53 protein-coding genes and 1 tRNA gene (1 of these 54 running past the window's edge) are annotated in these 56,813 nt (G+C 64.6%); 22 read left to right on the top strand and 32 right to left on the bottom strand.

Features of this window, described 5'->3' with window-relative positions; genetic code table 11:
• Nucleotides 1–708, bottom strand: the 5' portion of a protein-coding gene (locus tag IF809_RS12795; protein WP_462837737.1) for a phosphoribosylaminoimidazolesuccinocarboxamide synthase. 207 nt of this gene lie to the left of the window's left edge; the window shows 708 of its 915 coding nt (coding positions 1–708); its start codon is at nt 706–708; its stop codon lies off the left edge, out of view.
• A gap of 62 nt (nt 709–770) precedes the next feature.
• Nucleotides 771–1,688 carry a pirin family protein gene (locus IF809_RS12790; RefSeq protein ID WP_128963070.1) on the bottom strand — a complete coding sequence of 306 codons (918 nt, stop codon included), beginning with the start codon at nt 1,686–1,688 and terminating at the stop codon, nt 771–773.
• 294 nt (nt 1,689–1,982) lie between these two features.
• Between IF809_RS12790 and IF809_RS12785 the strand changes: the two genes are divergently transcribed.
• The gene (locus tag IF809_RS12785) at nt 1,983–3,044 is read left to right on the top strand and encodes an AraC family transcriptional regulator (protein WP_462837736.1); all 1,062 of its coding nucleotides are present in this window, start codon (nt 1,983–1,985) and stop codon (nt 3,042–3,044) included.
• A gap of 145 nt (nt 3,045–3,189) precedes the next feature.
• Complete coding sequence (locus tag IF809_RS12780; protein ID WP_462837735.1) at nt 3,190–4,617, top strand: serine hydrolase domain-containing protein; 1,428 nt, start codon at nt 3,190–3,192, stop codon at nt 4,615–4,617.
• Between the two features lie 4 nt (nt 4,618–4,621).
• On the opposite strand, the gene IF809_RS12775 is transcribed toward IF809_RS12780, so the two are convergent.
• Nucleotides 4,622–5,992, bottom strand: a complete 1,371-nt coding sequence (locus IF809_RS12775; RefSeq protein ID WP_462837734.1) for an MmgE/PrpD family protein — start codon at nt 5,990–5,992, stop codon at nt 4,622–4,624.
• Nucleotides 5,993–6,111: 119 nt separating this feature from the next.
• Here IF809_RS12775 and IF809_RS12770 point away from each other — a divergent pair, with 119 nt between their 5' ends.
• Both IF809_RS12770 and IF809_RS12765 read left to right on the top strand, forming a co-directional pair.
• The gene (locus IF809_RS12770) at nt 6,112–7,227 is read left to right on the top strand and encodes an FUSC family protein (protein ID WP_462837733.1); all 1,116 of its coding nucleotides are present in this window, start codon (nt 6,112–6,114) and stop codon (nt 7,225–7,227) included.
• Nucleotides 7,228–7,268: 41 nt separating this feature from the next.
• Nucleotides 7,269–7,673 (top strand): VOC family protein, encoded by a 405-nt coding sequence (locus IF809_RS12765; RefSeq protein ID WP_462837732.1) that lies wholly within the window; start codon nt 7,269–7,271, stop codon nt 7,671–7,673.
• 31 nt (nt 7,674–7,704) lie between these two features.
• On the opposite strand, the gene IF809_RS12760 is transcribed toward IF809_RS12765, so the two are convergent.
• From IF809_RS12760 to rpsT, 12 genes are all read right to left on the bottom strand, one after another.
• Nucleotides 7,705–8,355, bottom strand: a complete 651-nt coding sequence (locus tag IF809_RS12760; RefSeq protein WP_462837731.1) for a 2-hydroxychromene-2-carboxylate isomerase — start codon at nt 8,353–8,355, stop codon at nt 7,705–7,707.
• The gene (locus tag IF809_RS12755; RefSeq protein ID WP_453981114.1) at nt 8,352–8,840 is read right to left on the bottom strand and encodes a DUF2867 domain-containing protein; all 489 of its coding nucleotides are present in this window, start codon (nt 8,838–8,840) and stop codon (nt 8,352–8,354) included. The genes IF809_RS12760 and IF809_RS12755 overlap by 4 nt, the downstream gene beginning before the upstream one ends.
• Entirely contained in the window at nt 8,837–10,231 is a 1,395-nt protein-coding gene (locus IF809_RS12750; protein ID WP_462837730.1) for an MATE family efflux transporter, read from the bottom strand. Before IF809_RS12750 ends, IF809_RS12755 begins: the two co-directional genes overlap by 4 nt.
• A gap of 201 nt (nt 10,232–10,432) precedes the next feature.
• Complete coding sequence (gene murA / locus IF809_RS12745) at nt 10,433–11,728, bottom strand: UDP-N-acetylglucosamine 1-carboxyvinyltransferase (protein WP_453981112.1); 1,296 nt, start codon at nt 11,726–11,728, stop codon at nt 10,433–10,435.
• Nucleotides 11,729–11,850: 122 nt separating this feature from the next.
• On the bottom strand, nt 11,851–12,318 hold the full coding sequence (locus IF809_RS12740; RefSeq protein ID WP_128963060.1) for a hypothetical protein: 468 nt from the start codon (nt 12,316–12,318) through the stop codon (nt 11,851–11,853).
• Nucleotides 12,319–12,478: 160 nt separating this feature from the next.
• Entirely contained in the window at nt 12,479–14,914 is a 2,436-nt protein-coding gene (gene gyrB / locus IF809_RS12735) for a DNA topoisomerase (ATP-hydrolyzing) subunit B (RefSeq protein WP_128963059.1), read from the bottom strand.
• Nucleotides 14,915–15,196: 282 nt separating this feature from the next.
• Nucleotides 15,197–15,883, bottom strand: coding sequence for a hypothetical protein (locus IF809_RS12730; RefSeq protein WP_462837729.1), 687 nt, complete (start codon nt 15,881–15,883; stop codon nt 15,197–15,199).
• A 152-nt stretch (nt 15,884–16,035) separates the two neighbouring features.
• Entirely contained in the window at nt 16,036–16,791 is a 756-nt protein-coding gene (locus IF809_RS12725; protein WP_462837728.1) for a hypothetical protein, read from the bottom strand.
• Nucleotides 16,792–16,909: 118 nt separating this feature from the next.
• Nucleotides 16,910–18,046, bottom strand: a complete 1,137-nt coding sequence (gene recF / locus IF809_RS12720; protein WP_128963056.1) for a DNA replication/repair protein RecF — start codon at nt 18,044–18,046, stop codon at nt 16,910–16,912.
• Nucleotides 18,047–18,244: 198 nt separating this feature from the next.
• Nucleotides 18,245–19,363, bottom strand: a complete 1,119-nt coding sequence (dnaN, locus tag IF809_RS12715; protein ID WP_462837727.1) for a DNA polymerase III subunit beta — start codon at nt 19,361–19,363, stop codon at nt 18,245–18,247.
• A gap of 260 nt (nt 19,364–19,623) precedes the next feature.
• Nucleotides 19,624–21,036, bottom strand: a complete 1,413-nt coding sequence (gene dnaA / locus IF809_RS12710) for a chromosomal replication initiator protein DnaA (RefSeq protein WP_128969527.1) — start codon at nt 21,034–21,036, stop codon at nt 19,624–19,626.
• A gap of 1,297 nt (nt 21,037–22,333) precedes the next feature.
• Nucleotides 22,334–22,600: a 30S ribosomal protein S20 gene (rpsT, locus tag IF809_RS12705; RefSeq protein ID WP_092289289.1), complete on the bottom strand. Its 267-nt coding sequence runs from the start codon at nt 22,598–22,600 to the stop codon at nt 22,334–22,336.
• A 387-nt stretch (nt 22,601–22,987) separates the two neighbouring features.
• On the opposite strand from rpsT, the gene IF809_RS12700 reads away from it, so the two are divergent.
• The 3 genes from IF809_RS12700 to IF809_RS12690 all read left to right on the top strand — a co-directional run bounded on the left by IF809_RS12700 (nt 22,988) and on the right by IF809_RS12690 (nt 25,137).
• On the top strand, nt 22,988–23,305 hold the full coding sequence (locus IF809_RS12700) for a hypothetical protein (RefSeq protein WP_057754029.1): 318 nt from the start codon (nt 22,988–22,990) through the stop codon (nt 23,303–23,305).
• A 201-nt stretch (nt 23,306–23,506) separates the two neighbouring features.
• A complete protein-coding gene (gene msrA, locus IF809_RS12695; RefSeq protein WP_462837726.1) occupies nt 23,507–24,163 on the top strand; it encodes a peptide-methionine (S)-S-oxide reductase MsrA in 657 nt (218 codons plus the stop codon).
• A gap of 236 nt (nt 24,164–24,399) precedes the next feature.
• Entirely contained in the window at nt 24,400–25,137 is a 738-nt protein-coding gene (locus tag IF809_RS12690; RefSeq protein ID WP_128969080.1) for a polysaccharide biosynthesis/export family protein, read from the top strand.
• Nucleotides 25,138–25,155: 18 nt separating this feature from the next.
• Here the strand turns inward: IF809_RS12690 and IF809_RS12685 are convergent, their stop codons facing one another.
• The 4 genes from IF809_RS12685 to IF809_RS12670 all read right to left on the bottom strand — a co-directional run bounded on the left by IF809_RS12685 (nt 25,156) and on the right by IF809_RS12670 (nt 27,638).
• Complete coding sequence (locus IF809_RS12685; protein WP_128969079.1) at nt 25,156–25,638, bottom strand: hypothetical protein; 483 nt, start codon at nt 25,636–25,638, stop codon at nt 25,156–25,158.
• 144 nt (nt 25,639–25,782) lie between these two features.
• The gene (locus tag IF809_RS12680; RefSeq protein ID WP_462837725.1) at nt 25,783–26,457 is read right to left on the bottom strand and encodes a dienelactone hydrolase family protein; all 675 of its coding nucleotides are present in this window, start codon (nt 26,455–26,457) and stop codon (nt 25,783–25,785) included.
• A gap of 52 nt (nt 26,458–26,509) precedes the next feature.
• On the bottom strand, nt 26,510–26,851 hold the full coding sequence (locus IF809_RS12675) for a hypothetical protein (RefSeq protein ID WP_462837724.1): 342 nt from the start codon (nt 26,849–26,851) through the stop codon (nt 26,510–26,512).
• A gap of 22 nt (nt 26,852–26,873) precedes the next feature.
• Complete coding sequence (locus IF809_RS12670) at nt 26,874–27,638, bottom strand: alpha/beta fold hydrolase (protein ID WP_462837723.1); 765 nt, start codon at nt 27,636–27,638, stop codon at nt 26,874–26,876.
• A gap of 477 nt (nt 27,639–28,115) precedes the next feature.
• Between IF809_RS12670 and IF809_RS12665 the strand changes: the two genes are divergently transcribed.
• The 3 genes from IF809_RS12665 (at nt 28,116) to IF809_RS12655 (ending at nt 32,260) form a co-directional block, all read left to right on the top strand.
• Entirely contained in the window at nt 28,116–28,607 is a 492-nt protein-coding gene (locus IF809_RS12665) for a (2Fe-2S)-binding protein (RefSeq protein ID WP_057754010.1), read from the top strand.
• Nucleotides 28,604–30,898 (top strand): xanthine dehydrogenase family protein molybdopterin-binding subunit, encoded by a 2,295-nt coding sequence (locus IF809_RS12660; RefSeq protein ID WP_462837722.1) that lies wholly within the window; start codon nt 28,604–28,606, stop codon nt 30,896–30,898. The genes IF809_RS12665 and IF809_RS12660 overlap by 4 nt, the downstream gene beginning before the upstream one ends.
• A gap of 267 nt (nt 30,899–31,165) precedes the next feature.
• On the top strand, nt 31,166–32,260 hold the full coding sequence (locus IF809_RS12655) for an HD domain-containing protein (protein WP_128969074.1): 1,095 nt from the start codon (nt 31,166–31,168) through the stop codon (nt 32,258–32,260).
• A gap of 96 nt (nt 32,261–32,356) precedes the next feature.
• Here the strand turns inward: IF809_RS12655 and IF809_RS12650 are convergent, their stop codons facing one another.
• Both IF809_RS12650 and IF809_RS12645 read right to left on the bottom strand, forming a co-directional pair.
• The gene (locus IF809_RS12650) at nt 32,357–33,937 is read right to left on the bottom strand and encodes an AMP-binding protein (RefSeq protein ID WP_462837721.1); all 1,581 of its coding nucleotides are present in this window, start codon (nt 33,935–33,937) and stop codon (nt 32,357–32,359) included.
• A 211-nt stretch (nt 33,938–34,148) separates the two neighbouring features.
• The gene (locus IF809_RS12645; RefSeq protein ID WP_462837720.1) at nt 34,149–34,559 is read right to left on the bottom strand and encodes a VOC family protein; all 411 of its coding nucleotides are present in this window, start codon (nt 34,557–34,559) and stop codon (nt 34,149–34,151) included.
• 108 nt (nt 34,560–34,667) lie between these two features.
• On the opposite strand from IF809_RS12645, the gene IF809_RS12640 reads away from it, so the two are divergent.
• From IF809_RS12640 to IF809_RS12625, 4 genes are all read left to right on the top strand, one after another.
• A complete protein-coding gene (locus IF809_RS12640) occupies nt 34,668–35,642 on the top strand; it encodes a Bug family tripartite tricarboxylate transporter substrate binding protein (protein WP_462837719.1) in 975 nt (324 codons plus the stop codon).
• Between the two features lie 148 nt (nt 35,643–35,790).
• Complete coding sequence (locus tag IF809_RS12635; protein ID WP_128969070.1) at nt 35,791–36,069, top strand: DUF3551 domain-containing protein; 279 nt, start codon at nt 35,791–35,793, stop codon at nt 36,067–36,069.
• Between the two features lie 85 nt (nt 36,070–36,154).
• Nucleotides 36,155–36,607, top strand: a complete 453-nt coding sequence (locus IF809_RS12630) for an ArsR/SmtB family transcription factor (RefSeq protein WP_128969069.1) — start codon at nt 36,155–36,157, stop codon at nt 36,605–36,607.
• Nucleotides 36,607–36,951 carry an SRPBCC family protein gene (locus IF809_RS12625; RefSeq protein ID WP_462837718.1) on the top strand — a complete coding sequence of 115 codons (345 nt, stop codon included), beginning with the start codon at nt 36,607–36,609 and terminating at the stop codon, nt 36,949–36,951. The genes IF809_RS12630 and IF809_RS12625 overlap by 1 nt, the downstream gene beginning before the upstream one ends.
• Nucleotides 36,952–37,020: 69 nt before the next feature.
• Here the strand turns inward: IF809_RS12625 and IF809_RS12620 are convergent, their stop codons facing one another.
• Complete coding sequence (locus IF809_RS12620) at nt 37,021–38,271, bottom strand: S1C family serine protease (RefSeq protein ID WP_462837717.1); 1,251 nt, start codon at nt 38,269–38,271, stop codon at nt 37,021–37,023.
• A gap of 199 nt (nt 38,272–38,470) precedes the next feature.
• Between IF809_RS12620 and IF809_RS12615 the strand changes: the two genes are divergently transcribed.
• The 7 genes from IF809_RS12615 to IF809_RS12585 all read left to right on the top strand — a co-directional run bounded on the left by IF809_RS12615 (nt 38,471) and on the right by IF809_RS12585 (nt 43,836).
• Nucleotides 38,471–39,088, top strand: coding sequence for a hypothetical protein (locus IF809_RS12615; protein ID WP_462837716.1), 618 nt, complete (start codon nt 38,471–38,473; stop codon nt 39,086–39,088).
• Nucleotides 39,075–39,449 carry a transcriptional regulator gene (locus IF809_RS12610; protein ID WP_164938956.1) on the top strand — a complete coding sequence of 125 codons (375 nt, stop codon included), beginning with the start codon at nt 39,075–39,077 and terminating at the stop codon, nt 39,447–39,449. The genes IF809_RS12615 and IF809_RS12610 overlap by 14 nt, the downstream gene beginning before the upstream one ends.
• A gap of 30 nt (nt 39,450–39,479) precedes the next feature.
• Nucleotides 39,480–40,220 carry a di-trans,poly-cis-decaprenylcistransferase gene (locus IF809_RS12605; protein ID WP_462837715.1) on the top strand — a complete coding sequence of 247 codons (741 nt, stop codon included), beginning with the start codon at nt 39,480–39,482 and terminating at the stop codon, nt 40,218–40,220.
• 130 nt (nt 40,221–40,350) lie between these two features.
• A complete protein-coding gene (gene bchE / locus IF809_RS12600; RefSeq protein ID WP_462837714.1) occupies nt 40,351–41,877 on the top strand; it encodes a magnesium-protoporphyrin IX monomethyl ester anaerobic oxidative cyclase in 1,527 nt (508 codons plus the stop codon).
• 137 nt (nt 41,878–42,014) lie between these two features.
• Nucleotides 42,015–42,545, top strand: a complete 531-nt coding sequence (locus tag IF809_RS12595; RefSeq protein ID WP_462837713.1) for an N-acetyltransferase family protein — start codon at nt 42,015–42,017, stop codon at nt 42,543–42,545.
• Nucleotides 42,546–42,653: 108 nt separating this feature from the next.
• Nucleotides 42,654–43,340 carry a DNA-3-methyladenine glycosylase I gene (locus IF809_RS12590; RefSeq protein ID WP_128969063.1) on the top strand — a complete coding sequence of 229 codons (687 nt, stop codon included), beginning with the start codon at nt 42,654–42,656 and terminating at the stop codon, nt 43,338–43,340.
• 202 nt (nt 43,341–43,542) lie between these two features.
• Nucleotides 43,543–43,836 carry a hypothetical protein gene (locus IF809_RS12585; protein WP_128969062.1) on the top strand — a complete coding sequence of 98 codons (294 nt, stop codon included), beginning with the start codon at nt 43,543–43,545 and terminating at the stop codon, nt 43,834–43,836.
• A 64-nt stretch (nt 43,837–43,900) separates the two neighbouring features.
• Here the strand turns inward: IF809_RS12585 and IF809_RS12580 are convergent, their stop codons facing one another.
• Entirely contained in the window at nt 43,901–44,041 is a 141-nt protein-coding gene (locus IF809_RS12580) for a ComC/BlpC family leader-containing pheromone/bacteriocin (RefSeq protein ID WP_143270143.1), read from the bottom strand.
• 399 nt (nt 44,042–44,440) lie between these two features.
• Here IF809_RS12580 and IF809_RS12575 point away from each other — a divergent pair, with 399 nt between their 5' ends.
• Entirely contained in the window at nt 44,441–45,205 is a 765-nt protein-coding gene (locus IF809_RS12575; RefSeq protein WP_462837712.1) for a DUF4272 domain-containing protein, read from the top strand.
• A gap of 397 nt (nt 45,206–45,602) precedes the next feature.
• On the opposite strand, the gene IF809_RS12570 is transcribed toward IF809_RS12575, so the two are convergent.
• The 9 genes from IF809_RS12570 to IF809_RS12530 form a co-directional block, all read right to left on the bottom strand.
• A complete protein-coding gene (locus IF809_RS12570) occupies nt 45,603–47,030 on the bottom strand; it encodes a DUF1963 domain-containing protein (RefSeq protein WP_462837711.1) in 1,428 nt (475 codons plus the stop codon).
• Nucleotides 47,031–47,252: 222 nt separating this feature from the next.
• A tRNA-Arg gene (locus IF809_RS12565) sits at nt 47,253–47,329 on the bottom strand.
• Nucleotides 47,330–47,396: 67 nt separating this feature from the next.
• Complete coding sequence (locus IF809_RS12560) at nt 47,397–48,464, bottom strand: sensor domain-containing diguanylate cyclase (RefSeq protein WP_128969058.1); 1,068 nt, start codon at nt 48,462–48,464, stop codon at nt 47,397–47,399.
• 1 nt (nt 48,465) lies between these two features.
• On the bottom strand, nt 48,466–51,579 hold the full coding sequence (locus IF809_RS12555) for a bifunctional diguanylate cyclase/phosphodiesterase (RefSeq protein WP_462837710.1): 3,114 nt from the start codon (nt 51,577–51,579) through the stop codon (nt 48,466–48,468).
• Between the two features lie 175 nt (nt 51,580–51,754).
• Nucleotides 51,755–52,837, bottom strand: a complete 1,083-nt coding sequence (locus IF809_RS12550) for a branched-chain amino acid ABC transporter permease (protein ID WP_462837709.1) — start codon at nt 52,835–52,837, stop codon at nt 51,755–51,757.
• Complete coding sequence (locus IF809_RS12545; RefSeq protein WP_462837708.1) at nt 52,834–53,844, bottom strand: branched-chain amino acid ABC transporter permease; 1,011 nt, start codon at nt 53,842–53,844, stop codon at nt 52,834–52,836. The genes IF809_RS12550 and IF809_RS12545 overlap by 4 nt, the downstream gene beginning before the upstream one ends.
• Nucleotides 53,841–54,563, bottom strand: coding sequence for an ABC transporter ATP-binding protein (locus tag IF809_RS12540; protein ID WP_462837707.1), 723 nt, complete (start codon nt 54,561–54,563; stop codon nt 53,841–53,843). Before IF809_RS12540 ends, IF809_RS12545 begins: the two co-directional genes overlap by 4 nt.
• Entirely contained in the window at nt 54,560–55,336 is a 777-nt protein-coding gene (locus tag IF809_RS12535) for an ABC transporter ATP-binding protein (protein WP_462837706.1), read from the bottom strand. Before IF809_RS12535 ends, IF809_RS12540 begins: the two co-directional genes overlap by 4 nt.
• A gap of 175 nt (nt 55,337–55,511) precedes the next feature.
• Entirely contained in the window at nt 55,512–56,696 is a 1,185-nt protein-coding gene (locus IF809_RS12530; RefSeq protein WP_164938954.1) for a substrate-binding domain-containing protein, read from the bottom strand.
• Nucleotides 56,697–56,813: the final 117 nt, after the last annotated feature.

The raw sequence follows: 56,813 nt of genomic DNA, 5'->3' as shown, positions 1-56,813 counted from the left end.
GAAGCGTGACGAGTCCGGCGTCATGACTTCGTCGATCAGGATGATTCGGCCGTCCTTGTCGCGGCCGAACTCGAACTTAGTATCGGCGATGATGATGCCCTGCTCGCGCGCCAGCTCTTCGCCGAGCGTGTAGATCGCGCGCGTCATGCTCTCCAGCGTATAGGCGACCTCGTCGCCGACGACCTCGCGCATTTTCGCGATGGTGATGTTCTCGTCATGGCCGCTCTCGGCCTTGGTCGCGGGGCTGAAGATCGCGGGATCGAGCTTCTCGCTTTCGACGAGACCGGTCTTCAGCTTTTCGCCCGCCAGCGTGCCGCTCTGTGCATATTCCTTCCAGGCCGAGCCCGAGAGATAGCCGCGGATCACGCATTCGATCGGAAATACGGTGGTGCGCTTGCACAGCATGGTGCGGCCGAGGATCTCGGCGCGATGCGGCTTCAAGGCCGGCACGGCCGTGATGATCTCGTCGGTATCGGCGCTGATCATGTGATGCGGCACGATGCCTTCGAGCTTGTTGAACCAGTATGCACTGATCTGCGTGAGGACCGCGCCCTTCATCGGGATGGTCTCTGCCATCACGACGTCGAAGGCGCTGATGCGGTCGGTGGTGACGAGCAGCAGGCGGTCGTCGTCGACGGCGTAGATATCGCGCACCTTGCCGCGGCCGATCTTGGCGAGGGGCAGGTCGCTGGAGAGCATGGTGGTCATGGCAGAGCCTTCAGGAAATAAGTCCAGCCGCGCCTGATGCTGCGGCCGGACACCGGATTAGCCTATTCCGGCAGCGGAATGAACTCATGTTCCTGTGGAACTGCGGCGAAGCGACCGGTTTTCCAGTCCTGCTTGGCCTGCTCGATCCGCTCCTTGCTGGACGAAACGAAATTCCACCAGATGTGCCGCGGCCCTTCCAGCGCATCGCCACCCAGAAACATCATCCGCGTGGCCTTCAGCGCCTTCACGGTGATGCGATCGCCGGGTCGGAAGATCAGCAGCCGCGGCCCCTCATAGCGCTCATTTGCGATCTCGACCTCACCGTCGACCACATAGATCGCACGCTCCTCGTGGTCGGGGTCGAGCGGCACGGTCGCACCGGCGGCGGCCGTGACCTCGGTGTAGAACCAGGGCGAGACCATCTTCACCGGCGAGGAGATGCCGAATGAAGAGCCCGCAATCACCCGCGCGGTGAAATCGCGCTCCGAGATCATCGGCAGATCCCCCGCCGCATAATGCTGGAACGAGGGATCGATCTCTTCCGAGCCTTCAGGCAGCGCGATCCAGCTCTGCAGGCCGAGCATCTGCTGGCCCGAAGCGCGCTGTGCATCCGGCGTCCGCTCGGAATGCGCGATGCCGCGGCCCGCCGTCATCAAATTCATCGCGCCGGGCGCGATCTCCTGCACATTGCCTTCGCTGTCGCGATGCATGATGGACCCGTCGAACAGATAGGTGACGGTGGCAAGCCCGATATGCGGATGCGGCCGCACGTCCATGCCCTTGCCGGAGACGAACTGCACCGGACCGAAATGATCAAAGAAAATGAAGGGCCCGACCATCTGCCGCTTGCCATGCGGCAGCGCCCGCCGCACCGCGAATCCATCGCCGAGGTCGCGGGTGCGCGGCACGATGACGAGATCGAGCGCATCGCAGGACATGGGATCGCCGAGCACGGGATCGTTGGAGGGTTGCCAGCTCATGGTGGACTCCTTCTCAATTGCGAGCCCGAGCGTAGCAGAATTTCGCATCGGCGTCGCCACAATGGGGCGGCGCGGAGGTGGCGTGGTATTAGCGCCACATGCTCCGCTGTCATCGCCCGCGAAAGCTGGCGATTTAGTACGCCGCGGTCTATCGGTTCAATCATTAGCATCTCGGAGTACTGGATCGCCCGGTCGAGCCGGGCGATGACAGCGGAGAGCGAGGATGGTCCTTGAAAAAAATACTCCAACGAACGATGTTCGATCGATCCTAACCGTGATCGTTCACATCGCCCCATGACCCTTGCCACCCTCGACCTCGCCTTTCGCGCTGCCAGCGTCGCGTTGCTGCTGGTGCTGGCAGCGTCGTTGCTCGCCGATTTCCGCAAAGTGCTCGCTGCTCGCCTCGGCGCGGCCTTCGCGCTGGGTTCGGCCGCGCATGCGGTGAGCTATTCGATGGATGTCACGTCGCGGGTCCCGCTCTGGCATGCACCGCTGATCGCAATATCGACCGGCACCATCGTGGTGTTCTGGTTGTTCACGCGCGCCCTGTTCGACGACGAGTTTCGCATCCGCTGGTGGCACGGCTTGATCTGGGCGCTGGTGACGGCCTTCAGCTTCGCAGGCTGCGTCTGGATTGCACCCAGCGGCCATGTGCGGTTCTCGGTGACGGTGGTCAATCTGATCGCTCTCGGTTTCATCGTGCTAGCGCTCTGGGAGATGATCGCCTCCTGGCCGGCCGACCTGGTCGAGCGCCGCCGCCGCGTTCGCGTCTTCATAGTCTGTGCAATCGCGCTCTATGGTGGGCTGAATGCGGTGCTCCAGATCGCCACCGCGGGCCACCACATCGGCACTGCAGCCGAAACCATCAACGCCGGCGTGCTCGCCTGCACCGTGGCGGCGATCGTTTATGCCATGATGCGCGTGGACGGCGCGGATCTGTTTCCGGCTGCGGGGGAGCCCGCGCCGCCCCGTGTTTTCAGTCAGCCTGCGGCGGATGCCTCGGCCGACCAAAAGCTCATCGATGCCTTGATGCGCCTGATGGCGGACGAGCGGATCTATCGTCACGAGAACATCACCATCGGCGTGCTGGCAGGCCGGCTGAAAATTCCGGAATACCGGCTGCGCCGGTTGATCAACCAGCGGCTCGGCTATCGCAACTTCAATGTATTCCTGAACAACCATCGGATCGAGGAGGCCAAGGCCGCCCTCGCCGACCCCGCGCAGGCCGAGGTTCCCGTCATCACCATCGCGATGGACGCCGGCTTCCAGTCGCTGGGCCCGTTCAACCGTGCCTTCAAGGCGGTGACCGGGGTGACGCCGACGGAATATCGCCGGCTCAAGGTCGATGCGGCTTAGATTTCAGGCCTTTGAAATCACACAATAATTCCAGAATCGACGAGCCCCGATCAATTTCGACGAGGCCGATTTCCAAACCCGGCGAGCGCGTATCGCCCGCATCCGGCCTGCTCTCCCGCACTCGCCCCGCAGCCGGAGACAACCCGTGACCCCTCGCCGCAAGATCATCCTCGCTACCACCGCCATCGCCTGTGCCGGCCTCGCGCTTGGCACGGCTCGGGCCCGTGACGTGCCCAAGATTGCCACCGGCTTCATCGCGCACACGCTCTGCTCAGAGACGTTCGTCTCCGGCCTTGATCCCATGCGCGACCTCACTGAAACGACCGACGCGATGCCGGGCAGCGGGCTCCTGACCTGGGCGATGAATTTGCAGATCGATCGCGCCCGCAAGGATGTCACGGTCAGCCTGTTCGGCATCGGCCGCAGCCATGCGGTCTATCGCGAGGGGCTCGGCTGCACGCTCGAGCACGGCCAGGGGATTGCCGGTGTCGCTTTGCCGCCTGACGACAAGCAGCCGGTCTTGCTCCCCGATATCGCCGGCGCCGGACTGGTGCCGCCGCAAAGCGACGCGCTGTCAGCCGCGCTCGACCGCGCCTTCACCGAGCCCGCGCAGCCGCCTTATCGCCGCACCCGCGCGATCGTCATCATGAAGGGCGGCCGCGTCATCGCCGAACGCTATGCCGACGGCATCGGGCCGCAGACGCAGCTGCTCGGCTTCTCCATGACGAAGTCGGTGGTCTCGGCACTCTCTGGCATTCTCGTGCGCCAGGGCAAGCTCAAGCTGGATGGGCCCGCGCCGGTCGCCGCCTGGAAAAATCCTGAAGATCCGCGTCACGCCATCACCGTCGATCAATTGCTGCGTCACACCGCCGGCCTTGCGCTCGGCAGTTCGTTGCAGGCCTCGCTCGGTTCCGTGCTCGAGCCGGTCAACACCATGAAATACGTCGAGGACGACATGGCGGGCTTTGCCGAGCGCGCGCCGCTTGCGACCGCGCCGGGCACCGCGTGGAATTATCACGACGGTAACACCATCATCCTCTCGCATCTCATTCGCGACGCCGCCGGCGGCAAGCCGGCCGACGCGCTCCGCTTTGCCCGCCGTGAATTGTTCGCGCCGCTCGGCATGACCGACGTCACGCTCCAGCTCGATGCTTCAGGCACGATCGAAGGCGCCGGCGAGATGATGGCCTCCGCGCGCGACTGGGCACGCTTCGGCCAGCTCTATCTCAACGACGGCGTCGTCGGCGGCAAGCGTATCCTGCCCGAGGGCTGGGTGAACTATTCGGCATCGGCCACGCCCAACGCGTGGGTCGGCATCGGCGCCGGTTTCTGGACCAATCAGGGCAACAGCTTCGGCGCGAAATTTCGCGTCGAGCACGGCTGGCCGCGCGATGCCTTCTTCGCCAAGGGCACGATCGGCCAGTACACGATCGTGATCCCGTCGGAGAAATTGGTGATCGTGCGCCTCGGCCGCTCGCCGAACTTCCCGCCGCAAGCCGACGGCGTGTTCGATCTCGTGCGCGATGTCGTGGCCGCAACGCGCGAGAAGGGAAAGCTGGCGGGAGCGAACTAGACGGCTACTGCCGTCCCAGCTCCGTCGCCTTGGCCACGCGGTCGAAACGCTCCAGCGTCATGATCGCATCGGCGAACTTGTCGGCCCGTGCGTTCAGCACGGGCCGTGCCAGCGTCAGGAATTTCTGCTGCATCGCCTGTGCGTCGGGGAACGAATTGGGCTCGCCGGAAGGGTCGGCGTAAAGCCGCTCGTGCACGCCATCGTCCGTGGTGATGCTGACGCGCGCGCCGAAGGGGTGGGTGCGGCCGATCTCGAGCCGGTCGTCCTGCACCACGTCGAACTTGTCCGCGAGCGCGTCGATCGCGGCATCGCCGAGCCTCGCGTAATCGTCCCAGCCGAACGAGCCCTGGTCGAGCGCGAGCGCGCCGGTGAAGAACATCGAGAACTGGCCGCCGACGATCGAGGTCGGATGCCGCTTGGTCGCGGCATCGCCGGTGAGGGTGATGCCGTTGCGATGCAGGCCGATCTCTACGCGCTTGACCTGGTCGGGCGTCAGATTGTGCTCGCGCCGCATCGCGATCAGCGCGTCGATCGCAGCATGCGTGTAGCGGCAGCTCGGATACGGCTTCACGCCGATCTTCATGGTCTCATAGGTCTTGCCGAGCTCGGCGATCGCCTTGCCCGGATGCGGATCGTCGGTGTAGCCGGTGAGCAGGCCGTGCTTGCCTTCGATCGATTCCGTCGCACCGACGAAATCGTTGCGCGCCAGCGTCGCTGCGATCACGCCGTTCATGGCGGCGGCGCCGACCTGGTAGCGCTTGTTCCAGGCGCCGTTCATCAGAAACTGCAGCGAGCCCGCAGCCTGGCTGCCGGCAACGCCGAAGGCGGCGATGATCTGCGGCTCGGAGAGCCCGAACAATTTCGCTGCCGCTGCGGCCGAGCCGTATGTGCCGGCGGTCGCAGTCGGGTGGAAGCCGCGCGCATAATGCGAGGTCGGGTCGAGCGCGTTGCCGAGCCGGCAGCAGACCTCATAACCCGCGACGATCGCCGTCAGCACATCGCGGCCGGAAGCACCGACCATCTCGCCGACGGCGAAGGCGGCCGGAACCACCGGCGCGCTCGGATGCAGCGAGGAATCCGCATGCGTATCGTCAAAATCGAGGGAATGGCCGAGCGCGCCGTTGAGCAGGGCCGCCACCGCCGGCGTCCAGGTCTTGCTGTCGCCGAATACGGTCGAGCAGCCCTTGGTGTCGAGCGCCAGCGCTTCCAGCATCTTCAGCAGCGAGGGGGTGGATTCGGCCTCTCGCCGGGCCCGGATGGCGCTGCCCAAAAAGTCCAGCGTCAGCGCCTTGGCGCGCTCCAGCACCTCCGCCGGAATATCGGCGAATTTCAGCTTGGCGACATAGGCGGCGAGCGTTGCGGTTTCGTGGGCCATCGTGTTTCCTCGTTTTGGCCGGCAAGTTAGGCGGGCTGATTTTGCCTTTCAAGCAGCCTTGGGGCCGCGGGCATCAGCTATGCTTTTGCCTGGCCTTGAGAGGATCGGGACATCAGACGATGGCAGGTGCGAAAGAGCTGTTCGACCGGGTCCGGCCGCGACGGACGCAATTGGGACTGGCGATCCGGGTCACGGTGGCAGCGACGGCCGCCTATGCGCTCGCGACCGCGCTGCATCTGTTGTTGCCACTCTGGGCGGTCCTGACTTCGCTGATCGTGACCCAGATGAGCGTCGGCCGCTCGCTGAAGGCGACGCGCGATTACATGCTCGGCACGATCGGCGGCGCCATCTATGGCGGCGCCATCGCGATCACGCTGCCCTATTCCAGCGAAGCGGGGCTGTTGGGGCTGCTGGTGCTCGCGGTCGCGCCGCTCGCGCTCGTCGCCGCGATCTATCCGAACCTGAGCACCGCTACCGTGACCGCGGTGATCGTGCTGCTGGTGCCGACCATGCATCATGCCGATCCGCTGGCGTCCGCTATCGATCGCGTCAGCGAGGTCTCGGTCGGCGCCATCACCGGGCTCTTGGTCTCCTTCCTGGTGCTGCCCTCGCGCGCGGTGCGGCAGATCCGCGCCAGCGCCGCGAAGCTGCTCGAGCTGATCGCGGAGGCCTTCACCGAACTGCTCGCCGGCCTCACCCGCGGCCGCGACAACGACGCGCTGCACCGGATCCAGGACGGCATCGGCACCGCCATCGTGGACATGAATGCGATCGGCGCCGAGGCCGAGCGCGAGCGTTCGGCGCGGCTGTCGAGCGGTCCCGACACCGGCCCCCTGTTGCGCACGATCTTGCGGCTGCGCCACGACGTCGTGATGATCGGCCGTGCCACCGTGGTGCCGCTGCCGGTCGAGGTGCAGGTCCGCCTTGCCGCGCCGCTGGCGGAGGTCGGCGCTGCGATCGCACGCTTTCTGAAGTCGGCGGCCGAAGCCTTGCGCGAGGGCGCCGGCGCGCCGCCGATCCATCCTGTCCATCTCGCGCTTCAGCATTACGCCGAAGCGGTCGCGGCGGTACGCCAGGACGGCCTGATCCGCGGCCATGCAAGCGATACCGCGGAACGCTTCTTCGCGCTGGGTTTCTCGCTGGAGCAGATGCACCAGAACCTCTGCGATCTCGACCGCGTCGTCGGCGAATGGTCGGAGGCCGCGCGCGACAAGTCCGCGCGCGTGGCAGAGTAGGGAAGGCAAGCAGGTCTCGGACCGAGAGGAAAGGAGAGAGCATGTTGGGCAACGCAAAGGTTGCGACGCGGCTTCCGGCCCAAAACCTCGAGCGCGCGCGGGCATTTTACGCCGAAAAACTTGGGCTCAGGCCGGTGGAAGAACGCAGAGGTGGACTCCGCTACGTCTGCGCTGGGGGTGAGTTCGCGATATTCCTCTCAGGCGGAATGCAATCCGGCACGCATACGCAAATGGGTTGGGACGTCGAGGATATCGAGGCAACCGTACGCGAGCTTCGCGCGCGCGGGGTCGAATTCGAGGAGTACGATCTGCCCGGCCTGAAGACGGTCGATGGCATAGCTGAGATTACCGGGAACTATCCCAGCAAGGGAATTGGAGAGCGGGGCGCGTGGTTTCGCGATAGCGAAGGTAACTTGCTGGGGCTCGGGCAGCCGGTTCGAATGTGACGGGCTGCATTGCTGCCATTGAGCGCACGTTCTAGCGCTTCGTCAGGCCCTTGCTCTGCATGCGCCAGACCAGCAGGTCGATGCGGTCCTGACCGAAGAACGGCTCGTTCTCGAACACGAAGGTCGGCACGCCCCAATGGCCCGAGGCGGCGTGGTCTTTTTCATTCTCCGCGATCACCTGCTCGTAGCGATCCGGGTCGGCGGTGATCGCGGCATCCATGGCGGCAAGATCGAAGCCGACTTTCGCGGCGGCGCGCGCCAGATGATCGCCCTCGTTCCACCCGGCAACCGAACCATCCCACAGCACGCGCGCGATCGCATATGTGAATTCGAGCGAGCGCCCTTCGAGCTGCGCCATGGCGCCTAATCGCGTCAGGCGATGGATGTAGGGCTGCTCGGTCGCAACATCGAGCGTCGTCTTGTCCTGCACGATCGGATCGGGCCGCGGAAAGCGGAACGGAATGCCTTCGTGCTCCGCCACGCGCGTGCTGTCGAGCACCACATAGCGAATGAAGTTCGGGCTGGCCTTCTTGAAGAACCCGGGCACGCGGACCGCGAGCGGATAGACCGGCCGCAGATTGACCTTGAGGTCATATTCTTCGACGAGCTTCAGTGTCCTGGGCAAAGCCAGATAGCTGAAGGGACTGCGATAGGAGTAGAACAGGTCGACGGACAATGTCATCGCGCCGGCTCCGCAATTCGGCCCATCATGCCGCGGGCCACGAGCTTGTGGAACGGCGTGATCAGCGCGAGGTAGGTCCGCCCGAGCAAATTGTTCGTTTTCACCAGGGTGGTCACGGTGACATGGCGAAGCGTCGCTTCGCCGGCGACATCGACCACGATACGGAAATCGAGATGATAGTCGTCGAAGCCGGCGATCAGCCGCTCCGGCGTCTCGCTCACCACCGGAAACAGGCCGATCAGGCCGCCGGGTGCGTAAGCGCCTTCACCCGATGTCTTCAAACCGAAAGGGCTCACCAGAATGTTGCGCAAGCGCGTCAGCGCATCGATCCAGCGCGGCCCGTGCAGCACCATTCGGGTACAGGCCTCGCGGGCGCTCAATTGCGCCGCACCGACCTCGACACGAAAAGCGTCGATGAACTGCGCGCCCGACAGCACCGTACCGGCATCGACATCAGGCGTAATTTCGCGAACGGGTCCCGTCATTCCAGCAGTTTGCGCGTCAACATGCGGAAGCGCAAGATCAACAGGCCGGCATAAACGAACGATCCGATCGACAATCCGGTCCAGACACCGACCGCGCCGAGGCCGGCGTGGAACGCGAGCGTCCAGGCGATCGGGAAGCCGACGCACCAGTAGCCGATGGCGGCGAACACCAGCGTCATCCTGGTGTCATTGATGCCACGCAGCGCGCCGCCCATGATGGTCTGCAGCGCGTCGGCGATGAAGAAGGTCGCGCCGACCAGCAGCAATGTCGCGGTCAGCTCGACTATCGGCGCGCTGGCCTCGCTGTTGCCGAAGAACAGCCGTCCCAGCTCATAGCGGCCGAGGATAATGGCAACGGTCAGCGCTGATACAAACGCGATCCCGAGCAGCGCGGCGACGAGGCCCGCACGTCGCACGCCCGCCGGATCGTCGCGGCCGAAGGCGTGACCGACCCGCACCGTCGCGGCCATGCCGATGCCGAGCGGGACCATGAACAGCACGGCCGTGACCTGGAGCGCGATCTGGTGCGCGGCGAGCGCGGTAGTCGAGATCAGGCCCATCAGGAGTGCGGCCGAGGAGAACAGGCCGTATTCCAGCAGGAGCGAGAACGAGATCGGAGCGCCGATCACGATCAGCTGGCGCGTCAAAGGCCAGTCAATCCGCCACAGATGCGCCAGCGGATGGTAGTCCGAGAACGGCTTGCGCCACCCCGCAATGGCGAGCGCGGCGATGAAGGTGCCGAGATTGACCAGCGTGGTCGCAAGCCCCGCGCCGAACAGACCGAGCTCCGGCAGGCCGACTAGCCCATGGATCAGGCAATAGACCAGCGCGAAATTCGCAGGAATCGCTGCGAGCGTGATCCACAGCGGCGGCTGCGGCCGGTTCACAGCGCTCATCATGCTGCGCAGCGCGATGAAACCGAGCGCCGGCGCGATGCCCCAGGCAAGGCCGTTCAGATAGCGCTGCGCGAGGCCGGCCGAATGCGGCGCCTGTCCGAGCGCGATCAGGATGTGCTCGCCATAAAGCGGCGAGGCCATCATCGGCAGCGATATGAGGAACGCGACCCACAGGCCTACGCGCAAGGAGCGGCGGATGCGCCTGACGTCGCCGGCGCCGAACGCCTGCGCGGCCAGCGGGGACACCGCAGCCATCAGGCCGAGCCCGAAGGTGAAGCTGACGAAATAGACGGTGTGCGCAAGTGCCGCAGCCGCCACCGCATCCTCGCCGAGCCGGCCGATCAGCACCAGATCGCTCGTGATCATCGCAATCTGCCCGAGCTGCGTCAGCATCATCGGCACGGCCAGCCGCAGCGTCTCGGCGAATTCCCGCGCGAGATGGTTTTGCGGCACGCCGGTTTGCGGATGCTGGTGTGGCTGGACGGTGTCGAGCATGGCGGCGTCAATAGCACGACCGCACGTCGAAAACATGGCTCTTCGTGCAAGGCGTGCGGAGCTCTCTCCGCTAGCTCGCATCGTAGGGTGGGGAAAGGCGCACTTGCGCCGTGCCCACGATCTGTCGATGATTCGAGAGAGAAGGTGGGCACGCTTCGCTTTGTCCACCCTACGGGACTGTTTGTGGAGCCGAAGAGCTCCTCAGCCCTTCCGTTCCGGAACGCGGCGGATCTTCGCGCCGAGCGCGTTCAGCCGTTCGTCGATGCGCTCATAGCCGCGCTCGATCTGGTCGGCGTTGTTGATCGTCGAGGTGCCCTCGGCGCAGACGGCGGCGAGCAGCATCGCCATGCCGGCGCGGATGTCGGGCGAGATCATCGAGGCGCCGCGCAGACGGCTGGGCCCGGCGATGATGGCGCGATGCGGGTCGCACAGCACGATGCGCGCGCCCATCGCGATCAGCTTGTCGACGAAGAACATCCGCGATTCGAACATCTTCTCGAACATCAGGATCACGCCTTCGCATTGCGTGGCGGTGACGATCGCGATCGACATCAGGTCGGCCGGGAAGGCCGGCCAGGGCTGGTCCTCCAGCTTCGGCACGTGGCCGCCGAAATCGTCCTGGATCTTCAAAGTCTGGTTCGACGGCACGATCAGATCGTCGCCCTCGACGCGGCAGACGATGCCGAGCCGCTCAAAACCCATGCGGATCGAGCGCAGATGCTCGACGCCTGCACGTACGATGCGAAGCGGTGAGCGCGTCACGGCAGCAAGGCCGATCAGCGAGCCGACCTCGATATGGTCGGGCTGGATCCGATAGGTCGCTTCTCCCAGCGTCGCCGGGCCATGCACGACCATGGTGTTGGTGCCGATACCGTCGATCTTCGCGCCGAGCGCAACCAGGAAGTTGGCGAGGTCCTGGACATGCGGCTCGGACGCCGCATTGCGCAAATAGGTGACGCCGTCGGCCGCGACCGCGGCGACCAGCGCGTTCTCGGTCGCGGTGACGCTCGGCTCGTCCAGGAACACGTCGGCGCCGGTGAGCTTGGGGCAGCGGAATTCGAGCCGGTCGGTCGCGGTGACCTTGGCGCCGAGTTGCTCCAGCGCCAGCATGTGGGTGTCCAGCCGCCGACGCCCGATCACGTCGCCGCCGGGCGGCGGCAGCATCACCTCGCCGCAGCGCGCGAGCAGGGGACCCGCGAGCAGGATGGATGCGCGGATGCGCACGCAGAGCTCAGGATCGAGATCGGCGGCGCGGATGCTCTTGGCGTGGATGTGAAGCGTATTGCGCGCGGTCCATTCGGCGGATGCGCCGACCGAGCGGATCAGCTCGACCAGCGTCTCGGTGTCGCGGATGCGCGGCACGTTCTCCAGCGTCACCGGATGCTCGGTGAGCAGCGCGGCCGCGATGATCGGCAGCGCCGAATTCTTATTGCCGGCCGGCTCGATCGAACCCGAGAGCCGGTGACCGCCCTCGACGATGTATTGAATGGGCGCCACGGTGGTTCTCGCTGTTCTGTTGAGGGTGGGCGGGCTGCTTTGGAGGCGGAAACTATAGGGAATTGAGCGCGGTAGCAATTGTGGCGACCGCGGCCCGAGCCCGTCTGTCGACCCCGAAAGGACTAGAACAAGCCGATGATATTTCCCACCACATAGAGGATCGCAATCAGGATCAGCGCCCCGATCACGACAAAGGAGATTTCGATCGCAATAGCGCCGGTGCCGAGCGTTGCGGCGACGGCTGCGAGGAGACGCTCCTCCCTGAAAACCAGCGCGAGGACCGAGAGCAGGATCGCAAGCAGGCCGAGCGAAATGGCAGTGATCGAAGCCGCTTCGCTCCAGCTCCGTCCGGCCGATTTCTCGACCTTCGGCGACTGATACTCCACGCCCTTCACGCGCGCGATGATGCGGTCCTTGATGCGGTGCCCGGTATCGACGATCACCTGGTCCGCCGGGGGCGGCGGATAGATGATCGGCACGACCCAATGCGGCAGCACGGCCGCAATGAAGGCCAGCACCCCGATGAGGCTCCCGATCACGCCAAGCCGGCGTGAAGGGAGAGCAACGGGCTTTACCGCAGGAGCGCTCATGACATGGCGTTTCCCGGCCGGAATTGGCTCATGGGTTGACGCTACTTCGTCGTGCTGGCGGGCGGGAAGGTTCAGGAAGACGGTCTCTGCCACCTCTCCACGACGGGGAGAGGTGATCTGCGTCCGTGGTTCGCAGCGATCAAGCCAAAACGCGCCGCCCTCAAATATCGATCGTCGCGCTCAGCGAGTGTTCCTGGATGAAGTCGCGTCGCGGCTCGACCACGTCGCCCATCAGCTTGGTGAAGATGTCGTCCGCCTCGTCGACTTCCTTGACCTTGACCTGCAGCAGCGAACGCGCGTCGGTGTCGAGCGTGGTCTCCCAGAGCTGCTCGGGGTTCATCTCGCCCAGACCTTTGTAACGCTGCAGCGTGATACCCTTACGGCCGGCTTCGGTGACCGCCTCGAACAGATCGACCGGGCCGTGAACCACGTGCTCGGTGTCCTTGCGCCGCAGCCTGCCGGCGCGGGCATAGACGTCCTGCAGCCTGGTCGTATACTCGTCGAGCTTGCGCGCCTCGGCGGAGCCCAGCAGCGCGTCGTCGATGACGGCGGCTTCCTTGACGCCGCGCACGGTGCGCTCGAACAGAAAACCCTGGCCTTCGACGAACTGTCCGACCCAGCCGCGCTCGACCTCCTCGGCCTGGCTGTCCAGCCGGGTCGCGATGTACTGAGCCGCGGCCGCAGCGTTCTCGGGGTTGCCATAGACCGACTTGTTCAGCACGCCGGTGATGGCAGCCTGCTCGATGACCTTGCGGTTATAGCGGCTATGGAGATTGCGCAGGATGCTGCGGACCACGCGAGCGTCATCGACCAGCGCGCGCAGATCGCGCCCGGTGCGGTCGCCGCCGGTGCCGGGAATGTAGACGCAGTCATCGAGGCCGGCGTCGATCAGATAATCTTCCAGCGCGCGCTCGTCCTTCAGATACTGCTCGGACTTGCCGCGTGAAACCTTATACAGCGGCGGCTGCGCGATATAGAGATAGCCGCCGTCGATGATGTCGCGCATCTGCCGGTAGAAGAACGTCAGCAGCAGCGTGCGGATATGGGCGCCGTCGACATCGGCATCCGTCATCACGATGATCTTGTGATAGCGCAGCTTCTCGACCGAGAATTCGTCGCTGATGCCGGTGCCGAGCGCGGTGATCAGCGTGCCGATCTGCTCGCTCGACAACATCTTATCGGGGCGGACGCGCTCCACATTGAGGATCTTGCCGCGCAGCGGCAATACCGCCTGGAATTCGCGGTTGCGGCCCTGCTTGGCGCTGCCGCCTGCGGAGTCACCCTCGACGATGAAGAGTTCCGACTTGGCCGGATCCTTCTCCTGGCAGTCGGCGAGCTTGCCGGGCAGCGAGGAGACCGAGAGCGGGCTCTTGCGGGTGAGCTCGCGCGCCTTTCGCGCGGCTTCGCGGGCCGCGGCGGCCTGGATCACCTTGCCCACGATCATCTTGGCCTCGGACGGATGCTCCTCGAACCATGCCTGGAGCGCCTCGTTGAGGACGTTCTCGACCACGGGGCGTACTTCCGAGGACACCAGCTTGTCCTTGGTCTGCGACGAAAACTTCGGATCCGGCACCTTCACCGACAAGACGGCGGTGAGGCCTTCGCGGCAATCGTCGCCGGTCAGCGCGATCTTTTCCTTTTTCGCGTTGGTCTCGGCATAGCCGTTGACCTGGCGCGTCAGCGCGCCGCGGAAACCGGCGAGATGGGTGCCGCCGTCACGCTGCGGGATGTTGTTGGTGAAGCACAGCACGTTCTCGTGGTAGCTGTCGTTCCACCACAGCGCGGCCTCGACGCCGATGCCGTTGGCTTCCGAGCGCACCATGATCGGCGCCGGCACGATCGCCTTCTTGTTGCGATCGAGATATTTGACGAATTCCTCGACGCCGCCGGAATAGTGCATCTCCTCGCGCTTCTCGACCGCGTGGCGCATGTCGGAGAGGACGATGTTGACGCCGGAATTGAGAAAGGCGAGCTCGCGCAGGCGATGCTCGAGCGTCGCAAAGTCATATTCGATGTTCTTAAAGGTCTCGGTCGAGGCCAGGAACGTCACTTCGGTGCCGCGTCGACCCGGCGCATCGCCGACGACCTTGAGCGGCGCCACCGCATCGCCATGGGCGAACTCGATGTAGTGCTCCTTGTTGTCGCGCCAGATGCGCAAGCCGAGCTTGCTCGACAGCGCGTTGACGACGGAGACGCCCACGCCGTGCAGACCGCCTGAGACCTTGTAGGAGTTCTGGTCGAACTTTCCGCCGGCGTGGAGCTGGGTCATGATGACCTCGGCCGCCGAGATGCCTTCGCCCTTGTGGATGTCGACGGGAATGCCGCGGCCATCGTCGCGCACGGTGACGGAATTGTCGGCATTCAGTATGACGTCGACGCGCGTGGCATGGCCCGCCAGCGCTTCGTCGATCGCGTTGTCGACGACCTCATAGACCATGTGGTGCAGGCCCGAGCCGTCATCGGTGTCGCCGATATACATACCGGGGCGCTTGCGGACGGCATCCAGCCCCTTGAGCACGCGGATCGATTCCGCGCCGTATTCGCTCGCGGAAGAGGTCTCGTTTTCGGCAGCTTGCTGCCGAGCAGGTTCTGTCATGAGAGGCCTTCGAAATGTCGCCCGAATCAGCCGCGCAAAAGGCGCTGATCTGGAAGCTATTTGTGCCACGAAAGAGGGCTTGCGCCTAGCGCAAAGTATCGCCTGGCAACCCTTTGAGCAGATAGGGTTTTTGGGTCGATTTTCAAGGCGTGTGGAGGCCGATTCCGGGGCTGCCTAAAAGCCCGATTCGAGGCCCCGCTTTGGGTCCCTGAAGACGTGGATTTTGCGGGGGTGCGGAGGCCTTTCGAGAGCGGTCGTGGCGCCCGGGAACAGCCCGCGGGGTTAGTACAGTTGCGACGGCTTTCGATCGTCGTGAAGTGCCCAAGCCTCGCCGGCGGCCACGGTAACGGTGTCGGTGCGGACCCGACGGCCCGATACCAGCAGCGTGTAGGAATACGTGCCGGGCGGCAGATCCAGCATTTGGGGATGATTGGCGCCGCCCGCGATCTCGATGACCTGGCCGTTGATCGCGAGCGAAGCCACATCAGGCACCAGATAACCGAACACCAGCCGCGCTTGTCCTGATATCGGCAGGACATTGGCCTTGGCCGCGACCTCCTTATTTCGCTGCACCAGTTCGACCGTGGTCTCGCCCTTGGCACGGTCGAGCATCAGCAGGCCCGGCCCCTTCGGGGAAGCGAAGGTGAGCAACGTGTGGTCGGCGGCGAGCGTGGTGCCCTCCGGTAGCTCCTGCCAGCCGCGCTGTCCGAGTTCCGCGCGATAGAAGGCGAGGACGTCGCTGAGCTCTGCGGGCACCTGCGCCTTGAGCTCGGTCCGGAACGGGATTTCGATGCCCGACGCGTGCGTGGTGCTGAAGCTCGACTGGCTGGCGCGCGTCGGCACGGGCAGGTCGGCGTGGGGGTCTGCCGCGGTCAACGGCTCCTGCGAGCAGCTTGTAAGCAGCAAGAGGCCGCATACCAACAGCCGCCACCGTGCCGGGACCTTCGTCCCGCGCCTTACCGTCGTCATGCCCACTCTCCGGGGATGTTGCGCGTCTCGATCTTCGCGCAAGGCAGCGGCGACACGGTCGCGGCCGTCTCTCGACGACTAGTCGCCCCGCGACCCTGATCGGTTCAAACTCACGTCCCGAGCCCCCGCAGCTAATCGCGAAAGGGGCAGGTTCAATACAGCTGCAGCGGTGACCAGAGGTCGCCCTCGGGCCCGACCGTGACCTCCCAGGCCTCACCGGCCGCGAGCTCGATCGTGGCGCCGCGCTCTGGGCGGCCGTTGCCTTCCAATGCATACGAATATTTGCCCGGAGGCATGTTGAACAGCGGCGCCTCGGGACGTTCCTTGCCGGCGCGGGCGGGGAGCGCGACGGTCTGGTTGTCGAGCTTGAGGACTGCTTCCTTGTCGCTGAGATTGGTGAGCATTAATGACGCCCGGCCGGGCCTCGGCATGACACGCGCCATGGTCGCGGCCTGCATGTTTCGCTGCACCAGATTGACTGACGTGCTCGAGTCCTTGCGGTCGAGCTCCAGCACCGCCGGCCCGAGCGGCGTCGTGTAGGCGAGCCTGATGTGATCGGTGGCGATATCAGCGTCATCGTGCTGTTCGTGCCAGCCGAGCTTGTCGAGCTCATTGCGATAGAAGGCGAGAACGTCACTGAGCTCAGCGGGAATGCGGGCCGTGAGCCTGGTCCGCAGCGGGGCCTCGACGCCCAGCATCTTGGTGGTGCCGATTTCGCGGTAGCTGGCCCGGGTCGGCGCGGGCAGGGCGGCATCGGGATCCGGCGTGAGCGCAGACGAAAACAGCAGCGGCAGGCGCGGCACCCAGGCGCCGGCGCTCGCCGCAAGCGCGCAGCCTGCGAGCAAAGCGAGGCCGCATACGAGCAGCCGCCATCGTGCCGGGACCTTCGTCCCTTGCCTTACCGTCATGGTCTCTCTCCAGGGATATCGCGCGTGTCGATCGCGCGATTACAACGGCTGCGACACCGCAAGCAGCGGCCTCACATTCCTAGTCGCGGGCCGAATATGCCGGGTTCAACGAAGCGGGCTATCGCCGGGCGGAAACGCGTCCGCTCTCGACGTCAAAGACTTCGCCGCCCGCGCCGATCTCGGCAAAGGCCGCCGGGTCCGCGCCGGTCAGCCAAACCTGCGCGCCGAGCTTGCGCAGCTCGTCGAACAGCGCGGCGCGGCGGTTCGGGTCGAGATGGGCGACGACTTCGTCGAGCAGCAGCAGCGGCACGATGCCGGTCATCTCGGCGACCAGCGTCGCGTGCGCCAGCACGAGGCCGATCAGGAGCGCCTTCTGCTCGCCCGTGGAGGCATCGCGCGCCGGCATGCTTTTCGGCGCATAGACGACCTGGAGATCGGTGAGATGCGGGCCGTCGGTGGTGCGGCCGGCGATGGCATCGCGCGGCCGGTTGTCGCGCAGGATCTGGCGGTAGCGGTCCTCGACGGACGTCGCGGTCTCTGCGAGCAATGCGTTCTCCATCCAGCCGTCGAGTGCGATCTGCGCCGAAGGAAACGCTGAGGCCTGCGCGCGCGCATTCAGCATGCCGGTGAGGCGCGCCGCGGTCTGGCCGCGCGTGGCCGCGACCGCGACCGCAAGCTCGGCGGTCTCGCGCTCGATCGCATCACACCAATGGTCGTCGTAATTGCGGGTTTCGAGCAGCCGGTTGCGCGAGCGCAAGGAGCGCTCCAGCGCGTTGATGCGGCTGGAATGCTCGCTGTCGATCGCCAGCACCAGGCGATCGAAGAAACGCCGCCGCTCGGACGCGGCACCCATGAACAGCCCGTCCATCGCCGGCGTCAGCCACACCATGCGGATATGGTCGCCGAAAGCGGCCGCCGAACTCACCGGCTCGCGGTCGATGCGGCAGCGTCGGCTGACGGCGGCATCCGTGCGCGGCGGCTCGATGCCGGTGCCGAGCGTGGCAAGGCCCAGCGCGCCCTCGACCTGCGCGGAGACCGCCCAGGAGCCGTCGCCCTGGTTGTCGGCGACATCCTCCAGCGTGGCGCGCCGCAAGCCGCGGCCGGGCGACAGAAACGAGATCGCCTCGATGCAATTGGTCTTGCCCGCCCCGTTCGGCCCGACCAGCGCCACCATGTCAGCCGCCGTCTCGAGCCCCGCCGCCCGATAATTGCGAAAATGCGTCAGCGTCAGGCGATGAATGCGGGAAGGGGTCATAGGCTGTTCGTTGTGGAGCGCGCTCTCCTTGGAGGAGCATGCCGTAGGGTGGCAAAGGCGCGCTCTGCGCGCGCCGTGCCCACGTCTCGTCCAGATCCGCGCAGATGCATGGTGGGCACGCTTTCGCCTGCGCTCTTCGAGCTACCGCGCAAGCTTTGCCCACCCTACGGTTCCGATGGGTGATCGGGAAAACGCCCCTCACACCCGCATCGGCATCAGCACGTAGAGCGCGCTCTTGTCGTCCTTGTCCTGCACCAGGGTCGGCGAGCCGGGGTCGGCGAGGCGGAGCACTGCGACGTCGCCTTCGATCTGGGCGGCGATGTCGAGCAGATAGCGCGAGTTGAAGCCGATATCGAGCGCGTCGGAGGCGTATTCGACCTCGAGCTCTTCGGTCGCGCTGCCGGAATCCGGATTGGTCACCGACAGCACCAGCTTGCCCGGCGACAGCGACAATTTCACCGCGCGGCCGCGCTCGCTGGAGATGGTGGAGACGCGGTCGACCGCGTTCTCGAAATCCTTCTTGTCGACGACAAGCTCCTTGTCATTGCCCTGGGGGATGACGCGGCCGTAATCGGGGAAGGTGCCGTCGATCAGTTTCGAGGTCAGCACGACGTTACCGATCGTAAAGCGAATCTTGGCCTGCGACAGCTCGATCGTCATCTCGGCTTCGGTATCTTCGATCAGGCGCTGCACCTCGCCGACGGTCTTGCGCGGCACGATCACGCCGGGCATGCCCTCGGCGCCCCTGGGCTGCACCAGGTCGAGCTGGGCGAGGCGATGGCCGTCGGTGGCGACGCCGCGCAGGGTCGCGGCCTTCGCGGTCCCGGCGGCGTGCAGGTAGATGCCGTTGAGGTAGTAGCGCGTCTCCTCGGTCGAGATCGCAAACTGGGTGCGGTCGATCAGCCGCTTGACGTCCTTGGCGGCGAGGTTGAACGAGTGCGAGAGGTCGCCGGCCGCGAGGTCGGGGAAATCGTTCTCCGGCAGCGTCTGCAGCGTGAAACGCGAGCGGCCGGCGCGGATCGCCAGCACCGCGCGGTCGCCGTCGGCCTCCAGCACGATCTGCGACCCGTCAGGCAGCTTGCGCACGATGTCGTAGAACATGTGCGCCGGCACCGTGGTCGAGCCGGCCGTGGCGGTTTCCGCCGGCAGCGTCTCGGTCACCTCGAGGTCGAGGTCGGTCGCCTTCAGCGACAATTTCGCGTTCTCGGCGCGGACCAGCACGTTGCCCAGGATCGGAATCGTGTTGCGGCGCTCGACCACGCGGTGGACATGGCCCAGCGATTTCAGGAGTTGCGCGCGTTCGACCGTAACCTTCATTGCACTACTCGCCCGATCCCCAAAGATGGAAAAAGCCGGGCGGAGGACAGCGCGCCGCGGCACCGAAGACCCCGGAAGGCCGGGGTCATCGAGCCGATATGACCAAAGCCGTCAGGGTCGCGCAAGGTGGCGCGGATGGCCCCGGGATTCAAGGGATCGGGCGCCAGTTCCGCACGATTCCCACGATTTACCGCCCAGACGAAAGCCGCCGCCCAGGCGAAGCCGGGGCGGCGGCAGAATGGCAGGAGCGCCTTAGGCGTTTATTCCTGAAGCTGGCGCTTCAGCGACTCCACTTCCTCGGACAGCGCGTTGTCCTTGGAGACCAGGGCCTCGATCTTGCGGACCGCGTGCAGCACCGTGGTGTGGTCGCGTCCGCCGAAGCGGCGGCCGATCTCGGGGAGCGAGCGCAGGGTCAGCGTCTTGGCGAGATACATCGCCACCTGGCGCGGGCGCACCACATTGGCGGTGCGGCGCGAGGACAACAGGTCGGACCGGCTCACATTATACTGCCGCGCCACCACGCGCTGGATGTCCTCGATCTTGATCCGCTTCGGCTCCGAAGGACGGATCAGATCGCGAACCTCGCGCTCGGCCATCTCCAGCGTCACCGGCTGGTTGTTGAGCTTGGAATGCGCCAGCAGGCGGTTGATCGCGCCTTCGAGGTCGCGGCCGTTATGGGTGATGGCGCGCGCCAGATAATGCAGCACCTCTTCCGGTACGTCGAAAGTCGCATGATGGGTACGGGCCGCTGCGACACGCGACTTGAGAATGCCGTGGCGCAGCTCCTCGCCGAGCGAGCCCATCTCGACCACGAGGCCGCCGGCGAGGCGCGAGCGGACGCGGTCGTCCAGACTCTCGAGGTCGGACGGCGGACGATCGGCCGCGATCACGACCTGACGGCCGGCATCGATCAGCGCATTCAGCGTGTGGCAGAACTCGGCCTGCGTCGACTTGCCCTGCAGGAACTGGAGATCGTCGATGACGAGCACGTCGATGCCGCGCAGCGCTTCCTTGAAGGCCAGCGCCGTCTGCGTCTTCAGCGCGGCGACGAAGCCGTACATGAATTTTTCCGCGGTGAGGTACAGCACCTTGCGCTCGTTGCCGGAATTGCCGGCCCAGGTCACCGCCTGGAGCAGATGCGTCTTGCCGAGGCCGACGCCCGCATGGATGTAGAGCGGGTTGAACATGACGGGATCGCCGCGGCGGCCTTCGGCGACCTGACGCGCGGCCGCATGGGCCAGCGTGTTGGAGCGGCCGATGACGAAGCTCGCAAAGGTCAGGCGCGGATCGAGCGGCGAGCCGCCGAGCGCATCATGATTGGCCGAGACAGGCGCGGTCGCGGTCGAGCGCAATTCCGGCGCAGGGGCACGGCGGGCTTCGACCGGGGCGGGCGCTTCCTTCGGCTGCACCACGGGGCGCACGGCGGAGCGAACGGTGAGGTCGATGCGATGCACTTCCGGCATCTCGGCCTGCCAGCACGACAGCACGCGCTCGGCATAATGGGCCTGGATCCAGCTCTTGAGGAAGCGCGTCGGCACCGAGAGACGCACGCTCTCGTCCTGCACGCCTTCCAGATCCATGCGCGCAAACCAGCTCGTATAGACGTCTTCGCCAACGTTCGAGCGCAGGCGATTCTTCACGCGTGACCAGCGATCCTGTTCTGATGTCGTCATCATTTGAAAACTTTTCTAGAGAGAGAAGGTTGCGTGGTGGGCGCCATGCAGAAGTCCTGCCGGACGTCTGGATGATGCGACCTCGAGCGAGTCCATCTGCCGGGCACAGCTCGACCGTTCGGCGTCAATGCCGCGGGTCAGATCAGCGATGTCGGAGATGGAGAGTTCGCGAGGTCAGCGCGTACTCGACGCGTATTCACGCGGAGGATGGTCGCAGGACGGATTGGAAACGGCATCGTTGAACGATGAAGCTAAAGTCAATACCGCGTTGAATCCGTAGGACATGATACCTCCCCGTCCTGCCGTGATCGCTCACGGCAAGGTCCTGCGTAAAAGAACTCCCGCGCTGTACTCAAGTCGCGGATGTCCTGCCCGTCTGTTCGTGTCGTCCGCTCGGCTTCGCCGTCGCGCCTGTCGGGGCAGCCTCGAATTGTCTCTCATTGCCGCCTGGCGCGAGCGGGAGCGATAAGATCCCGCTTGGAGACATAAGACAAAGCTCTACCGTTCCCATAATGCTATGGGTTTGATCCGACAATCGCTTGTTGAAGCGTCGCCTACGTGCACACCGCCGCCGATTTGCACGCTCGCCCCGTTTCTCAAACCGCGCTGGTCTCAAGATCGTGGGCGCCGCGAACGACTTAAGGAATACACTAAGCGGAAAGACTCGCAACGGAATTGATTCACACTTGAGGCATCAAAAAACTTGACCAGCGTTAACGCCGCGCAGGAGTTGTTCACAGCCTCGAGACCAAGTTTTTGGATTCGTGCACAGATTCGAAAATGCGGCGCGTCATGTGACAATGACTCCGCCATCGCCAAAAAATTTTTACAAAATCGTCACGCACGCGAGCTGCGAGCGAATTTTCCAAATGCTTGTCGGCGCTATGTCGATAAGTGATTAGCGAGACATCGTTTTTCGAGTCTCGTTTCACAGGGTAACCCATGTTCCGGTGAAACTACGGTGTGCAGAACTTCAGCGCCCGCGATTCAACTTAGGCCCGTGCCGCAAGGGTTTTTTGCCAAGCGTTTCGCAGCGCAGTGAAAGTTTCCGCTGTTGCACAAACGCCGGCTGGTAGAACTACGGATGCAGCTTAGCGAAGGCGGCGAGACTCTCCAATGAAAGATAGCTCTCACAAGGACCGCAAGCGTGAATTGTGACGGGCAACAAAAAGCCCGGCGTGAAAGCCGGGCTGATCGACGTGCGCGATGTTCGATGGCTTCAACCGATCGAATGAGGGATCGGGTCGCGCTGCGAACTTTACTTCGCGAGACGATCTCGCGAAGTCACTTGCGAAGTTTACTTGGCGAGCTTGGCGATCTGCGCGGTGAGGCGCGAGACTTTGCGGCTGGCGTTGTTCTTGTGAATGATGTTGCGCTGGGCGGCGCGCATCAGGGCGGGCTCGGCAGCGGCGAGCGCCTTGGCGGCAGCGGCGCGATCGCCGGTCTTGATCGCTTCTTCGACGTTGCGGACAGCGCCGCGCATCTGGGTGCGGCGCGACTTGTTGACGGCGGTGCGGCGGGCGATCTTGCGCGTCGCTTTCTTGGCGGAAGTGGTATTGGCCATGGTCTCAATGTCCTTTGCGGGTACCGGTCGCGTCTTGCTCTGATAGCGCCGGCAGCTTGACCGCGGAATCGACGCTCGGATTTAGGGTGTTCGGTTGCTGGGCCGTTCCCGGAACATGAGCGATAGGCCTTGCGGCTATCTCTGAGGCCCCAAAAGAGCCTGCAACTGCTCAAAGAACAGCGGCGGCAGGATTGCGCCCGCCGCCAGTTGGCGCCCTTATAGAGGGGGTCTTTCGCACCGTCAACGCTTTAGGGGCTGGAAAAGCGGGCTCCCGGTGCGCCAAGGGAGGCCGTAACGCCCTGATGAGGTTGAATTTCTGCCGTCTCCCAGCTATTGGCTGGCGGCGTTTCGAAGGTCGTCCGGTCGGACGATCATCTGGGGTGGACCATGATCCGCGGCTTTTTCCGACTGATTGGCTTGCTGCTGCTGGCCGGCGGGTTCTTCTTCATGGTCTATGACGGCGCCCGCTGGGTGGCCGACCAGACCTTGCGCTTCACCCGGTTCGGCCAGTTCTGGAACGACATCAACCAGGCCAGCCAATCGGCCTTCCGGACTTGGGTCGAGGCCAAGGCGCCTTGGCTCTGGACCTCGGTGATCCGCCTCGTGCTCGACCAGCCGGTTTTCGCCGTCCTCGGCCTCCTTGGCATCTTGCTGATGATCCTGTTCCGTCCGCGCAAGCCGCTGATCGGCTATTCCCGGGATTGATCTTCAATTCCCGCCGGGATTGATCTTCAATTCCCGCCCGGGATTGATCTTCGGTTCCCGCCGGATTGAGCGACCGAATGGGGGCGCCGTAACAAGCCTGTCCCTGGCTGCGTAAAGACTTATATTCCCACTCGATCGCGAGCACGCCGCCTGAGCGCCTGGTTCAGGCGACGCACAGCTCGTTTTCCCGGAGATCCGATCATGCTGTTCACGCGCAAGACGACCGCACTGCCTGATGCAGCCGAAGCGCTGCCCGGCCGTTCCCAAGCCATTCCCACCGCGAGCACCCATTTCGTCAACGGCAGCAGGTTGAAGCCGCCTTATCCTACCGGCCTCGAGCAGGCCGTGTTCGGGCTCGGCTGCTTCTGGGGCGCCGAGCGCAAATTCTGGGAGCTCGGCGAGGGCATCTATACGACGGCGGTCGGCTATGCCGGCGGCCACACGCCGAATCCGACCTATGAGGAGACCTGCTCGGGACGCACCGGCCACACCGAAGTGGTGCTGGTCGTGTTCGATCCGGCCAAGATCTCCTACGAGAAGCTCCTGAAGACGTTCTGGGAGAACCACGACCCGACGCAGGGCATGCGCCAGGGCAATGACGTCGGCACGCAGTACCGAAGCGCGATCTACACGACCTCTGATGCGCAGAAGAAGGCGGCCGAGCAGTCGAAGGCGCTCTATCAGAAGGCGCTCGCCACCAAGGGCCTGGGAGCCATCACAACCGAGATCGCGCCCGCGGGTCCGTTCTATTTCGCCGAAGACTATCATCAGCAATATCTGGCAAAGAATCCCGCCGGCTATTGCGGTCTCGGCGGCACCGGGGTGTCGTGTCCCATCGGTGTCGGCGTGAGCGCGTAAGCAAGCCACGGACATGGTGCACTTCTCCCGCTTGCGGGAGAGGTCGGCGCGTAGCGCCGGGTGAGGGCTCTCTCCTCCGGGGAGTGTCCCGTCGAGGAGAAACCCTCTCCCGCATGCGGGAGAGATGGCGCACCTTGCTCGCGGCGTGCAGCGCCGTCCCACATCATCCCCCTCAACCCTTTGTTAACCATAACCGGTGCATCACTGGAGCTGTCTCGTTTGTAGGGATGCTCCAAGTGCGGGTTCTGCGCGCGTTTCGATGGTCGATCCTGGCAGCGTCCGCCGCGCTGACCCTGGGCGGCTGCATGCAGACCACAGGTCCCGTCGCGATGGTGCAGCCCCGTCCCGATCTCGACTCGATGGCCTATGGCCAGCCCTACAGCGCTCCGCCCCCTGTCGTCGTTGCCAATGGCGGCGGCGCCATCGATGCGCTCGCCAATTCCTTTGCCTCGGGTCCCGCGCCCGTGCCGGTCGCCTATGGCGGACCGGTGGTCGCCGCCCCCGTGCGCTACGATTCCTCCTATCACCTCGATGCCGGCGACAAGCTGCGCGTCGTGGTCTACGGCCAGGAAGGGCTCACCAACAGCTACGCCATCGATGCCGGCGGCTCCATCACCATGCCGCTGATCGGCGCGGTGCCGGCGCGCGGTCGCACCACCGCCGGGCTTGCCGGCGAGATCGCCGCGCGGCTTCGCAACGGCTATATCCGCGAGCCTTCGGTCGCCGTGGAGATCGAGTCCTATCGTCCGTTCTTCATTCTTGGCGAGGTCGCCGCCCCCGGCCAATATCCTTACGTGCCGAACATGACCGTCGAAAGCGCCGTCGCGATCGCCGGCGGCTTTTCTCCGCGCGCCAAGCGCGACATGGTCACCGTGACGCATACCGAAGCCGGCGGCGCCATGCGCGCCGTCGTGCCGCTCGGCACCCCCGTCAGCCCCGGCGACACCGTGTTCGTCGGCGAGCGATGGTTCTGACGCTTTGCCCCGCTTCCTTCATCGCCTGAAGTCCAGTCGCCCGTTCGGAAAGCATCCGTCGATGCGCGCGGGGGCCACCACGAGCCCGATCCATGGCCGCGTGATCGCCGGATTGGTCAGGTTGATATACTTCCCGACCAGACGATTGCCGCTCTCGCGCATCGCATCGATCAATCCGTGCCGACGGCCGTCGTCCCAATCGAACCGCAGATAGACCCGTCCATTCGCGACGCGGACTTCCGCGCGGCCCTGTTTCCATGCCTCCGGCGTGTCGCCTGCGATGGTCGGGTCGGCGCCGCCGTTCCAGCGGCTCGCCCAGGCGCCTTCGAGCGGATCGGATGATGCGGGAACGGACGCCCAATGCGCCGCATTGCCGTCGTCGGCATCGCCGGCGAGCGAAGCCGATATCGCATAGTGCATGACATCGGAACCGCGGGGGTCCGGCACATCCATGGTGCCGAACGGGTTGCGAATGACGATGTTCGTGTCGGCCTGCTGCATGGCGCTCTCCGGCGTGACCTGGCTTCGATCAGCCAGCTCTATCGCCGGGCGGAGAGATGCGGCCACCCGATTTCCGCCCTCTCCGTCATTCCGGGCCTGCGCCTCGCCGGCGCATCCCGGAATGACGGAGGAGAGAGCTGCCCGCTACTTCGTCAAATGCTTCGCAAAAAACGCCATGCTGCGCGGCCAGGCGATATCCGAGCTGGCCTTGTCGTAGCTCGGCCGCTCGTCGCAATGGAAGCCGTGCTGGGCGCCGGGATAGACGAACACTTCGACCTCAGGCCGTTTGGCCTTGATGGTCTCGACGTCGCTCAAGGGAATGCCGGCATCCTTCTCGCCGAAATGCAATTGCGTCGGCACCTTGGGCTTCTCATCCGCAAAACGCACCACGGCGCCACCGTAATAGCCGATCGCGGCCTTCAGTCCGGTCAGGCGCGTCGCCGCGACATAGGCGATGCTGCCGCCAAGACAAAAGCCGATGATGCCGACCGGGCCGATGCTTCTCGCCGCATCGATCGCGGCCTGCGTGTCGCGCAGCATCGCCTCCCAATCGGGATTGGCGACGAATTTGCGCGCTTCTGCGATCTCGTCGGGCGTGTAGCCCGACTGGAAGTTCGGTGTGGTGCGGTCGAAGATCGACGGCGCGATCGCGACATAGCCCTCGACGGCGAGGCGGTCGCAGACCGCGCGAATGTGATGATTGACGCCGAAAATCTCCTGGATCACCACCACCGCGCCCTTCGGGCTGCCTGCGGGATCCGCACGATAGGCGCCGAGCTGGAAATTGTCCGAGGCCGTCAGTCTGATGTCTTGTCCCACGCGGGTTGTCCTTCTTGGTTGAGTTGTCAATGCGAGAGCTCGCTCCTGCCCATCACTCCCACATCCAGTTCTCGCCGTAATCCTCCTTCCATCCCGCCAGCCGCCCGTGACGGAATTGCAGGAACAGGCGGTGGCGATAAGGAATCAATCCGCTGCCGCCGATATCGCGCAGGGCGAGATAGATCTCGTTGCCGGGCCGACCCCGGACATATTGCAGGGGCTGACCGAGCGCGTGAGCGGTCTGCTCCGCATCCATCCCGAACGCCAGCGGCGTGTTGTTCGACAGGGTGTCGACGAAGGGACGGCGCAGCGGCACCGTGCCGAACGGCTCGGCCTGCACCGACGCTGCCGTTGCGATCAGCGCTGCGCCCGCCGCCAGGATTGCCCGCTTCATCGCCGTGATCCTCCTTGCCTGTCTATGCCGGCAAGTTCTTCAGGAAAGGCAGCACCGCGTCAACAAAAGCCTTGGGCTGATCGATGTTGACGGCGTGTCCGGCCGCGGGGATCACGACCTTTTGTGCGCCGGGAATCTTGGCCGCCATGTAGTCGGACGCCGCCAGGAACGGCGTGTCGTCGGCGCCGACCACGATCAGGCTGGGCACTGCGATCTCAGGCAGCAGCTCCATCACCTTGGCGTCGCGCTGGGTCAGCATGCCGCGCGCGGCGAGCGCCAATCCCTTCGCGTTGCGATGGCTGGCGGTGGCGCGCTCGCGCGTTGCCGCCTTCAGCACGTCGAGGCCTTCGCGATCGAGCTTGTCGGCGGTGGCGAGCGCCCGCGCATTCCAGGCCTCGCGCGCGTCGTCCTTCCTGAAGCCCGGACCGGTGTCGATGATCAGCAGCGCGCGCGTGCGCGATGGGTGGGCGCCATAGAATGCGAGCGACATGTAGCCACCGAGCGACAATCCGCCGATGATCGCGCGCCGCGCGCCGACCGCATCGAGGATCGCCGCCATGTCGCCGACGGTGAGCGCTTCGCTATAGGCGTTGGGATCATCGGGATAATCGGACTGGCCGTGGCCCCGCATGTCCCACAGGATCAGCTTGTGATCGCGCGCGAGCGCATCGACCTGGCCGTGCCACATCGCCGAGGTCGAGGAGTGGCCGTGCGTGAGCAGCAGCGGTTGCCCGTCGCCATGAGTCTCATAGTAGATTCCGACGCCGTCCCGATCGATCCTTGGCATTGTTTCCGCCCTTTCTTTTTTGTTTCGCCGCTACCTCTTCGCGAGTCCCGTATCGCAGGGTGGGCAGAGGCGCACTTGCGCCGTGCCCACGCCTGTCCAATAGAGCAAGGTAAGCGTGGGCACGCTTCCGCCTTCGCTCTTTGAGCTACGGCGGACAAGTCGCTTTGCCGACCCCTACGATATTGGTTGTCTCAGTCCTCACCATCCTAGCTGACGAGGTTACTCGGAGGAAACCATCGCGGTCGGCATGGCATGCATATCCGAACGCGCTCCTGTTGCGTCCAGTCGCTAACGTCAGCGCCGTTGTCGCAACGCACATAAGCCGACATTGATATAGTTTCGATCGCTTCCAATTTGCATTTGCCTCTGGCTCCGAACGCGATCATTCTCCGCGCAAGGTGGGCGCCGGCCCGGTGGGCGTTCGCTGTTCAAGTTGCCGCCGTAAGCGGCTTCATGCACCGGCAGGGGAAGACGCCTATGCCAACGCTCACGATCAACGGGCGGAGTATGTCCGTGGATGCGGCGAACGACACGCCGCTCCTTTGGGCCATCCGCGAACAATTGCAGATGACCGGCACCAAGTTCGGCTGCGGTGCCGGCCTTTGCGGTGCCTGCACCGTGCACGTCAACGGCGAAGCCGTGCGATCGTGCCAGACCATGGTCGGCGACGTCGCCGGCAAGAAGATCACCACCATCGAAGGCCTGTCCGCCAAGGGCGATCACCCCTTGCAGAAGGCGTGGATCGCCGAGCAGGTGCCGCAATGCGGCTACTGCCAATCCGGTCAGATCATGCAGGCGGCCTCGCTGCTGGCGAAGAATTCCAACCCGACCAAGGAAGAGGTCGTGGCGCATATGGACGGCAATCTCTGCCGTTGCATGACCTATTCGCGGATCCAGAAGGCGATCATGCGCGCCGCCACCGAGATGCGCACCGCATCCGCCGCCGGCAACGAGCGGAGGCCCACATGAACCAGCACGTCAAGAACGTCACGCCTGAGGCGACCGATCTCAGCCGCCGTTCCTTCCTGGTCGGCACCGCCGCCACCGGCCTCGTGCTCGGCTATGCCGGCGTGCCCGGCATCAATGACGCGCTCGCTGCGGCCCCCGCCAATTTCGAGCCGAGTGTCTGGTACTCGATCTCGCCTGACGGGCTCGTCACCGTGACCTGCGGCAAGGCCGATATGGGCCAGCACATCGCCTCGACCATGGCGCAGATCGTCTGCGAGGAGCTGGGCGCGAAGTGGAGCGACATGCGGGTCAATCTCGCCTCCAACGATCCGAAGTTCAACGACCCGGTCCTCGGGGCGCAGATCACCGGCGGCAGCTGGTCGACCATGATGAACTTCGAGGCGATGAGCCGCGCAGGCGCTGCCGGCCGTATGGCCCTGACGGAGGCCGCCGCGGCGGCCATGGGCCTGCCGCCCTACTTCAAGGACCAGCTCGTCGTTCGCGATTCCGTGGTCTCGCATCCGAAGTCGAAGAAGCAGATGACCTTCGCCGAGATCGTCAAGAGCGGCAAGGCGACCAAGACCTTCACGCCGGACGAGCTCAAGGCGATCAAGCTGAAGACGCCTGATCAATACACCATGATCGGTGTATCGGTGCCGCAGCTCGACATCCCCTCGAAGACCAACGGCACGGCCAAATACGGCATCGACGTGATGCTTCCGGGCATGGTCTATGGCGCCATAGTGACGCCGCCGGTGCGCTTCGGCGCCACGGTGAAATCGGTCGACGATTCCGCTGCGAAGTCCGTGCCGGGCTTCATCAAGGCCATCGCCCTCGATGACAAGACGCAGACGACGTCGGGCTGGGTGGTGGCGGTGGCCAGCACCTATGCCAACGCCAAGAAGGCGGCCGCAGCGCTGAAGATCAGCTATGACGGCGGTCCGAACGCGAAGCTGTCGAGCCAGTCGCTGCTCGACGAAGCCAAGCGGCTTCAGGCCCTCGATGATTCCGGTCAGTTTTTCGTCAAGGACGGCGATCCGGCAGCCGCCCTCGGCACCGCGGCCAAGGTGCTGGAGGCGGAGTACACCACCAGCATCAACATCCACGCGCCGATGGAGCCGATGAACGCCACCGCGGAGTTCAAGGGCGACATCCTGCACATCTATTCCGGCAACCAGTTCGCGACGCGCTCCGGCGCGATCGCGGCAGGCGCCGCCGGGATCAATCCGAAGTTCGTGGTGATGCACCAGATGTGGCTGGGCGGCGGCTTCGGCCGCAGGCTGGACGCCGACATGATGGTGCCGGCGGTGCAGGCGGCGAAGGCCGTGGGCAAGCCGGTGAAGGTGATCTACACGCGCGAGAACGACATGACGATGGATTTCTCGCGTCCGCTCACCTATCAAAAGGTGAAGGCCGGCGTGGACGGCGACGGCAAGCTCATTGCGCTCAGCCACGACGTGGTGTCGGCCTGGCCGACCGCGCGCTGGGGAATTCCTGACTTCCTCACGCCTTCGGTCGACAAGAAGGGTCCGCTCGACAGCTTCACGGTGAACGGGTCGGACTTCTTCTACACCGTGCCCAACCATCACGTGCGGGCGATCAAGAACGAGATGGCGCACAACGCCACCCCGTCGGGTCAGCTCCGTTCGGTGGCGCCGGGTTGGACCTTCTGGGCGGTCGAGAGCATGATCGACGAGATCGCGGCTGCCGCCGGGAAGGATCCGGCGCAATACCGCATCTCGTTGCTCGACGGTGCCGGCAAGAACGACGGCGGCGCGCAGCGGCTGCGCAACACCCTGCTCGCCGCGATGGGGCTCGCCGGTTACGGCACCAAGAAACTCCCGAAGGGAGAAGGCATGGGCGTCGCCTGCGTGTCGTCGCAGGAACGCGCGACCGCAAGCTGGACCGCCTGCGTCGCGCACGTCGCCGTCGCGCCTTCGGGCGAGGTGACCGTGAAGAAGCTCACGGTCGCAACCGACGTCGGCACCCAGGTGCATCCCGACAACATCCGCGCCCAGGTCGAGGGCGCGGCGCTGTGGGGCCTGTCGCTGGCCCTGTACGAGAAGGCGACGCTGAAGGACGGTGGCATCGAGCAGACCAATTTCGATAGCTACAGGCCCCTGCGGATGAGCCAGATGCCGGAGGTCGCGGTCGCCGTGATCGCCAATGGCGAGAAGGCCACCGGCGTCGGCGAGCCCGCGGTGACGGTCGTCGCCCCGGCCATCGGCAACGCCATCTTCAACGCCTCCGGCGCCCGCGTCCGGGCGCTGCCGATCACGGCCGAAGCCGTGAAGGGGGCGATGAAGGCGTAAGCCGGGCTTGGATTGCCGAACGAGATGATCCGCCGGAGGGCAGCCTCCGGCGGATTTTTCGTCGCCAAAAAGTCAGCGTTTTCAGTGCCCCTTCTACTGTGCATGGGGTTGTTTTCGGCGTCGTTTCGCGGGTTCCGGTCGAAGGAAGGGCGATCGCTAAAATTGTACCCAGTTCCGACAGGTTCCGTTGAGCACGCCTCTTAAGGGCCGGAGAACCTGATCCGGCTTAGGCTGACTCTGAAGACACTCCCGTGCTCTGGGGAAACCATGAACGCGCCAGCCAAATCCGCCGCCAAACGCCGGCTTCTGCTCGCCTCCGACCGGAGCGATGCGAGCACCGAGCTCGCCAGCATTCTGAAGGCCGTCGGCGACGTCTCGACGGTGACGACGGAAGGCATCCCCGAGCAGCCCTCGCGCGATCTCTCCGGTCTCGTGGTCGACATCAATTTGCGCTCGCCCGAGAGCGTGCAGCGGGTGCGCAACAAGCTGCGCGGCGACGCCTATCGTTCGATGCCGCGGCTGTTCGTGCTCGCCGACGCGCTGCATCACGGCACCATGCAGGCCTGGGCGCTCGGTGCGACCGATACCATCTCGCGACCGCTGCAGCCCGATGCGATCCTCCAGCGCATACGCGCCGCGTTTCCCGACACGGCAAGCTATGACGCCACCGATCGCGGCAAGACGCTCAACCGCGGCGTCGAAGCGGCGCACGCGGTGCTCACGAAGATGTTCGAGAAGCTGCCGCTCGGCGTGCCCCTGACCTTCGACGACGTCATCGCCGCCGAGAACAAGATCCTGAAGGCGATCAAGCACTCCTCGCTGCGCGAATGGCTCACCACGGTCGGCTGCCATCATGTCGGCAGCTATCGCCACTGCCTGTTCGTCACCGGCTTCGCGGTTGCCTTCGCGCAGCATCTCGGCATGCGCGAGGACGACCAGCGCCGCCTGACCCGCGCCGCGCTGCTGCACGATGTCGGCAAGGCCTTCGTTCCCTTCGCCTTGCTCGACAAGCCCGGCAAGCTCACCGACGAGGAGATGGAAGAAGTTCGCCAGCACCCACGCCGCGGTTACGAGGCCCTCGCCGCCCAAGGCGGCTTCCCGCCGGAAATGCTGGACGTGGTGCTGCATCACCACGAATTCCTCGACGGCAGCGGCTATCCCAACAACCTGTCCTCGAACCAGATCAGCGACATCGTGCGGCTTACGACGATCGTCGACATCTATGCCGCCCTGGTGGAGAAGCGCGCCTATCGCATGCCGTTCACCCACGCGCGCGCGTTCACGATGATGGAAGGCATGGGCGGCAAGCTGGATCAGCAGCTGCTGCAGGCGTTCCGGCCCGTGGCGCTGGGATCGTTCTGAGAGCTCGGTGCCGGCTGGGCAGAGCGAAGCGTGCCCACCACTTCCAAGGACGTGGGCACGGCGCTGAAGCGTCTTTGCCACCATACGACAGCGCCGCTAGTCCAGCATCTTTCGCAGCTCCGCCTTCGCCACCTTCTCCAGCGTCGAGCGCGGCATGTCGTCGACGAGCCTGATCTCGCGCGGCACCTTGAAGTCGGCAAGGCTCTTGCGGCACGCCGCCATCACGCGCTCCTGAAGATCAGGCGGAGCACTCGCGACCCCACCGTGCGGGATGATGAAGACGACCGGCACCTCGTCCAGCATCGGATGCTTCTTCGCCACCACTGCGGCCTCGCGCACGCCTGATACGATTGCGATCACCTGCTCGATCTCGGAGGCCGCGACGTTCTCGCCGCCGACCTTCAGCATGTCCTTGGCGCGGTCGCCGAACTTGATGAAGCCGTTCGCCAGCCGCTCGACGCGGTCGCCGGTGAGGAAGAAACCGTGCTCGTCAAAGCTCTCGCGCGTCGCCGTCTCGTTGTGCAGATATTCGGCAAACAGTGACAGGCCGCGAATGCCCCTGATCGCAAGATTGCCGGTGTCGCCGACTGCGGTCGGTCTTCCGTCATCATCGGTGATACGGATCTGATATTCGCCCGCGGCGCGGCCGATCGACATCGGAATGTTGGGCTGGTCGACCTCGCCGACGATGCCGTGGGTGATGGTCTCGGTCATGCCCCACCAGCCGATGATCTTGACGCCGAATGCGGCAAATGCCGGCGGCTCGTTGATCGCGGTGCCCCACAGGCGGAATTTGTGGTCCTTCGGGATCTCCTGCTCGAGAAGCGCCTTCATGCAGAACGGAATCGTCGAGGTCCAGGTCGAGCCGTGCTCCCGCGCAACGCCCCAGAACCGGCTGGCCGAGAAGCGCGGCTGGATCACGCAGGTCGCGCCGACCCAGAGCGTCGCCAGCATCGAGTAGGCCAGCGCATTGGTGTGAAACAGCGGCAGATAAGTCTGGTGCACGTCGCTCGCGTGCAGGTCCTCATGTGCGGCGTTGATCTTGGCGCCCCACAATGCGTTGGCATGAGTCCAGAGCACCGCTTTCGGGCGCGACGTCGTCCCCGACGTGTACTGCACGCTGCAGGGCGCGAGCGGATCCGTGGCGCGCCTGGGCCGGTCGGCGCTGTCGGCGAACAGCGCTTCAAAGCTGTCGCCGTGCGAGACCGTATGGGCAGGCGCAGCGCCCGCATCATGCGACGTCACCGCCATCCAGCGGATGTTGCGGCAGTTCTGTGCGACGACTTCCGCATAGGCCGGCTGCGTGATCGCGGCGACCGCGCCGCAATGATCGGCAAAATATTCGATCTCCGCCGGCGCGGAACGGGTGTTGGTGGTCACTGCGATGGCCCCGCATTCGACGCAGGCGAACCAGGCCAGCAGCGCCTCGATGCAATTGTCCAGGTGAATGAGCACATACTCGCCCGGCTCCACGCCGCGCCGGGTGAGCCCTGCCGCGAGCGCGCCGACCCGCTCGTGAAATTCGCCATAGCTCCAATGCCGCGCCGGCGCGTCGAATGGCGCCCAGATCAGGAACGGATGATCACGGCGCACCTCGGCGCGCAGCTTGAGCAGCCAGGGCACGTCGAGCCCGTCGAACGGGCCCGCGATTCCGGCGGCGGTCTGTTGAATGGCCATAGATCCTCCCGTGCAGCCTGCATCTTGCTTGCGGCTGCCTTTTGATTATTGCGTCTTCCTGCCATCGGACGGCGCGGGGCGCAAATCGGAGGCTCCGCTCTCTCCCCGTCATTGCGAGGAGCGTAGCAATCCAGACTGCCCGTTTGGAGACAGTCTGGATTGCTTCGACTCGCTCGCAATGACGATGGAGCGGACGACGTGACCTTGCCGATCACTCCTCATAGGAGGAAATCTCGATCAGGCTCCCGTCCGGATCCCGGCAATAGACCGAGCGCAGCGTGCCGCGGGCGCCTTGCCGAGGTGAGGGGCCTTGCTCGATCGCGACGCCGTGTGCCTTCAAATGCGCCGCCACCTCGTCGGGAGTCGAGGTGGTGAGGAAGCACAGATCCTCGCTGCCGGGAGTCTCGTGGTCGGCGGTGAACCATTCCACCTTGTCGGCATCACGCGGCCGGACATTGATCTTTTGTTGACCAAACTGAAGCGAGGTCCGCGGCGCTTTGCCGCCACCGGGGTCGAACACCTTGACTTCCATGCCGAGGATCCTGCGATACCACTCGGCGGTGACAGCGACGTCGGCGACGTTGATCACGAGATGATCGAGGGCGTGAACCTTGAGCGGCATGCCTTATCCTTTCGTCGTCATCGGGCTTGCGCACTTTCCGCAGCAAGCAGGCTTTGTTACAACGCCGCGGACGCCACCATCAAGAACACACCTGGGAGAACCCTTGAGATGATCACTCGCCGTTCCGCGCTCGGCCTGCTCGCCGCCACTCCGCTTGCAGCCAGCCCGCTGTCGAAAGCTTTTGCAGCGGATTATCCGTCCCGGCCGGTGAAGTTCGTGGTCGGCTATCCCCCGGGCGGCGCCACCGATATCCTGGCCCGCCTGATCGGCCAGCGCCTGTCGGAGCGGCTCGGCCAGCAATTCGTGGTCGAGAACAAGCCTGGCGCGGGCAACAATATCGGCACTGAATCGGTCGTGAACGCCGAGCCAGACGGCTACACCGTGCTGCTGATCAATCCGGCCAACTACATCAACGCAACACTCTACGCCAATCTCAAGTTCAATTTCGTCCGCGACATCGCGCCGATCGCCGCGTTCCAGCGCGTGCCGAACGTGATGACCGTCAACAAGGACGTGCCGGCCAAGACCGTCGCCGAGTTCATCGACTACGTGAAGGCCAATCCCGGCAAGGTGAACATGGCGTCCTCCGGCAACGGCACTTCGGTGCATCTGTCCGGCGAGATGTTCATGGCGATGACCGGCTGCAAGATGCAGCATGTGCCCTATCGCGGCGCGGCGCCCGCGATCACCGACATGCTCGGTGGCCAGGTGCAGGTGATCTTCGACAACATGCCGTCAATCATCCAGCACATCCGCTCCGGTTCGCTTCGCGCGCTCGGCGTCACCACGGCGCAGCGCTCGCCGCAGCTGCCGGACGTGCCCGCGATCGGCGAGACCGTGAAGGATTACGAGGCGAGCGCGCTGTTCGGCATCGGTGCGCCGAAGAATATGCCCAAGGATTTGATCGCCAAGCTCAACAACGAGATCAACACGCTGATGAAGGAGCCCGACATGACCAAGCGCCTGGTCGAGCTCGGTGGCGATCCGCTGATCGAGACGCCGGAGGCGTTCGGCAAGGAGATCGAAGCCGAGACCGCCAAGTGGAAGAAGGTCGTCGAATTTGCCGGCCTGAAGGTCGAGTAGCGATCTTGTGATCGCCGCAAACGGAGCCCCGCCGAACGGCGGGGCTTTTTCTTGCGTGGTCTTGCGCGGTGATCTGGAATAAAATCGCGCAGCAAGACCTGATGATACATGGTGCGTATCTCGCGCCGGGAAGAGAGGAGTTGGGACCATGCGCAAGACGCAATTGGTGCTGTTGACCTTGGGTGCGGCGTTCCTTGCCGGCTTCGTCTCCGCGACACCTGCCGCGGCACGGGACTACCCGTGGTGCGCGCAAGGCGGCGAATTCGACTACCCCGGCGAATGTGCCTACAGCACTTACGAGCAATGCCTGGCCAGCGTCTCGGGCCGGCTGCTGTATTGCGGGCCGAATCCGCGCTTCGCTTATGAACCGGCGCCGCAGCCGCAACCTCGGCTGCATCGTCGTGCGCGGCCTGTAGCGCCTTACTGATCGTCCCAAATCGATTGCAGTCTGATGCATCGCGTCGGGCGGGCTCCCGCTTGACGCGATCGTGCTTGCGTTTATACTAAACCTAATGGTTAAGTATCAGGACGAGACGCTCGATCGCACCTTTGCCGCGCTGTCCGACCCGACGCGGCGAGCCCTGCTCGCGCGTCTCGGCGACGGGGACAGCCTGTCGGTGAGCGAGCTGGCGGCGCCGTTCGCGATGTCGCTGCCGGCGATCATGAAGCATCTCGACGTGCTCACCGATGCCGGCCTGATCGTGCGGGAGAAGAGCGGGCGCACCGTCTCCTGCCGGCTCACCACGCAGCCGATGGAGCGGGCGATGAACTGGCTCAATCGCTACGCGCAGTTCTGGTCGGAGAGTTTCGATCGCCTTGCCGCCTTTGTGGAGGACAAACCATGGTCAACGCAGTCGCCGGCGTCGCCGAACGTGCAAACGAAGCGCCGAGCCTCACGCTCACGCGCCGCCTCCGCGCGCGGCCGGAAAAGGTCTTCGCCGCCTGGACGCAAGCCGAGCAGCTAGTGCAATGGTTCGGGCCGCCGAACATCAAGCCGGCGACGCTCCATGCGGACCTCGATGTTCGCACCGGCGGCCGCTTCCGCATCTCGTTCACCCGCGACGACGGCGAATATTTCGAGGCCGGCGGCATCTACCGCGAGGTGATGCCGAACGAACGTCTGGTCTTCACCTGGGCCTGGCATTCGACGCCCGAACGCGAATCGCTGGTGACGATCACGCTCAAGCCGGACAGCGCCGGTACGCTGATGATCTTCCATCACGCCCAGTTCTTCGACGAGACTGCGCGCGACAACCACCAGCGCGGCTGGAGCTCGTTCTTCGACAAGCTCGACGCCTTTGTCGCCTGAGTCCTCTCGGAAAACCAGCGGTCCGGGATTACGCTCCGCTCCATCCGGGCTACGAGACCGGCTTTGCCGCTACTTCTTCGCGTCCGCCTGCACCGTGCCGTTGCACGAGATCAGCATCGTGTAGGCACGGGCGTTGCCGGCGATCTCGGTGGTCTTGAGCTCGCCCCGCGGTTCGGCCGTCTGGTACGGCACCACGGAATTGTCGAGGAAGTCGCGCAGCGCGCCCGTCTTGATCGCGAAGTTGATGTTTTCGGGGATGTCGCCGGTTATTGCGGCGATGCGCAGTCCAGGGATCTTTCCTGTGACCACGCCGACGATCTGCCCGGAGGTGTCGAACAGCGGGCCGCCGCTGTTGCCGGGCTGCACGGGCGCGCTGATCTGCAGGAAGCGCGAATCGTTGCGCATGCCGCTGAGCGAGCTCACGATACCTGTGGTCACCGTGAAATCCGAGGTCAGCAGCCCGTGAAGGGGAAAGCCGATCGCGACGACGGAATCGCCGGAGCGGATCGAGCGGTCGCGGATCCTCGCGAAATCCCTGAATGTCGTCGTCGACGCGGGCTGCAACAAGGCCAGATCGTTGCTCGCGTCGTTCGACACGACGCGCAACACCATCGCGGCTTCGCCGGTGAGATTGCCCTTGAGTTCGCTGCAACCGTCGATCACGTGGTTGTTGGTGACGATGTGGCCGCTGGCGCTCACCACGAAGCCGGTGCCAAAGCCGCTCTTGGTCCCTCTGCTGGATTTGGCTGTCGGTGGTGAGCCCTGCTTGTCCGCCGCAGTTGCCGGCTTCGTTGCGCCTTTGGTGAAGTCACCCGCCTTGTCGAGCCCGTCGGCTTTCACCCGGGTCACGCAATTGGCCAATGCGGCGATCGCCGGGCCGGTTGACCTGAGGTCGAAGTTCAGGACGGCGTGGCCGGCCGTCGCGACCATCAGGCTCGCCTTCTGAAACGTATGCACGACGTTCAGCGGCATGACGGCCGTGAGCATGTCGGACCGGTACGCCGTGGCGTACAGCCTGGCTTGCTCCCGCCCGTCGAAGGTCACGTCGATTGCGGCGTTCTCGTCCTTGTTGAAGTGATAGTTGGGACTGGCAAAGGCGAGCGACCATATGCCGGCGGCATTTTGGCTCACGACGAGGATGACGCCGTTCGCATAAGGCGCCGTCGCCGCGCAATGGGAGAAGGCGCCCGTTTCGTCGTTGCTGAAGGCGCCGCCGACCCAGCCGCCGACATTGACCGTGCCAAATGGTCCTTTCGCATGCGCCGCCCCAACCAGACACACCTGCAGCAGAGCTGCAGCGACGAACGACCTTAACCGCATGACTTCCCCCCAGGGCACCTTGGCCGCATCTTAGCTGGGCCGGCGGCCGGGATGCAACCGACAGTTGTCCGGTCGTGCCCCTCCTGTCCTGGACGAGTTTCATCCTTGCCTTTACTTTGTAATGCGGTATACTTTGCGATACAAAGTGACCGGGCAAGCCGGTCCGTGAGCCGGGTGGAGCGGAGTTTTGGCGTTGCCGATGCGGGATCTCGACAAGGCGCTGGCCGACATCGTGGCGATCCGCAGCCAGATCGCGGCCGGCACCGCGTTCCGCGGTTACGGTCCTGCGACGATGGTCGCCACCGGCGCGGTTGCACTCGTCACCGCCATCCTGCAATTCTGGCTGCTCGGCGATCCCACGGGTGAGCCGCTCGGTTTCTTTTTCGGCTGGTTCGTTGCAGCGGCGCTGTCCGGCCTGATGATCTGGATCGAGATGCGCGCGCGTTCGCGTCGTCATCATTCCGGCCTTGCCGACGCGATGATCCACCAGGCCGTCGAACAGTTCCTGCCGGCGGGCGTCGCCGGCGTGCTGCTTGCGGTGGTGATGTGGAAGTTCGCCGCCGAGACGCTGTGGCTGCTGCCGGGATTGTGGCAGATCCTGGTGTCACTCGGCATTTTTGCATCGGTTCGTTCGCTGCCGCGCAGCGTCGCGTTCGCCGGCGCCTGGTACTTCGTCTCGGGCTTTGTGGTGGTGGTGCTGGCGAGCGGGACCCACATGCTGTCGCCGTGGACCATGGGGCTGCCTTTCGTGGTTGGCCAGTCGATGATGGCGGCCATTCTGTATTTCGCGTCCGGAGACAATGATGTCGAAGACTGACAGCGCGCCTTTCTCCTATGAGGGGCTCGATCGTGTGATCCACGAGAAGGCGAGGCTCGGGCTTCTGACCTCGCTGATGGCTCACCCGAAGGGGCTTGCCTTCGCCGATTTGAAGCAGCTCTGCGGTCTCACCGACGGCAATCTCAGCCGGCACCTCGCCGTGCTCCAGGAGGCCGGCCTCGTCGAGGTGACCAAGGGCTACGAGGGCAATCGCCCGCACACCACCTGCCGTCTCACCAAGACCGGCCGACGCCGCTTCCTCGACTATCTCGCGGTGCTCGAGCGGCTGGTGCGCGATGCCGCCAAGGCCGCCGGCCGCGAGGCAACCCCGCTCGGTCACCTCGGAATTCTCCCGACCTGACCGATCCCTTTTTTGACCGGAGACTTTGCGATGCAAAGTGACGTCACGTCCCACAATGACAAGCTTCATGTCGGCATCATCATGGACGGCAACGGACGATGGGCGACACGGCGAGGCCTCTCGCGCGTGCGCGGCCATGAGGCCGGCGTCGAGACGATCCGTCGCATCGTCGAGGCAGCGCCCAAGCAGGGCATCGGCACGCTGACGCTCTACGCGTTCTCGACCGACAATTGGCGCCGGCCGAAAGCCGAGGTCGCGGCGCTGATGACACTGCTCCGCTTCTATCTCGCCAATGAAGTGCAGAGCCTGGTGATGAATGGCGTGAAGCTCAACGTGATCGGCCGCCGTGATCGCCTGCCTGAAGGCATCGCTAACGCCATCGCGCGCGCAGAGGACGCCACCGCACACGGCGCAACGCTGCACTTGCGGATCGCCGTCGACTACTCCGCGCGCGATGCCATCCTGAACGCCGCGGCGAAAGCCGCCGCGCTGACCAGCCTGACCCGCGAAGCCTTCTCGCAGCTCGTCACCGGCGAGGCCGGCTTGCGCGACGTCGATCTCATCATCCGCACCTCGGGTGAAAAGCGGCTGTCGGACTTCCTGCTCTGGGAAGGCGCCTATGCCGAGCTGCATTTCACCGAGCGGATGTGGCCCGAATTCGATGCGGGCGATCTCGCCGCAGCGCTGGCCTCCTTCCATGGCCGCGAGCGCCGTTTCGGCGGCCTTCAGGCCATCCTGCCCGAGGAGGTGCCTTCACTCTCGCGGGCGTAGGAGTGAGGTGGAGCCGAGCAAGGGCTCCGCGGCAGTTCCAGTACAATGTCTTCAGGTTCAGTCGGGGGATTGGGCTTCTTCATCGAAGTGGGACGGACGATCACGCCAGCCAAAGCGGGAGCGAAAGTCCATGCGTGTTCTTCTCGTCAATGTGCCTCATCCCTCGATCGGAAGTCGGATTCCGGACGATCATCTGCCGCCGCTCGGCCTGCTTGCGATCGGCGGGCCGCTGATCGACGACGGCCACGTCGTGCGGCTGATCGACGCCGAGTTCGGCCCGATGCCGGCCGCGGACATCATCAGCGAAGCAAACCGCTTTGCCCCGGATGCCGTGCTGTTCGGCCATTCCGGCTCGACCTCCGGACATCCCGTCATTTCAGAGATTGCGCGGGCCCTGGTGAAAGCGATGCCGCGCGTTCTGATCGTCTATGGCGGCGTCTTCCCGACCTATCACTGGCGGGAGATCCTGCGCGACGAGCCCCATGTCAGCGCGATCGTGCGCGGCGAAGGTGAAGAGACGGCGCGGCGCCTGATGCGAGCGCTCGAATGCGGCCACGATCTCGGCAGCATTCCCGGCATCGCGTTTCGCGACACTGCCGGTCCACGCGCGACGTCCCCGGCGCCCGTGATCGCGGACCTTGATGCCTATCGTATCGGCTGGGAGCTGATCGATCACGCGCGCTACAGCTATTGGGGCGGCCTGCGCGCCGTGGTCGTGCAGTTCTCGCGTGGCTGTCCGCATCTGTGCAATTATTGTGGCCAGCGGGGCTTCTGGACGCGCTGGCGCCATCGTGATCCCGTCCGCTTTGCCAAGGAGTTGGCGCGCCTGCATCGCGAGCACGGCGTCAAGGTCATCAATTTTGCCGACGAAAATCCGACCGTCTCGAAGAAAGCATGGCGCGCCTTTCTCGACGCGCTGATCGCCGAGAATGTCGAACTCATCCTGGTCGGCTCGACCCGTGCCGACGACATCGTGCGCGATGCCGACATCCTGCATCTCTACAAGAAGGCCGGCTGGCAGCGCTTCCTGCTCGGGCTGGAGAATACCGACGAGAAGACACTGGAGCTGATCCGAAAGGGCGCCACGACAGCGACGGACCGCGAGGCCATTCGCCTTCTGCGGCAGCACGGCATCCTGTCGATGGCAACCTGGGTGGTCGGGTTCGAAGAGGAGACCGATCGCGATCACTGGCGCGGGTTGAAGCAGCTGCTCGCCTATGATCCCGATCAGGTCCAGCTGCTCTACGTCACGCCGCATCGCTGGACACCGTATTTCCGCCTTGCGGCCGACCGGCGCGTGATCCAGCCGGATCGCCGTCGCTGGGACTACAAGCACCAGGTGCTGGCCACGCGCCACATGGCGCCGTGGCGGGTGCTGGTCTGGTTCAAGTTCACGGAGATGGTGCTGCAATGTCGCCCAAAGGCGATCTGGCGCGTGCTGTTTCAGCGCGATGCGGGCCTGCGTCATGCCATGCGCTGGTACACGCAGATGGGACGCCGGGTCTGGCCGCACGAGATCCTGGAATTCCTGCGCGCCCGACGGCTGCGATGGGGCCCGACGGTGCGGGAATTTTGGGGTGCGCCCCAGGATGCCGAAGAGCAGGCGATGACGGCAGCACGGCCGGAGCGGCGCGTTGGAAGGCGTGAGGCCGCATGAGCGCGGCCTCTGTGTGACGTCAAGCACGGGACAAGCGCAGTTCGTTTTCGGCAGCAAGATTGGCGGCCACGTCCAAGCCGCGAGCGCGTGACCTCGGCTAGGTCTGCTATTCCCGCAACCTGCCGAGAGCCTCGCGCATGTCACAGCTGTCTCTGGATGCCGTCGTCCGGCCGCATCGGATCACGGGTCCGGTCTGCATCCGTCCCGCCAAGGCATCTGATGTCCAAGGCCTCTCGATCTATTTCACCGGACTGTCCTCGACGTCGCGCAACAGGCGTTTCATGGGAGCGCGCGCCGACCTCGCGGTGGTTGCAGCGGAATGCGTCGCCAGGGCTGACCATCCCGGTCATTTCACCTTGCTCGCCGAACTCAGGCAGGGAGAAGGGCCGGGCACGATCATCGGCGAGACGCGATATGCCTTTGATGCGGCCGCGCGTTGCGGAGATTTCGCCATCTCCGTGGCCGATATGTTTCAGCGCAAGGGCGTCGGCCTGCAGATGATGAATGCGATGGAGCGGCAGGCGGGCGATCTCGGTCACGAGATGATCGCGGCGGAAACGGCGCGCGCGAATGCGGAGATGCGCGGCCTTGCAAAGAAGGCGGGTTATGAAGACACCGGCCTCGGAGACTGGCTGTCCATCCATCTTGCAAAACGATTGATGAGATAGCCAAGGCTTGCTCGACCCCGTGCGCCGTGCGAGCCGCCCGACGGCAGTGGGGCTGGACCGGATCGCCGAATTCTGATGTCGTGGAACACCTTTGTCGCAGGTGCCCGCATGACTTCCTTCAAGACCATTCGCGCCCGCGCCGAGAAGCGCAAGGGCGGTCCCAAGGCGCTCGACAGGCTGATGCCTGAGAAGCCGGACCACAAACGCCTGGCCAGGCTCGGCGACGATCGCATCCTCGCCGAGATGACCAAGCGGGTGTTTTGCGCAGGGTTTGCCTGGAGCGTGATCGACGCCAAATGGGACGGCTTCGAAGACGCCTTCCTGCGCTTCCAGCCGGCGAAGCTGAGCTTCCAGCCCGAGGATTATTGGGAAGGCCTGCTGCGCGACGCGCGGATCGTGCGCAACGGCGCCAAGATCATGTCGGTGCGCGAGAATGCGGCGTTCGTGCAGGAGATTGCGAAGGAGCACGGCAGCTTCGGCAGGTTTCTGGCGGCATGGCCGCCGTCCAACGAGATCGGCCTGCTCGATCTCCTCGCCAAGCGCGGCAGCCGGCTGGGCGGCAACACAGGGCAGATGCTGCTGCGTTTCGTCGGCTGGGACGGCTTCGTCACCTCGAAGGACGTCGTCGCCTGCCTGCGCGATGCCGGCCTCGACATCGCCGAAGAGGTCAAGTCGAAAGGCGATCTCGCAAAAGTGCAGGCGCAGTTCAACGCTTGGGCCGAGGAGACCGGCCTTCCCTACACCTATCTGTCACGCATCTGCGCACTTTCGATTGGCGAAGTCAGGAGCGAGTAGCGCAGCCCGGCGGATCGTGGAAATCCTGTGGCGATCCCACGACGTGAACACGGCAGATGCAGCACGCGATCACAAAATTCATCTTGCAGGAACATTCGCGCGCAGCACCTGTTCGGACGTTTGAGCCAGGCGAGACAGGCGCAGGGAACACGCACGCTCCGGCTCAGTTCCACGAAACGCGAATGACAGAACGGAGCAGCTCATGAAGCTCACATCCGAACAAGTGAAGCAGACCGTCAACCAGCTCGGCGCGCAGGTGCTGCCCGACGAGCATCCCGCCATGCCGCAGCTCAACAGCATGTTCGGCGAGCACACGTTCTTCGTCGACGAGATGGGACTGAAGGTCCTGGAGCCGACCCCGTCGGCCGGCGCGGACCGCGAGACCGGCGAAGTCGTCAGCCTCGCGGACTGGAGCGATGCAGATCTGACGCGCCTGATGGCACACGAGCCCGAGCCGACCGGCGTGATCGTCGTGTTCGAGCATATCAGGCACTGAATTCAGCGAGGACGGGGCCGCGTGCGGCCCCGTCCAGATGCTGCAGTCGAGAAATGACTTGAGATCAGGGACGGTCGAGCGGACGGCGCAGGTCGCCGGGGCCGCCGAACAGGCCGCGAAAGAACCCGGCAATGCTGCCCCAGAAGCTTCCGCCGGCGATGGTCTCGAGCTCCGTCTCCGTCAATTCGCGAGCCATGTTCTGCATGGCAGTCTCCTTTTGTATATCGGGCGGACCATTCCGCGCGCGATCCGAGGAGAATGCGGTTATGTCGGCCGCGCTGCCGTGATGGGGGGCACAGAGCCGGCTTTTCTGCGTACGAAGGAGTGTTGAGTCCGGCGCTCGGCGCGTTTGCGTGGATCGGTTCTGATCGTTGAGACGGACGCCGGACAGCGAAGAACCGGCAGAGCCCTCGTGCCATTTGATCCGCTGCAATCCGCCAGCGCCGGCGCGAGCGTTCGCGTGGCCCAGCGCGGTGAGCCGCTAGATACCATCCGGGCGCTGCCTTCTCGCCGCTGAACTTCACCACTTCAATACAACCTACGGGCGAATTTGGAGTATGCTCTGACTGGCGGGACAGGGTCGATTGCACCGGTTGGGGGCAGGATGGGTTTCTTCGATTGGTTGAAGTCCAAGACACAGGCGCAGGGGACGGGAGGTGCCGACGGTCCGGGCACCCCAAAGGACTTTATCCCGAGTGGGAGGGGGTTAGGGGAGAACAGGGGAATCCCAGCGGAAGCTGTTGACAGGAAGCTCCGATCGGAAAGGCTTCTTCAAGCCCAGGGTGTGCCTTTCATGGCGGCGTTGCCGGTTATCGACACCGCGTCTGAGGCGCTGAGACGCTCAAAAGAAGAGGTCGCGCTGCGCACTCTTTGTCTCCTTTTCGTTGCCGCAAAGGGCGAAGGGCTTGGTGAAGAGCTAGTAGAGCGACTTTTGGAATCATACGAACTCCGTCCGCATCTGACGCCCAAGGAGCTCGCCTTCGTGCTCGACAATTCCCCCTCGCAGCCCGACCGGATTCAATTCACGTGGAGGCACGAAGCCGCCTGGACGCTGCTTTGGGCATTGGGCTTCGTGGCCCAACTCGGCGAGCCAACTCAGATTTGCGACGTACCATTCGCCGCGAGCACGATGGCCGAAAGGACAACCTCACAATTCATCGAAGACGCCGAACTTCGTCCGATCGCTGACATTCTCGATCAAGCTGATCTGATCTACAGGTACCACTGGGCCGTTCGAAACGCCCAAATCAAAGGACTGCGAGTACCGGCAGATCTCGATCCCGGTGTAACGGAAGAAAGACACTACGCTTTGAACTGGCTTATCGGATACAACGAGCAAGCGTGGGATGATGTCACGACTGACACCTAACATCCCATTGCGGTAAGGGTCTGCGGCGGTACTCTGAGCAGAGCTTTATCGCAGCGTACTCTCGTCGAGATCGCGACGTCTATTTTGCCGTCCGCTAGCGACCATACGACCGTTCTCATATCCAACCGGGACGGGTCTGCTCGTCGTCGCGCCAGAATTGCGGATCATCCGGTGTCGCCAACCGTGACCCCTAATAGTGCTGGCAGCGGCTCTCAGGGCCGGTGGACGTACTTGGGCATAGAACTGGCGCGCCACGGCCGATGAAGATGGGCACTATTGCTTCGCCGTGGCGCTATGATTCCATAGCCGGCGATACGCTCGAACGGGCGAAGTTGCGACGGGCCGCGATCTCACGCTACGCCCTCGTCCCGAAGACACGATCGAACGCGCCAAGGGGTCAATGCCCCTCGATCGTTACGCGGACCCGGTCAAATCTTTCGGCGCGAAGATCGCTCACGGAAATCCAATATTGCAGCACGCCGCAGTCGGCCAGCATCCACGGCACGGCCCAATCGGTGTCGAGTTGCAGGAGGAGCACGTCGCTGAGGAGCAGATCCCCGGCTGCCAGCGTATGGCGCCGTGGTGCGCCCTGCACATCGCGGCCGGCGCCGAGCATTTGGTGGCGTCCGGCCCGGCGGGGCCATTTGCCCGCCACCAGCACGCTGTGCTCCATGCGCAGCTCGCCCATCATTTCCTCGGGCACGAGCGACGATGCGGCTTCACTGGCGGACAGGCAGATGTGAGCGCCAGTGCGCACTGTTTTCCAGCTCAGCTGGTTGAGGACCCGCGCGCACCTGCTATCGGTTATCGGGTCGACGGCGGCGGCGTTCATCTCCTCGAGCCAGCTCCAGAACGCCATTCGGTCTGCCTCCGGCACAGGGCTCGTGAGTCCGGCACTGCGCGACCTCTCGATCCACCCGTTCGCTGTGGTCAGAGCATTCTCGTAAGCTGCCCGGACCGCCGCGGGGTCAACGGGCCACGGTTGGCCGGCCGCATCCTTGCCGCGCTCGATTTGCTTGATGCCCCTTTCGAGCACCTCCTTGAGGAAGAGGCCGCAAAAGACCTCGATATCGATCCAGCCCGCGGGAAATGTCGTTGTGGGCCGCTGAACGGTTCGCCTCGCCGCAAAGTCGTCCTTCGGTCCGGGGAGCGCATCTGCGATCACGGGATCGCCATAGAAACGCGCGAGCTCGGCAGCTTGCTCCTCCTCCCAGATCTGCTGGTAGCGCCCCGCCGAATTGCCGTCCAATTCCCTCGGGTGCTCTTCGGCAAAGGTGCGCACCACACCCATCGTCATGGCCTTCCTGGCGAATGCCCTCGGGTAGTCGTGCCGGTCAGTATGCTCGAGCCACGGGAAATAGAATCTGGCGTTCGAGGCTCCGTAGCACGGCGGCAGATCGTCCGGTGGACGCACCTCACGGCAAGGTTCTGTGGTGTCGCGGCTGAGAACGACGTGGTTGGGCCAGCTCTGAGCCTCATCCAAGCCGTCAAAGACATCCCAATTCACGAAGAAATGCAGCACGCCGCTTGCCGGCAGGAACTTGCGGAGCTGGAAGTCGGGAAGCTCCGCACAGTCGACTTGCGCCATGAACGAATAGGGCGTGCCGTCCGGTGCGCGTGGCCAGCGAAAATCAGCCGGCGCCGTCGGCAGGCCGCCGAAATAAGTGCGGCCGCTGATCGGGAAGCGCGGCGGGAACTGATGTTTGAAGACGGCCGATTCGTCGGCCGTCCGATGCAACAGGGCGCGTATGTCCTCGTCGCCGGCCGCCGGCGGATAGTTCGAGGGATCCCCAAACGGCTTATTGAAATTGCTCGACAGCGCCATCGCAATCACGGCCTCAGTATGGAGTTTCGGTAAGCCAATACGCGAAAATCCGTTAACAGACGCCTTTGGATTGCATGCGGATGCAAGTGTTGACGATTGCATTTATGAGATAGATATCCGGCTCATGCTCGTTTCTCGAACCGCGTCTTCGTCACAGTCGGGATGAGCTATTCGGGCGGCTTGCGGCGGCCAAATCGCACGGTGTCGTGCAAGATCGTAAGGTGGCGCGCCCGACACGATTCGAACGTGTGACCTTTGCCTTCGGAGGGCAACGCTCTATCCAGCTGAGCTACGGGCGCAACGAGGCCTCATTTAGCCTAATGGCGAGGGGTGGGCAACCGGTCTTGCCGCGGGATGAGCCGTGCATCAGGCCGATTTGCGCGGGGAGGAGCCAGGAACCTGGCCGCTGTCAGGCACATCGTCCCGGCCGAGGCCTGCGAATTCGGCCAAGACCCGATCGGAGCAGACGATGCGGTTGCGGCCGAGCCGCTTGGCGGCATAGAGCGCCTGGTCGGCGGCGCTCAATAGCCGGTCGGGGGCGCTGTCGGTCTCGCCGGGGACGTGACTGGCGACGCCCACACTGAGAGTGACGTGGTTGCCGGCCCCATGGGCGCCGTGGACGATCCCCAAGGCCAGGACGGCACGGCGGATCTGCTCGGCGATGGCGCAGGCATCGTCGCAGTTCAACTCGGGCAGGATCAGCGCGAACTCCTCGCCGCCATAGCGGCTGGCAAGGTCGAGCGGGCGCACCGCATGCCGGCTGACGACACCGGCGACCGCGCGCAGGCACTCGTCGCCGGTCTGGTGGCCGTGATGGTCGTTGAACAGCTTGAAATGGTCGACGTCGACGAACAGCAGCGCCAGCGGCTTCCGCGTCCGCTGCGCGCGCGCCCATTCGCTCATCAGCATCTGGTCGAACGAGCGGCGGTTCGAGAGCCCGGTCAGCCCGTCCTTGGTGGCGAGCTCCTTCAGCGCCGTCTCGGCGCGCTTCTGGTCGGTGAGGTCGCGCAGCGTCTCCACCACGGCGATCAGATTGCCGGCCTCGTCATGGATGGGGCCCGCGTCGATCGCAAGATAAAGCTGGTTGCCGAGCTTCGGCATCCGGCACCAGTTCTCCGCAGAAAAGCCGAGGCCGTTATGGCCGCGCGCGGCGTATTCCGGATAGAATTCCGGCAGCTGCTCGGGCCGGTCGAGCGCGACCAGATCGGCGAGACAGGGGCGCTTGGTCTCGTAGAAGGCCTGCCAGTGCTTGCTGGTGCCGATCACCTCGGAGGCTGCAACGCCGGTCAGCCGCTCGCAGGCCCTGTTCCAGATCACGACGCGCCGCTTCGGATCGATCACGAAGGTCGGCACCACCAGATGCTGCATCAACCGCACCGCGTAGGAATCCGCCACGTCGACGGGATCGGCGGGAGCCTTGGTGAGCTTTGCCATCTCAGGCCACCGCCGCCACAGGCAGGACATCATCAGGGCCGAACAGCCCGCGCACTTCCGCCGCCGGTTTCGGCTTGCTGAACAGATAGCCCTGCATCTCCGTGCAGCCGAGCGTGCGCAGCATCTCGCGCTGGGCCTCGGTCTCGACGCCTTCGGCGACCGTTGTCATGTTGCTGGCGGAGGCGATGTTCACCACGGCCTGGACGATCACGGGCGATCCGCTGGAATCGGCGTCGATGTCGGCGACGAAGCAGCGGTCGATCTTGATCTTGTCGAACGGGAAGCGTTTCAGATAGCTCAGCGAGGAATAACCGGTGCCGAAATCGTCGAGCGCGATGCGCACGCCGATCGAGCGGAGCTGGTGCAGGATCGAGAGCGCCGCCTCGTCGTCGCGGATCAACACCGCTTCGGTGATCTCGAGCTCGAGCCGGCGAGGATCGAGCCCGGAGGCGGCGAGGGCGCCGGCGATCCGAAGCGCCAGCGTGTCGCATTTGAGCTGGACCGGCGATACGTTGACGGCGAGGCGGACATGAAGGGGCCAGGTCGCGGCCTCGTTGCAGGCCGTGCGCAACACCCAGTCACCGAGATCGTTGATCAGGCCGGTGTCTTCGGCGATCGGAATGAATTCGGCCGGCGATACCATGCCGCGTTGCGGATGGCGCCAGCGCAGCAGCGCCTCGCAGCCGGAGACCATGCCCGTGCGCAGATTGACCAGCGGCTGATAATGGATCTCGAAGCCGCCATTGACCAGCGCCTGGCGCAGATCCTGCTCCAGCGTGAGGCGGGCCTTGGCGCTCGCATCCATTTCCGGCACGAAGAAGCGATGGGTGCGCCGCCCTTCCGCCTTGGCGCCGTACATCGCGAGGTCGGCATTCTTGACGAGCTGGTCGAGATCGGTGCCGTCCTGCGGTGCGAGCGCGATGCCGATGCTGGCGTCCGTCGAGAGCTGGTGTCCGAGGCAATGATAGGGGCGGCGGATCGCTTCGTGAATCCGCGTCACGAAGGCCAGCACGTCGGCGGACGAGTCGATTCCGCTCTGGATCACGGCGAATTCGTCGCCGCCGAGCCGCGCGATCAGATCGCCCGGCTTCAGACAGGCGCGAATACGGCCCGCGATCGCCTTCAGCAGCTCGTCGCCGACATGGTGGCCGAGTGAATCATTGATGCCCTTAAATTCGTCGACGTCGATATAGAGCAGCGCGAATTGGCTGCCGCCGGCGACCTTCTCGAGCTCGCGCTCGATCTGCTCGCGGAACAGCGTGCGGTTGGGCAGGTCGGTCAACGGGTCGTAATGCGCCATATGCGCGATCTTTTCGTGGGCGCGCCGTCGCTCGGTGACGTCCTCGACCACGTTGATGAGGTAGCGCGGCTCGCCGGACCCGTCGCGGATACCGATCCGGGTTGAGGTAATGTACCGCTGTCCCATGGTCAGACTCGGCCAGGCATGTTCATCCTTGAACAGCCCGTCGACGGCTTGCAGCGCCTTGCTGTCGTCCTCGGTGACGTCCCTGGCGGACTCCTCGGGGTATATGTCGAAGGGAGTCTTGCCGATGACGGTTTCGCTCGATCGACCGAATTGCTCCTCCGCGGTGCGGTTGATCAGCAGATATTGCCGCGTTCGAGCGTCCTTCACCGTGATCTGCGACGGGATATGGTCGATGATCTCGCGCAGGAACGTGTAGTTGCGATCACGTTCCTGCTCAAGGTTACGCCGTTCGGTGATTTCCTCGATCGTGGCGACCCAGCCTCCCTGCACCAGCGGGGTGTTGATGACCTGAAACGCGCGGCCGTTGGGCAGCAGATGGATCTTGGTGGAAACCGTGCCTTCGGCCACGACCCGCATCACGTCGGCACAGAACTCCTCGACGTCGCCGTCGAAGGCGCCGCACTCCTTGCGATGGTACATCGCCTCGAGGATGTGGCAGCCCGGCTTGATCACGTCATGGGAGAGGCCGAACATGTCGGCGTAGCGGCGGTTACAGGTGACGATGGTGCCGTTCGCATCGTACAGGATCAGGCCTTGCGACATGTTGTTCATGGCGGTGTCGAGCCGCAGCCGTTCGGCTTCCAGCCGCTGCTGGGCGTCGCGGTTCTGCCGGTTGATCTGACGAATGATCAGGAACAGGATCAGCGCGATCACGGTGGCCGAAAGCGCCGCGGTCATGATCATGAACCCGGTCTGCTGCCGCCAGTCTGCAAGCGCGGCCGCTGTGGTGTTTGTGGCGGCGATGATCAGGGGGAAATGCGTGAGCGATGCGGCCGAGCCGAGGCGTTCCCCGCCGTCGACCAGACTCTTGATGCGAAGCGTTTGCCGGCCGCCCTTGGCCAGCACCTTCTGTAGCAGGGGCCCATCCTTGAAGCTCTTGCCGAGCAGTTCCTCGTTGTTCGGATAGCGGGCGAGCATCTTGCCTTCGCGGTCGAACAGCGAAATCGCGGTCCCCTCCGCAAGAGCCACGGACGCGAAATATTGCTGGTAGCTGTCAGGGTCGATCCGCCGGACCATCGCCCCGACGAAGGTGCCGTCAGGCAGGCTCAGCCTGCGCGCGACGATCGTGGTCCACTTGCCGATGATGAAGCTCCGTACCGATTCCAGCAGTACGGGCTCTGCCGTCGGATTGGTCTTGAACGTCCGGAAGTAGGCACGCTCGGAGATGTTGATCTTGGGCAGCGGCTGGGCGCGCGACCAGTTGATCAACTCGCCGTCGACGTCGTAGATCGCGATGTCGCCGAGATAGGGCACGGCGCTGATCTTGCTGCGCAGCATCTGGTTCGCATCGTCTCCCGACATGCGCTCGCGGAACATCTGGGGCGAAGTGATCTCCGGCAGCTTCATCTGGCCGATCACATCCGCGGCGACGACGTCGGAATCTTCGAACTGCTGATCGAAATGCCGCGCGATCAGCTGCACCGTGTTTTCAAGTTCGCGCTCGCGGTTGGCCAGCGTGCGCTCGCGAAAGTCCCCGATCGCCATGGCGGTCACGGCGAATATGCCGGCGACCAGCAGCACGCCGCACATTGTCAGCCACAACACCGGGCCGCGCCGCGTCGCGGCCTCCCAGCCGCCTCTGGTGGCCAGGGACATTCCGGCTGCGATCCTGGACAAGATCTGACGCATTCCCCCCTCCCTCGAAGGACAGGAATACACCTCACAAATGGCGCAAACCTTAGGAAAACCAGTTACCTAAGCATTAATCCGGTTGCGGATTCGGCCCCGAAACAAGCGCAGCGCGAATCGCGCGCCGGTTGCAAGCGGTCCGCAACGATCGCTGCGCTGCATCGTGAACCGATGGTTAATGCGATGTGCCCGCGCCCTTGCCACCGCCATGGCGCAGCCGCCCGACCACCCCGCTCGGGAAGAAGTAGACGCTGGCGATGAACAGCAGCCCGAGCCACAGCAGCCAGCGGTCCGGATGAAGCAGTCCCGGCAGCAGCGGCAGACCGGCTTCCGATGCCGCCTTGGAGGCAACGCCCATCAACGATTGCAGATAGTTCTGGGCCAGGATGAAGATCGTGGCGCCGATGATCGCCCCGTAGATCGTCCCCATCCCGCCGATCACGACCATCAGCAGGATGTCGAGCATGATCGAGAAGCTGAGCGAAGTGTCCGGGCCGGCATAGCGAAGCCATAACGCGTTCAGGATGCCGGCACCGGCGGCGACCAGCGCGGCGAGGCAGTTGGCGTAAGTCAGGTGAAAGACGGTACGAAAGCCGAGCGCCTCGGCGCGAAAGCGGTTTTCGCGGATCGCTTGCAGCACGCGGCCGAACGGCGAGTTCACCACACGCAGCAGGGCAAGGATCATCAGGGCCGAGATCGCGAACACCAGGTAGAAGGTCAGGATGCGGCCATTGATCTCGAAGCCGAACAGGTTCTTGGAGATAAGCACCGTGCCGGGGCGCAGCAGCTCGGGGAGCTGGAAGCTGCGCCCGTCCTCGCCGCCGGTCAGCCAGGAGAGCTGCGAGGCCAGCACCTGGAAGGCGGATGCGACCGCGAGCGTGATCATGGCAAAGAAGATCGCCGCGACCCGCAGCGAGAACAGGCCTATGGCGAGCGCAAGCAGCGCGGCCAGCGGCAGCCCGACCACGATGCCCGTTGCCACCGCCGCCCAGTTCGGGCCCATGCCGTACAAGGCGATCGCGATCGCGTAGCTGCCGATGCCGTAGAACATCGTGTGCGCGAACGACACCGAGCCGGTGTAGCCGAGCAGCAGATCGTAGGAGGCGACCAGCGCGGCGAACACGCAGATCTTGGCCGCGACGTTCAGCGCCTTCGCGCCCGGAAACAGGAACGGCGTCGCCGCCAGCGCCAGGATGATGACGACGAGAATCAGCGTGAGCACGCGGCTCCGCGGCGAATCGCCTGACAGGATCATCATCGGCTGGTCACCGCATAGAGACCGCGCGGCCGCCACATCAGAATGGCGACCATCAGCAGGATGTTGGAAACGAGGGCGAGTTTCGGCACCAGGAAGCCGCCGTAATTGGCGACCATGGCGACCAGGATCGCGCCGATGAAACAGCCGCCGATCGACCCCAGCCCGCCGATGATGACGACGACGAAAATCAAGACCGTGAGCTCGTCGCTCATGGAGGCGTGGACCTGCTCGCGATAGAGCGCCCACATCACCCCGCCGAGGCCGGCGAGCGCCGACCCCGTCATGAATACGCCCAGGAACAGCCGGCGGATGCGATAGCCCAGCGCCTCGACCATCTCACGATTCTCGACGCCGGCGCGGATCAACAGGCCGAGCTTGGTGCGGTTGAGCACGAGCTGGATCGCGACGAAGACGGCGAGCCCGATCACCATCGCCAGCACACGGTATTTTGCAATGGCGACGTCGCCGAGGATGAAGGAGCCTCTCAGCGAGGCCGGCAGCGGCATCGGGATGATCTGCGGTCCCCACAATGCGTAGAGCGTCTGTTCAGCGACGATCAGGCCGCCCGTCGTCATCAGGATCTGCTTCAGGTGCTGACCGTAGACGGGGAGGATCAGCACGCGCTCGACGACGAGGCCGAGGGCGCCGGACACCGCCATCGACAGCAGCGCCGCCGGCGCCAGCACCGCGAGATTGATCCAAAGCGAATCGGCCTGCACCGAGGCCGCGAACGGCGCGAACACCAATGTTGCGATATAGGCGCCGACCGCGATGAAGGCGCCGTGGCCGAAATTCAGCACGTCCATCAGGCCGAAGACGAGCGTCAGTCCGGAGGCCATGATGAAGATCATCATGCCCATGGCGAGGCTCGCGGCCGTCAGTGTCAGCCAGGAGCTGGTCGAGCCGATTAGCGGGATCATGAGAAGCGCGAGCGCGATCGGCAGCAGGGCCGGCGCGATGTCGCGCTTCGGCTTCGGCAGCGGATCGGATGCGGCGATTTCAGTCACTGATGTGCCTCCAGGCTCAAGCCGAGCAGCCGCTCCTGCAGCGGCACGTCGGCGGCGAGATCAGCCATCGCGCCGCGATGGACGATGGTGCCGTTGTCCATCACCAGCACGCTGTCGCCGAGCTCGCGGGCGGCAAAGAAATTCTGTTCGACGAGGAGAATGGTCGCCCCCTTGCGCTTGATCTCCTTCAGGCACTCGATCAGCGCCACGACGATCGCGGGCGCCAATCCCTTGGTCGGCTCATCGATCAGCAGCAGCTTGCGCGGCTCGATGATGGCGCGCGCGATCGATAACATTTGTTTTTGCCCGCCCGAGAGGCTTCCGGCGCGCGACAGCCAGAACCGGCGCAGCGCCGGGAAGAAGCCGAAGATCCAGTCCAGCTGCTTGTCGTCCATCGGCGCGTCGCGGGCCGCGAGGACGAGATTTTCCTTCACCGTCAAATCAGAAAACACCGCCATGCTCTCGGGCACGTAACCAACGCCGAGCCGCGCGATGTCTGGCGTGGCGCGGCTCTCGATGCGCGCATCGCCGAGCGTGATCTCGCCCGCGGAGGCCTGCCACAGGCCCATGATGGTGCGCAGCGTCGTCGTCTTGCCGGCGCCGTTGCGCCCGAGCAGCATCGTGACCTGGCCCTGTGGCACGGCGAGGTCGATGCCCTGGAGGATGTGGTAGCGCCCGATATGGGTGTGCACGCCGGAGATTTTGAGCAGGTCAGTCATGCTGCACTCCCTGCAGCGTTCTTGGGTGCAACGCCAAGATAGGCTTCCTGCACGATCGGCGAGGCGATCACCTCCGCCGGCGGGCCGTCGGCGACGAGCTGGCCGTTATGCAGCACGATGATGCGGTCGGCGAGCGAGCGCACCACGTCCATCTTGTGCTCGACCAGCAGGATGATCTTGCTTCTGTCCTGCTTGAGCTGCGCGATCAGGTTCAGGACCACAGGTACCTCGTCGATGCTCATGCCGGCGGTCGGCTCGTCGAACATGAACACCTTCGGCTCCAGCGCGATCATCAGCGCCACCTCGAGCTTGCGCTGGTCGCCGTGCGACAGCGCGGTCGCGGCGACGCCGCGGCGGCTGCCGAGTGCGACCTGGTCCAGGATGGCGTCGGCGCGCACGATCAGGTCGCGGCGCAGCATCCAGGGCCGCAGCATGTCATAGTGGGTGCCGCTCGCCGCCTGGACTGCGAGGCGGACGTTCTCCTCGACCGTCAGGTTCGGAAAGAGGTTCGTCAGCTGGAACGCGCGCCCCAGACCCGCACGGGTCCGCAGCGGCGCGGATTGCTGGGTGATGTCGGTGCCGTCGAACAGGATGCTGCCGCTGGAGGCCCGCAGCTGGCCCGAGATCAGATTGAAATAGGTGGTCTTGCCGGCGCCGTTCGGCCCGACGATGGCGGTGAGCTCGCCCGGCCGGAACGTGCAGCTGACATTGTTGACCGCGACATGGCCGCCGAAGCGGATGGTGAGGTCGCGGGTTTCGAGGGAGAAGGTCATGAGGCTCGGACAATGATGAGACGAGATACGCCCGCGGGCACGCTGCGCTCCCTCCCCCGCTGGCGGGGGAGGGCCGGAGAGAGGGTATCTCCGCAATGGGACAATCCCCAAGAGGAGAAAGCCCTCACCCGCGCCTACGGCGCGACCTCCCCCGCAGGCGGGAGAGGTGACCAGCTCAGCGCTTGTTCTTGATCGGAACGTCCATGTCCTCGATCTTCAGCTCGCGCACCGGCTCGAGAATGGCCCAGGCGACGTTCGGATCGACCTTGACCTTGAAGTGATACATGCTCTGCAGCGCCTGATGGTCCTCTTTCCGGAACACCATCTTGCCCTTCGGCGTGTCGAACTCCATGCCCTCCATCGCCGTGATCAGCTTCTCGGTGTCGGTCGACTTCGCCTTGGTGACGGCGGTGACCACGGACATCGCGGCGGCGAAACCGCCCGCGGTGAAGAAATCCGGCGGCGCGTTGAAGCGCTTCTGGTGCTCGGCGACGAGCCAATCGTTCACCGGATTCTTGGGGATGTCGTAGTAGTAATAGGTCGCGCCTTCCATGCCGGGTAGGCTTTTATAGGCGGCGAGCGCCGGCAGGATGTTGCCGCCGGTGGAGAGCTCGATGCCGTAACGCTTCGGGTCCATGTCCTGGAGCTTCGCCAGCGGATTGCCGGCGCCGGCCCAGATCACCCAGATCACCTTGCGGCCGGGCTTGTCCTTCAGCGCATCGAACAGGCGCTGGCCGACCGCGGTGAAATCCGTGGTGCTGGTCGGGGCGTATTCTTCCGCGGCCAGCGTCGCGCCGGTCTTGGCCAGCGCCTCCTTGAAGGCGGCGACGCCATCGCGGCCGAAGGCATAGTCCTGCGCCAGCGTCGCAACGGTGACGCCCTGCTTGCCGATCGCAACCGCGTTGGAGATCGCGTCCTGCGAGGAGTTGCGCGCCGTGCGGAAGATGTAGCGATTCCACTTCTCGCCGGTAATCTGATCCGCGACGGCGGGCTCGACGATCAGGATCTTCTTGTTCTCCTCGGCGACGGGGAGAATTGCCAGCGCGGCGGCCGAAGAGGTCGTGCCGATCGCGATGTCGGCCTTGTCGTCCTGATAGGCTTCCGCGAGCGCCGCCTTGGACAGGTCCGGCTTGCCCTGGTCGTCCTTGGTGATGATGACGATCTTGCGACCGTCGATCGTCATCGTGCCCTTGGTGGCGTACTCGAAGCCCATCTGCAGGCCGGTCTCGGTCTGCTTGGCATAGGCCTCGAGCGGGCCGGTCTTGCCGTAGATCAGCGCGACCTTGAGGTCGTCGGCGTGCGCGGCGCTCGCCGCGGCCAACCCGAGAATGGTTGTTGTTATGATGAGTGAACGACGCACGATGGTCCCTCCTGATTTAAAGTTTCTCGGCAACAGCGATTTGCACAACAGTGCGAACATTGCAATTCAACCTTCCGGTTGATTGTATCGGCAGATGAGCTTGCATCATTTTTGGGC

It is taken from the genome of Bradyrhizobium sp. UFLA06-24, assembly GCF_054967145.1.
The sequence above is the reverse complement of the archived record's forward strand: the minus strand, read 5'-3'. Positions and strand labels throughout refer to the sequence as shown.

Coding starts and splice junctions, on each gene's coding strand:
- IF809_RS12790 (WP_128963070.1), bottom strand. CDS start 1,688: ATGAGCTGGCAACCCTCCAACGATCCCGTGCTCGGCGATCCCATGTCC.
- IF809_RS12785 (WP_462837736.1), top strand. CDS start 1,983: ATGACCCTTGCCACCCTCGACCTCGCCTTTCGCGCTGCCAGCGTCGCG.
- IF809_RS12775 (WP_462837734.1), bottom strand. CDS start 5,992: ATGGCCCACGAAACCGCAACGCTCGCCGCCTATGTCGCCAAGCTGAAA.
- IF809_RS12770 (WP_462837733.1), top strand. CDS start 6,112: ATGGCAGGTGCGAAAGAGCTGTTCGACCGGGTCCGGCCGCGACGGACG.
- IF809_RS12765 (WP_462837732.1), top strand. CDS start 7,269: ATGTTGGGCAACGCAAAGGTTGCGACGCGGCTTCCGGCCCAAAACCTC.
- IF809_RS12760 (WP_462837731.1), bottom strand. CDS start 8,355: ATGACATTGTCCGTCGACCTGTTCTACTCCTATCGCAGTCCCTTCAGC.
- IF809_RS12755 (WP_453981114.1), bottom strand. CDS start 8,840: ATGACGGGACCCGTTCGCGAAATTACGCCTGATGTCGATGCCGGTACG.
- IF809_RS12750 (WP_462837730.1), bottom strand. CDS start 10,231: ATGCTCGACACCGTCCAGCCACACCAGCATCCGCAAACCGGCGTGCCG.
- IF809_RS12740 (WP_128963060.1), bottom strand. CDS start 12,318: ATGAGCGCTCCTGCGGTAAAGCCCGTTGCTCTCCCTTCACGCCGGCTT.
- gyrB (WP_128963059.1), bottom strand. CDS start 14,914: ATGACAGAACCTGCTCGGCAGCAAGCTGCCGAAAACGAGACCTCTTCC.
- IF809_RS12730 (WP_462837729.1), bottom strand. CDS start 15,883: ATGACGACGGTAAGGCGCGGGACGAAGGTCCCGGCACGGTGGCGGCTG.
- IF809_RS12725 (WP_462837728.1), bottom strand. CDS start 16,791: ATGACGGTAAGGCAAGGGACGAAGGTCCCGGCACGATGGCGGCTGCTC.
- recF (WP_128963056.1), bottom strand. CDS start 18,046: ATGACCCCTTCCCGCATTCATCGCCTGACGCTGACGCATTTTCGCAAT.
- dnaN (WP_462837727.1), bottom strand. CDS start 19,363: ATGAAGGTTACGGTCGAACGCGCGCAACTCCTGAAATCGCTGGGCCAT.
- dnaA (WP_128969527.1), bottom strand. CDS start 21,036: ATGACGACATCAGAACAGGATCGCTGGTCACGCGTGAAGAATCGCCTG.
- rpsT (WP_092289289.1), bottom strand. CDS start 22,600: ATGGCCAATACCACTTCCGCCAAGAAAGCGACGCGCAAGATCGCCCGC.
- IF809_RS12700 (WP_057754029.1), top strand. CDS start 22,988: ATGATCCGCGGCTTTTTCCGACTGATTGGCTTGCTGCTGCTGGCCGGC.
- msrA (WP_462837726.1), top strand. CDS start 23,507: ATGCTGTTCACGCGCAAGACGACCGCACTGCCTGATGCAGCCGAAGCG.
- IF809_RS12685 (WP_128969079.1), bottom strand. CDS start 25,638: ATGCAGCAGGCCGACACGAACATCGTCATTCGCAACCCGTTCGGCACC.
- IF809_RS12675 (WP_462837724.1), bottom strand. CDS start 26,851: ATGAAGCGGGCAATCCTGGCGGCGGGCGCAGCGCTGATCGCAACGGCA.
- IF809_RS12670 (WP_462837723.1), bottom strand. CDS start 27,638: ATGCCAAGGATCGATCGGGACGGCGTCGGAATCTACTATGAGACTCAT.
- IF809_RS12665 (WP_057754010.1), top strand. CDS start 28,116: ATGCCAACGCTCACGATCAACGGGCGGAGTATGTCCGTGGATGCGGCG.
- IF809_RS12660 (WP_462837722.1), top strand. CDS start 28,604: ATGAACCAGCACGTCAAGAACGTCACGCCTGAGGCGACCGATCTCAGC.
- IF809_RS12655 (WP_128969074.1), top strand. CDS start 31,166: ATGAACGCGCCAGCCAAATCCGCCGCCAAACGCCGGCTTCTGCTCGCC.
- IF809_RS12650 (WP_462837721.1), bottom strand. CDS start 33,937: ATGGCCATTCAACAGACCGCCGCCGGAATCGCGGGCCCGTTCGACGGG.
- IF809_RS12645 (WP_462837720.1), bottom strand. CDS start 34,559: ATGCCGCTCAAGGTTCACGCCCTCGATCATCTCGTGATCAACGTCGCC.
- IF809_RS12640 (WP_462837719.1), top strand. CDS start 34,668: ATGATCACTCGCCGTTCCGCGCTCGGCCTGCTCGCCGCCACTCCGCTT.
- IF809_RS12635 (WP_128969070.1), top strand. CDS start 35,791: ATGCGCAAGACGCAATTGGTGCTGTTGACCTTGGGTGCGGCGTTCCTT.
- IF809_RS12630 (WP_128969069.1), top strand. CDS start 36,155: ATGGTTAAGTATCAGGACGAGACGCTCGATCGCACCTTTGCCGCGCTG.
- IF809_RS12620 (WP_462837717.1), bottom strand. CDS start 38,271: ATGCGGTTAAGGTCGTTCGTCGCTGCAGCTCTGCTGCAGGTGTGTCTG.
- IF809_RS12615 (WP_462837716.1), top strand. CDS start 38,471: ATGCGGGATCTCGACAAGGCGCTGGCCGACATCGTGGCGATCCGCAGC.
- IF809_RS12610 (WP_164938956.1), top strand. CDS start 39,075: ATGTCGAAGACTGACAGCGCGCCTTTCTCCTATGAGGGGCTCGATCGT.
- IF809_RS12605 (WP_462837715.1), top strand. CDS start 39,480: ATGCAAAGTGACGTCACGTCCCACAATGACAAGCTTCATGTCGGCATC.
- bchE (WP_462837714.1), top strand. CDS start 40,351: ATGCGTGTTCTTCTCGTCAATGTGCCTCATCCCTCGATCGGAAGTCGG.
- IF809_RS12595 (WP_462837713.1), top strand. CDS start 42,015: ATGTCACAGCTGTCTCTGGATGCCGTCGTCCGGCCGCATCGGATCACG.
- IF809_RS12590 (WP_128969063.1), top strand. CDS start 42,654: ATGACTTCCTTCAAGACCATTCGCGCCCGCGCCGAGAAGCGCAAGGGC.
- IF809_RS12585 (WP_128969062.1), top strand. CDS start 43,543: ATGAAGCTCACATCCGAACAAGTGAAGCAGACCGTCAACCAGCTCGGC.
- IF809_RS12580 (WP_143270143.1), bottom strand. CDS start 44,041: ATGCAGAACATGGCTCGCGAATTGACGGAGACGGAGCTCGAGACCATC.
- IF809_RS12575 (WP_462837712.1), top strand. CDS start 44,441: ATGGGTTTCTTCGATTGGTTGAAGTCCAAGACACAGGCGCAGGGGACG.
- IF809_RS12570 (WP_462837711.1), bottom strand. CDS start 47,030: ATGGCGCTGTCGAGCAATTTCAATAAGCCGTTTGGGGATCCCTCGAAC.
- IF809_RS12560 (WP_128969058.1), bottom strand. CDS start 48,464: ATGGCAAAGCTCACCAAGGCTCCCGCCGATCCCGTCGACGTGGCGGAT.
- IF809_RS12555 (WP_462837710.1), bottom strand. CDS start 51,579: ATGCGTCAGATCTTGTCCAGGATCGCAGCCGGAATGTCCCTGGCCACC.
- IF809_RS12550 (WP_462837709.1), bottom strand. CDS start 52,837: ATGATGATCCTGTCAGGCGATTCGCCGCGGAGCCGCGTGCTCACGCTG.
- IF809_RS12540 (WP_462837707.1), bottom strand. CDS start 54,563: ATGACTGACCTGCTCAAAATCTCCGGCGTGCACACCCATATCGGGCGC.
- IF809_RS12535 (WP_462837706.1), bottom strand. CDS start 55,336: ATGACCTTCTCCCTCGAAACCCGCGACCTCACCATCCGCTTCGGCGGC.